Origin of the sequence: Arenimonas sp. (assembly GCF_022842045.1) — a bacterium.
In the GTDB taxonomy this organism is placed as follows: Bacteria; Pseudomonadota; Gammaproteobacteria; order Xanthomonadales; family Xanthomonadaceae; genus Arenimonas.
Genome location: NZ_JALHQI010000011.1, coordinates 1 through 56,649, shown reverse-complemented (window position 1 = coordinate 56,649; position 56,649 = coordinate 1). Strand labels below are relative to the sequence as shown.

Here is a 56,649-nt window from a genome sequence, read left to right as displayed (position 1 = left end):
AGGTGTTCCAGAAGGGCTATGCCCTCAACGACCGCCTGCTGCGCCCGGCCCTCGTGGTCGTGGCCGCTGAATGAATGCGTGACGGCCTCTTGAAGGCCTTCACCGCAGCCCCACTTTAGAATCATCCGCGGCCCACGCCGCAGCCAACACCAGAAAAATTACGGAGCATCCCCATGGGCAAGATCATCGGCATCGACCTCGGCACCACCAACAGCTGCGTGTCGGTCATGGAAGGCGGCGTGGCCAAGGTCATCGAGAACTCCGAAGGCGACCGCACCACGCCTTCCATCGTCGCCTTCACCAAGGACGGCGAAGTCATCGTCGGCGCCTCGGCCAAGCGCCAGGCCGTCACCAACCCCAAGAACACCTTCTACGCGGTCAAGCGCCTGATCGGCCGCAAGTTCACCGACGCCGAAGTCAAGAAGGACCTCGACCTGGTGCCCTACGGCATCGTCGCGCACGAAAACGGCGACGCCTGGGTGCAGACCGCGGACGCGAAGAAGATGGCGCCGCAGGAAATCTCGGCCAAGGTGCTCGAGAAGATGAAGAAGACCGCCGAGGCCTACCTGGGCGAGACGGTCACCGAAGCCGTGATCACGGTGCCGGCCTACTTCAACGACAGCCAGCGCCAGGCCACCAAGGACGCCGGCCGCATCGCCGGCCTGGACGTCAAGCGCATCATCAACGAGCCCACCGCGGCCGCGCTGGCCTATGGCATGGACAAGAAGGGCGGCGACCGCAAGATCGCGGTCTACGACCTGGGCGGCGGCACCTTCGACGTGTCCATCATCGAGATCGCCGAGATCGACGGCGAGAAGCAGTTCGAGGTGCTGGCCACCAACGGCGACACCTTCCTCGGCGGCGAAGACTTCGACGCCCGCGTCATCGACTACCTGGTCGAGGAGTTCAACAAGGAGCAGGGCATCGACCTGCGCCGCGACCCGCTGGCCCTGCAGCGCCTGAAGGACGCCGCCGAGCGCGCCAAGATCGAGCTGTCCTCGAACCAGCAGACCGAAGTGAACCTGCCCTACGTCACCGCCGACGCCTCGGGTCCGAAGCACCTGAACATCAAGCTGACCCGGGCCAAGCTCGAAGCGCTGGTGGACGACCTGGTCAAGAAGACCATCGAGCCCTGCCGCGTCGCGCTCAACGACGCCGGCCTGCGCGCCAGCGACATCAGCGACGTCATCCTCGTCGGCGGCCAGACCCGCATGCCGAAGGTGAAGGCCGCGGTGGCCGAGTTCTTCGGCAAGGACCCGCGCCAGGACGTGAACCCGGACGAGGCCGTCGCGATCGGCGCCGCGATCCAGGGCGGCGTGCTGGCCGGCACCGTCAAGGACGTGCTGCTGCTCGACGTCACCCCGCTGAGCCTGGGCATCGAGACCCTGGGCGGCGTGATGACCAAGATCATCGAGAAGAACACCACCATCCCGACCAAGGCCTCGCAGACCTTCTCCACCGCCGAGGACAACCAGTCCGCGGTCACGGTGCACGTGCTGCAGGGCGAGCGCGAGCAGGCCCGCTTCAACAAGTCGCTGGCCAAGTTCGACCTCAGCGGCATCGAGCCGGCGCCGCGCGGCATGCCGCAGGTCGAGGTGTCCTTCGACATCGACGCCAACGGCATCCTGCACGTGTCGGCCAAGGACAAGAAGACCGGCAAGGAGCAGAAGGTCGAGATCAAGGCCGGTTCGGGCCTGAGCGAGGAAGAGATCGCGCAGATGGTCCGCGACGCCGAGCAGCACCGCGAGGAAGACAAGAAGTTCCACGAGCTGGTGACCGCCCGCAACGCCGCCGACGGCCTGATCCACACCACCCGCACCGCCGTCACCGAGCACGGCTCGAAGGTCGCCGGCGAGGTGCTGGCCGGCATCGAGACCGCGCTGTCCGAGCTCGAGACCGCTATGAAGGGCGACGACAAGGCCCAGATCGAGGCCAAGACCACGGCGCTGCAGCAGGCCGCGCAGTCGCTGTACGCGGCGGCCGCGGCCGGCAACCAGGGCCCGCAGGACGCGGGTGAGCCGGGCCCGTCGGCCAAGGCCGACGACGTGGTGGACGCCGAGTTCACCGAGGTCAAGGACGACGAGCGCAAGTGACGTGTCCGTCCCGCATGCCGCCGGGCATGCGGGCTGGCTGCCCGCGTCGGGCCGGTGATTCCGGCGGGCGCGGGCGCTTTGCTGTCAGGGGTTGAGCAGGATTTCCAATGAGCAAGCGTGACTACTACGAAGTGCTGGGCGTGGCCCGCAACGCGACCGAGGACGAGCTGAAGAAGGCTTACCGGCGCGCCGCCCAAAAGCACCACCCGGACCGCAACCCCGGCGACGCCGCGGCGGAAGCCGCGTTCAAGGAGGCCAAGGAGGCCTACGAAGTGCTGTCCGACGGCGGCAAGCGCCGCATGTACGACCAGCACGGCCACCGCGCCTTCGAGCACGGCATGGGCGGCGGCAACGGCGGCGCCGGTTTCGGCGACGTCAACGACATCTTCGGCGACATCTTCGGCGACATCTTCGGCGGTGGCCGCCAGCGCGGCCCGCGCCGCGGCGCCGACCTGCGCTACGTGATCGAGCTCGACCTCGAGGAAGCGGTGTTCGGCGTCGAGAAGCGCATCGACGTGCCCACCCTGGTCGCCTGCACGCCCTGCAGCGGCAGCGGCGCCGAGGACGGCAAGGCCGAGAAGTGCCGGACCTGCCAGGGCCACGGCCAGGTGCGCATGCAGCGCGGCATCTTCGCCGTGCAGCAGGCCTGCCCGAGCTGCGGCGGCCGCGGCCAGACCATCGCCAGGCCCTGCAAGAGCTGCCATGGCAACGGCCGCGTGCAGGAAGACAAGGTGCTGCAGGTCAAGATCCCCGCGGGCGTCGACAACGGCGACCGCATCCGTCTCTCCGGCGAGGGCGAGGCCGGCCCGCCGGGCGGCCCGCCGGGCGACCTGTACGTGGAAGTAAGCGTGCGCGAGCACCCGATCTTCCAGCGCGACGGCAACGACCTCTACTGCGAGGTGCCGGTGCGCTTCTCGCAGGCGGCGCTGGGCGCCGACATCGTGGTGCCCACGCTCGACGGCGAGGCGCTGATCAAGGTGCCGCTGGAAACCCAGACCGGCAAGCAGTTCCGCCTGCGCGGCAAGGGCGTCAAGTCGGTGCGCAGCCACAGCCACGGCGACCTGCTGTGCCGCGTGGTGGTGGAAACCCCGGTAAACCTGACGGCGCGCCAGCGCGAGCTGCTCAAGGAATTCGAGGCCACCTTCGAGGGCGAGCATGGGGCGCGGCATTCGCCGCGGTCCAGTGGGTTCCTGGATGGGGTCAAGGCGTTCTGGGATCGCATGACTTCGTGAGGGAGGAAAAAGGAAATAGTGAATAGGAGTTAGGATGTAGTAAGAGCCTGCTTCCCACTACCTCCTAACTCCTACTCACTATTTCCTCGCTTGTCCCTTCACCACGAAAAACGCCCGGCCAAAAAGCCGGGCGTTCCGTTTTCCAGTCGCGAACGCTCCTCAACGCGGGCGGTACATGCGGTCCGGCGTCGCGGCGCCGGCGTAGGCATCCAGCTTCGTGCCCACCGACTGCTCCAGCATCTCGATGCGGCTGGCCGCGGTCGGGTGCGTCGACAGCATCAGCGCCATCGCGCGGTCCTGCGGGCCGCTGGCGTCGAGCGTCTGCAGCACGCCAGCCATGGCGAACGGGTTGTAGCCGGCGCGGGCGGCGATGACCATGCCGTGCAGGTCGGCCTGGTACTCGTCCTGCTTGTCCAGGCCCCGGGCCAGTACCTGGGTGCCGGCCGCGAAGGCCTTGCCGCCGAAGCGGCGCACCAGCTCGTTGTCGCTGCGGCCGGTCACTTCGCCGGCCATCTCGTTGGCGAAGTCCGTGCCCATGGCCTTCTGGATCGCCTTGACCTGGTGCTTCTCGACCACGTGCGAAATCTCGTGCGCCAGCACCGCGGCCAGCTCCGATTCGTCGCGCAGGCGGTCGTAGAGGCCGGCGGTGATCACGATGGTGCCGCCCGGCAGGGCGAAGGCGTTCACGTCGGAGCTGTCGATGACGCCAAAACGCCAGGGCAGGTCGGGGCGCTCGGTGTGCATGGCCAGCCAGGTACCGACCCGGTTGACGTAGCGCTGCAGCGCTTCGTCGCGGACCAAGGGCGCGGCGCCGAACACGTTCGCGGCGATGCCGCGGCCGAGCTCGATCTCTTCCTCGGTGGTGATGTCCTTCTGGGTTTCGGCGGCGCGCTTGCCGATGCGCAGGAGGTTCTCGGCGTCACCCAGGCGGCCGAAGCCGGCGGCGGGGGCGGACAGCGCCAGCGCGAGCGCGGCGGCGATCAGGAGACGGGCGTTCATCGGTTCCTCCGGCGGCTGCCGCGGCGGTCTTGTTCGAGATAGGCGACCTCGTGGGTGGCCAGCGGGACCTCGGCGGCGAAGCCGCTGGCGTCGCCGCTCGAGGCGGCGTACTGATCGAGCAGCGCCACCTCGGCGTGGTTGGCCGAGGCCGACATCAGCTCTTCGGCAGACAGGCCCTTGACCGCCGTGGCGACCGAGGTGCCTCGCGAGCCGGTCTTGAACACGGCGGCCAGTTGGTCGCCGCTGCCGGCATTGCCCTGGCCCGCGCCGGTGCGCAGGTTGAGGATGCGGGCCCAGCCCTCGACGCCGTCGGTGGTCTTGAGCCCGGCCCATGCGCCCTGGCGGGCAGTGATCTCGACCGGCTGCTGGGCGGCCAGCTTGGCCACGACCTCGGCCGAGGCCTGCGGCTCGCTGCGCAGTTCGGTGGCTCGCAGCACGGTGCCCGACTCGGCCATCACGGCACCTGCGGCGAGCGCGGCGGCCAGGGCCAGCGCGAGCGCGCGCGGCCGGGGGGATTGGGGTGGGCGGAGTGGTCTCATGGCAATCCTCTCGATCAATGTTTCGTGGGGTTCGGCATCGGCTCGTAAAGCTCGACCGGCTGTTCCCGGCCCTTGACGTGGAACTGGCCGCGGTGGATGAAAACCACGTCCTGGCCATCGCCGCCGCAAGCCGCGCGGGTGGCGTCGGACACCAGCACGCGGGCCACGCCCTTGGTGGCGCTTTCGATCCGGCTGGCCAGGTTCACGGTGTCGCCAATGGCGGTGTACTCCATCCGCGAGTCGCTGCCAAGGAAGCCGACCACGGCCGGCCCGGTGTGCAGGCCGATGCCGATGTCGAAATCGCCCAGCCCCTCGCCGCCGGCGGCCAGTTCGCGCTTGAAGTCATCCAGCGCCTGCGTCATCTCGATCGCCGCGGCCACCGCACGCGAGGCGTGGCCCGGGGTGTCGGTGGGCGCGTTCCAGAACGCCATCACCGCGTCGCCGATGAATTTGTCGAGCGTGCCGCCATGCCGGAAGATCACGTCCACCTGGCGCGAGAAATAGCGATTGAGCAGGTGCACCACCTGCTCCGGCGTGCGCGTTTCCGACAGGGTGGTGAAGCCGCGGATGTCGGAGAAAAGGAGCGTGATCTCGCGCGCCAGCGGTTTCTGGTCGCGCACCAGCTCGCCCGTTTCGACCAGGCCGGCGACGACGCGCGGGTCCAGGAAGCGGCCGAAGATGCCGATGGTCGCCTCGCGCTCGCGCCGTTCCAGCCACTGCGCCTGCAGGGTGAACAGGGCGAAGGCCAGCCAGCCGAGCATCAGGGCGGCCCCGACCGGCGCATAGCGCTCGGCGCCGAGCAGGGCATGGCTGGCGGCCGTCGCGGCCAGCGTGGCGGCGGCCAGCCCCAGGCCGATCCCGAGCGGGCTGAGCCGGCGCCGGAAACCCAGCGTGATTGCCAGCCACAGCAGGCCTGCCAGCGGCCAGCGGCTGGGCAGGTCGCGCAGCCAGTCGCCGGCGCGAAGGTTGGCGAGCGCGGTGGTGGGCACGAGCACGCCTTCGGTCTGCGCGGTCAGCGGTGTCGGCCGCATGTCGTTGAGCCCGGTGGCCGTGGCGCCGATGATCACGATCCGGTCGGTGAGCGTGGGCCCGATCTCCGGCTCGGGCGCGCCCAGGTCGTTGAACAGATCGGCATAGGAAATCGTCCGGGGTGGCCGGCCATGCCAGTTCAGGCGGATGCGCTCGACGGGCGGAAGGGTGGCACCGGTGAAGCGGGCGATGCTCGCGCCCATGTAGGGAATGCGCCAGCCGCCCGCTTCATCGTAGAGCCGGTAGTGCCGGCCGAGGCCGTCCCGGTCTGCCTCGAAATTGACCAGGCCACCCTGCCAGTTGCGCTCGTCGAGCACGTTGGGCAGCACCAGCACCGGCGCCGGCTCGGTGGAAGCCGGATCGACCTGGACCGCGCCAAGCGAAGTCGGCAGCAAGTGCATCGGGTGCGGGTTGCCGTCGGGCATGCGCTGGGTCGGGAAGAAAAGGTTGTCCTGGGTGAGCGCGATCTCGCGCAGCACGCGGTCGTTGTCGGGCTGGAAGGTGTCGTGTTCGTTGAAGAGAACGTCGAATGCCACCGCTTTCGGACGCCAGCGCGCCAGGCCTTCGATCAGCTCGCCGTGCACCGAGCGGGGCCAGGGCCACGGGCCCGCGAGCTCGTTCATCTCCTCCAGGCTGTGCTGGTCGATGGCGACGAGCACGATGTCGTCCGGCGGCGCGCGCCCGGCCGCGTGCCAGCGCAGCATGGCGTCGCCCAGCGCGTTGTCGGCGCGTTCGAGGGTGCCCGCGAGCCAGAGCGCCGCGCCCAGCAGCGCCAGGGCCAGCAGCGGCAAGCGGAGCGGGGCGGGCTTGGCCTGGGGCATGCGGGTCTCGGTGGCTCGGGTGCCGGGCAGCGTAGCAGTTCGATTCCCGGGCCCGCAGCGCCCGGCCTCGGCGATTGCCTGCGTCCCGCCGCATCGGCTAGCGTGGCGGCATGAGCACGCCCCTACGACTCCTCATCCACGGCGCCTCCGGCCGCATGGGCCGCGCCCTGCTGCGCCTGGCCGCCGAAGACGCCCGCCTGCTGGTGGTATCGGCCGTGACCGGCAGCGGCCGGCCGCCCGAGGAAGCCCGCGCCACGCCGGTGCTGGCCGCGGAGGCGCTGGCCAAGGCGCCGCCCTTCGACGTGGCCGTCGATTTCAGCCAGCCGGCGGGTTTCGACGCGGTGCTGGCCCTGTGCCAGGAACGTGGCGCGGCCCTGGTCAGCGGCACCACCGGGCTGTCGGCCGGGCAGTTCGCGGCCCTGGATGCGGCCGGCCGGCGCATCCCGGTGCTGTGGGCCGCCAATTTCAGCGCCGGCGTGGCCGTGCTGGCCGAGCTGGTGCGGCAGGCCGCCGCGGCGCTGCCCGGCTGGGACGCCGACGTGGTCGAGGCCCACCACGTGCACAAGAAAGACGCGCCCTCGGGCACGGCCCTGCAGTTGGGTGCTTCGGTGGCGGCCGGACGTGGCCGCGAGCCGGCCTACGCCAGCCTTCGGGCGGGCGACATCGTTGGCGAGCACACGGTCCAGCTGACGGGCCCTGGCGAGCGGCTCGAGTTCATCCATCGCGCCACCAACCGCGACATCTTCGCCCGCGGGGCGCTGGAAGCCGCGCTGCGCCTGGCCCGGCTGGGCCCGGGGCGCCACGAATTCGGGCGCCTGATGCTGCCCGGCGCGGGGCGCTGAACCTGGGCCGGGCGCGCGGCGTTTCCCTTTTGCCGCCCGTGTCGCTAAAATTCCGGCTCGCCTGAACCCTCGCCCGTACGGACACGGTCAACCCCTGTCCGCGGGTGCTCGCACATCCAGCGAACGGGTTCCCCCATCAGCAAGGCGATCAGCCCGTGACCCAACCCGCAATCCTCGCTCTCGAAGACGGCACCGTGTTCGAGGGCGTTTCCGTAGGCGCGCCCGGCGCCAGCGTCGGCGAAGTGGTGTTCAACACCGCCATGACCGGCTACCAGGAGGTCGTCACCGACCCCTCCTACGCCCGCCAGCTGGTCACGCTGACCTACCCGCATATCGGCAACACCGGCTTCAACGCCCAGGACGACGAGGCCGAGAAGGTCTGGGCCTCCGGCCTGATCGTCCGCGACGTGCCGCGCCGCCCGAGCAACTGGCGCAGCCAGGCGCCGCTGCCCGAGTGGCTGGCGGCGCGCGGCGTGGTCGCCATTTCCGGCATCGACACCCGCAAGCTGACCCGACTGCTGCGCGACCGCGGCGCCCAGAACGGCTGCCTGATGGCGGGCGAGGGCATCGACCGCGAGAAGGCGATCGAGCTGGCCCGCAAGTTCCCCGGCCTCAAGGGCATGGACCTGGCCAAGGAAGTCTGCACGCGCGAGCGCTACAGCTGGACCGAGGGCTCGCTGGACCTCGACTCCGACACCTTCGCCCGGCCAGAGGCTCGCTTCCACGTCGTCGCGTATGACTTCGGCGTCAAGCGCAACATCCTGCGCATGCTGGCCGACCGCGGCTGCCGCGTCACCGTGGTGCCGGCGCAGACGCCGGCCGCGCAGGTGCTGGCCGAGAAGCCCGACGGCGTGTTCCTTTCCAACGGCCCCGGCGACCCGGAGCCCTGCGACTACGCCATCGCCGCCATCCGCGAGATCCTCGGCGCGCGCGTGCCGGTGTTCGGCATCTGCCTGGGCCACCAGCTGCTGGGCCTGGCCTCGGGCGCGAAGACCCTGAAGATGAAGTTCGGCCATCACGGCGCCAACCATCCGGTGATCGACCTCGATACCCAGCGCGTGATGATCACCAGCCAGAACCACGGCTTCGCGGTGGACGAGGCGACGCTGCCGTCCCACCTGCGCGTCACCCACCGCTCGCTGTTCGACGGCTCCAACCAGGGCATCGAGCGCACCGACGTGCCGGCCTTCAGCTTCCAGGGCCACCCGGAGGCCAGCCCGGGTCCGCGCGACGTCGCCGGCCTGTTCGACCGTTTCGTCGCCCTGATGCAGGCGCCGCGCTGACCCGCCGCCGCCCCAAGTCCACCGACCGAGGATCCGACATGACCCGCAACGCCCGTCGCTGCCTGCTCGCCCTGATGTTGTCCGCCGCCGGTGTGTTCGCGGCGCTCCCGGTGTCCGCCGATTCGGCCGGCGCCCGGGTCGCCCGGTTGACCGACCTGGTGGTCCGGACCGTGCCGTTGGGCGAGGTCTTCACGATCCTGGCCGGGGACAGTCCCGAATGGCCGATGCAGGAAAAGCCGGACGCGGTCAGCGCGGGCCAGCTGGCCTGCCTGCGAGACGAACTCAGCAACGATGGCTACCGCCGCATGAAGCGCACCGAGGTCATCGCCTACGTGGCCGAGAACCCGGGCCAGGCGGATGCGGATATCGCCGTCCTCGAGGCGGGCGGCGCGAAGATGATGAATCGGTTGATGCTGGCCGGCGTGGAGCAGGAGAGGACCGGCGTCCCGGTCGACGAGGCGAAGATCATGGGCGAGGCGACCGCGGACGAACTGGCCGCCTTCATGCAGATGATGACCGGCCCGGAGCAAACCGCGCTCCGCAAGCTGCTGGGCATCGGCAACGCCTACGACGCCGAGCGGTCCGCCGAGGAGAACGAGTCCGCCGGCGAGGATGCCGGTGCCGACCTGGCCACGAAGGTCATGTTGAAGGCCATGTCCAACTGCGACGTGCCCACCGACGTGCTGTTCCAGTAAGCCCGCCCCGCGCCTTCCCCGATCCACGCCTTACCAGAGTGACGAAATGCCCAAGCGCACAGACATCAAGAGCATCCTGATCATCGGCGCCGGCCCGATCGTCATCGGCCAGGCCTGCGAGTTCGACTACTCCGGGGCCCAGGCCTGCAAGGCCCTGCGCGACGAGGGCTACCGCGTGGTGCTGGTGAACTCGAACCCGGCCACGATCATGACCGACCCGGAAATGGCCGACGCCGTCTACATCGAGCCGATCAACCCGGCCACCGTCGAGCGCATCATCGCCAAGGAAAAGCCCGACGCGCTGCTGCCGACCATGGGCGGCCAGACTGCGCTCAACTGCGCGCTCGACCTGGCCGACGCCGGCGTGCTCGAGAAGTACAACGTCGAGTTGATCGGCGCCTCGCGCGAGGCCATCCGCATGGCCGAGGACCGCGAACTGTTCCGCGTCGCCATGCGCGAGATCGGGCTGGACTGCCCCAAGGCCGAGGTCGCGCGCTCGCTCGACGAGGCCATCCGAATCCAGGCCACCGTCGGCTACCCGACCATCATCCGCCCCAGCTTCACCCTGGGCGGCAGCGGCGGCGGCATCGCCTACAACCGCGAGGAGCTGGTCGAGATCGTCACCCGCGGCCTCGAGCTCTCGCCGACCAGCGAAGTGCTGGTCGAGGAATCGGTGCTGGGCTGGAAGGAATTCGAGATGGAGGTGGTGCGCGACACCGCCGACAACTGCATCATCGTCTGCTCGATCGAAAACCTCGACCCGATGGGCGTGCACACCGGCGACAGCATCACCGTCGCCCCGGCGCAGACGCTCACCGACAAGGAGTACCAGCGCCTGCGCGACGCCTCGATCGCGGTGCTGCGCAAGATCGGCGTCGACACCGGCGGCTCGAACGTGCAGTTCGGCATCAACGCGCAGAACGGCCGCGTGGTGGTGATCGAGATGAACCCGCGCGTGTCGCGTTCCTCGGCGCTCGCCTCGAAGGCCACCGGCTTCCCGATCGCCAAGATCGCCGCCAAGCTCGCGGTGGGCTACACGCTCGACGAACTGCGCAACGACATCACCGGTGGCGCCACCCCGGCCTCGTTCGAGCCGGCGATCGACTACGTGGTCACCAAGATCCCGCGCTTCGCGTTCGAGAAGTTCCCGGCCGCCGATGCCCGCCTGACCACCCAGATGAAGTCGGTGGGCGAGGTGATGGCGATCGGCCGAACCTTCCAGGAGTCCATGCAGAAGGCCCTGCGCGGCCTCGAAACCGGCAAGGTCGGCTTCGACCCGACCGGCTGCGCCGGCGACGGCGAGGACGGCCTGCTGCGCATCAGGCGCGAGCTGAAGGAGCCGGGCCCGGAGCGCCTGTTCCAGGTCGCCGAGGCCTTCCGCGCGGGCCTGAGCGTCGAGGATGTGTACGGCCTGAGCTTCATCGATCCGTGGTTCCTCGACCAGATCGAGGAAATCATCGCCACCGAGAAGGACGTCGCCGCCGCCGGCCTGGCCGGGCTCGACGCCGCCCGCCTGCGCGTGCTCAAGCGCATGGGCTTCTCCGATGCCCGCCTGGCCCAGCTGGCCGGCACCGACGAGAGCGCCGTGCGCGCACTGCGCCGCGCCTTCGGCGTGCGCCCGGTGTACAAGCGCGTGGACAGCTGCGCGGCCGAGTTCTCCACCGCCACTGCCTACCTGTACTCGACCTACGAGGACGAGTGCGAGGCGCTGCCGACCAGCCGCGACAAGATCATGGTGCTCGGCGGCGGCCCGAACCGCATCGGCCAGGGCATCGAGTTCGACTACTGCTGCGTGCACGCCTCGCTGGCGCTGCGCGAGGATGGCTATGAAACCATCATGGTCAACTGCAACCCCGAGACCGTCTCCACCGACTACGACACCTCGGACCGCCTGTACTTCGAGCCGGTGACGCTGGAGGACGTGCTCGAGATCGTCGAGATCGAGAAGCCCAAGGGCGTGATCGTGCAGTACGGCGGCCAGACCCCGCTCAAGCTCTCGCGCGCGCTGGAAGCCGCCGGCGTGCCGATCATCGGCACCTCGCCCGACAGCATCGACCTGGCCGAGGACCGCGAGCGCTTCCAGAAGCTGGTCGAGCAGGTCGGCCTGGTGCAGCCGCCCAACCGCACGGCCCGCAACGCCGAGCAGGCGATCACCCTGGCCAACGAGATCGGCTACCCCCTGGTGGTGCGCCCGAGCTACGTGCTGGGCGGCCGCGCGATGGAGGTGGTGTACTCCGACGCCGACCTGTCGCGCTACATCCGCGAGGCGGTGCAGGTCTCGAACGATTCGCCGGTGCTGCTCGACCGCTTCCTCGACAACGCGGTCGAGGTGGACGTGGACATCATCGCCGACCGCGAGGGCAACGTCCTGATCGGCGGCATCATGGAGCACATCGAGGAGGCCGGCGTGCACTCGGGCGATTCGTCCTGCTCGCTGCCGCCGTACACGCTGTCGAAGGCGACCCAGGACAAGCTGCGCGTGCAGGTGGCCCAGCTGGCCCGCGCGCTGAACGTGGTTGGCCTGATGAACACCCAGTTCGCGATCCAGACCGACGGCGACGGCGCCGAGACCATCTACCTGCTGGAAGTGAACCCGCGCGCCTCGCGCACCGTGCCCTTCGTCTCGAAGGCCATCGGCATCCCGCTGGCCAAGATCGCCGCGCGCTGCATGGCCGGCAAGTCGCTTGCCGAGCAGGGCGCCACGAAGGAAATCGTGCCGGACTACTTCTCGGTGAAGGAAGCGATCTTCCCGTTCGCCAAGTTCCAGGGCGTCGACCCGATCCTCGGTCCCGAGATGCGCTCGACCGGCGAAGTCATGGGCGTTGGCCGTACCTTCGCCGAGGCCTTCGGCCGGGCCGAGGAAGCCGCCAACATCAAGGCGCCGACGCCGGGCAAGGCCTTCGTGTCGGTGCGCGACCCGGACAAGAAGCGCCTGCTGCCCGTCGCCAACGACCTGGTCGAGCGCGGCTACACGCTGGTGGCCACCGAAGGCACCGCGAAGTTCCTGCAGGAGCAGGGCATCGCCTGCGAGCGCATCAACAAGGTGATCGAGGGCCGGCCGCACATCGTCGACCTGATCAAGAACGGCGAGATCTGCTATATCGTCAACACCACCGAGGGCAAGCAGGCGATCGCCGACTCGTTCTCGATCCGGCGCGAAGCGCTTCAGCACCGCGTCACGTATTCCACCACGATCCCGGGCGCGCGCGCCCTGATCCGCGCCACCGACACCCGCGGCAACCCGCGCGTGTGGTCGCTGCAGGAACTGCACAAGGAAGTCCACGGATGATTGCACCCCTGACCACGAAGGGCGCCCAGCGCCTGCGGGGCGAGCTCGAGGAGCTCAAGTCGGTCAAGCGCCCGGCGGTGATCGCCGCGATCGCGGAGGCGCGTGCCCACGGCGACCTCAAGGAAAACGCCGAGTACCACGCCGCGCGCGAGCAGCAGGGCTTCATCGAGGGCCGCATCCAGGAGCTGGAGTTCGTGCTTTCGCACTGCCAGCTGATCGACGTGTCCAGCCTCAACGCCGGCACCCGCGTCGTGTTCGGCGCCACCGTCGAGCTGGCCGATTGCGACAGCGGCGACGAAGTCACCTACCAGATCGTGGGTGACCTGGAAGCCGACATCAAGCAGGGCCTGATCTCGATTTCCTCGCCGCTGGCGCGTGCGCTGATCGGCAAGCACGAAGGCGATACCGTCACCATCCAGGCGCCGGCAGGCGCCCGCGACTTCGACATCGTCGCCGTCCGCTACGAGGGCTGAGGCCATGGCCGCGCGCGCGATGCCCGAGGCGGTGCCGGCGCTGGCCGTGCTGCTGCCCGAGCGCCGCCGCTTCGCCGGCCAGCCGCTGGGCGACGCCTTCGGCAAGGCCCTGGCCCGCGCCGACGAACTGCCCGCCGCCGAGTCCGGCGAGCGCGCCCAGCTGCTGCGCCACTTCGACCTGTTGCCGCGCGGCTGGCCCATGGCGGCCATCACCCGCCAGCGCGATGCCGGCGACGCCGTGCTGCACCAGTGGCTGCGCGCCGACCCGGCCCACGTGCGGCCCGACATGACCGGCGCGCGCGTGCTGGCCATCGGCGAGCTCGGGCTGTCGCAGGCCGAGGCCGACGCGCTGGTGGCGCCGCTGCGGCCGCTGTTCGGCGACACCGGGTTCCAGGTTTCGGCGCCGACGCCCTCGCGCTGGTACGTGGCGCTGCCGATCGAGGCACGCGTACCCGCGTTCTCGCCGCCTGAGGCGGTGCTGGGCGACGATCTGTTCTCGCACCTGCCGGACGGTCCCGAGGGCCGCCGCTGGCGTGCGCTGCTCAACGAAGCACAGGTGCTGCTGCACAGCCACCCGGTGAATGCCGCGCGCCTGGCCGCGGGCAAGCCGCCGGTGAACAGCCTGTGCTTCTGGGGCGCCGGCAAGCTGCCCGACCACGTGCGCACGCCCTTCACCGCGGTGTCGAGCGAGGACGCGGAGCTGCTTTCGCTGGCGGCACTGGCCAACATCGGCGCCACCGGCGAAGGCCCGCAGCTGCTGGACCTGCGTCGGGCCCGGGACGTGTCGGCGGTTGCGGCGCGGCTGCAGCCGGCGTTGGACGGCCTCGGCGGCGACGAGCTTCGCCTGGATTTCGCCGACGGGGCGCGGTTCTCGCTGCGTGCCGGCCAGCGCTGGCGGTTCTGGCGCCGTCCGATGGCGCGGCTGGCGTGACGCCGGCGCCGATCCGGATCCTGCGCCGGGCGATTCCCGAACACGGCCCCTGGCCCGACGCCGTCGCACCGGCGCTGCAGCGCGTCTACGCCGCACGCGGCGTGCGCACGCCGGAGGAAGGCGAACTCAAGCTCGCGCGCCTGCTGCCGCCCGATGCGCTGGGCCAGGTGGATCGTGCGGCGGCGCTGCTGGCGGAGGTCATCGCCGACGACGGCCACATCGTGGTGGTCGGCGATTTCGACTGCGACGGCGCCACCGGCACCGCGGTCGCGGTGCGCGGCCTGCGCCTGCTGGGCGCCGCGCGGGTGAGCTACCAGGTGCCGCACCGCGTGACCCACGGCTACGGCCTGTCGCCGGCGCTGGTGGACGACCTGGCGGCGGTCGCGCCCGACCTGGTGCTGACGGTGGACAGCGGCATCGCTTGCCACGCCGGCATCGCCGCCGCCAAGGCGCGCGGCTGGCGAGTGCTGGTCACCGACCACCACCTGCCGGGCGAAGCGCTGCCGCCGGCCGACGTGATCGTGAACCCGAACCTGGCCGGCGATGCCTTCCCCAGCAAGGCGCTGGCCGGCGTCGGCGTGGTCTTCTACCTGCTGCTGGCGCTGCGCCGGCATTTGCGCGCGGGCGGCGCATTCGAAGGGCCGGGCCCGGACCTGTCCTGCCTGCTCGACCTGGTCGCGGTGGGCACCGTCGCCGACCTGGTGCCGCTGGACTACAACAACCGCCTGCTGGTGTCGGCCGGCCTCAAGCGCCTGCGCAACGGCCATTGCCAGCCCGGGCTGCGCGCGCTGGCGGAGCTGGCCGGGCGCGACCTGGCCCAGCTCACCGCCGGTGACATCGGCTTCGGCATTGCGCCGCGGCTGAACGCCGCCGGCCGGCTCGAGGACATGGCGCTGGGCATCGAGTGCCTGCTCTGCGACGACGCCTCGCGGGCGCATGCGCTGGCCTCGGTGCTCGACCGCATCAACGGCGAGCGCAAGGAACTGCAGCAGCAGATGGTGGACGAGGCCGAGGCGCTGGTCGCCACCGTGCCGCTGGATGCCGGCGCGCTGCCGGCGGCGCTGTGCCTGTTCGACCCCGCCTGGCATCCGGGCGTGGTCGGGCTGGTGGCTTCGCGGCTCAAGGACCGCATGCATCGCCCGGTGTTCGCGTTCGCGCCGGCCGAGCCGGGCAGCGAGGAACTCAAGGGCTCCGCGCGCTCCATCCCCGGCCTGCACATCCGCGACGCGCTGGCCGCGGTGGATGCTCGCCACCCGGGGCTGGTCGGTCGCTTCGGCGGGCACGCGATGGCGGCCGGCCTGAGCCTGCCGGCCGCGCATTTCGAACGCTTCCGCGAGGCGCTGCAGCGCGAAGTGGCGGCAATGCTGACGCCGGAACAACTGCAGTCGGAGCTGCATAGCGACGGCGAACTGGGCCTCGACGAGCTCGGCCGGCCGCTGGCCGAGCAGCTGCGCCTTGCCGGGCCCTGGGGGCAGGGTTTCCCGGAGCCGGTGTTCGACGGCGTGTTCAAGGTGCTGCAAGCCCGGCCCGTCGCGGCCCGCCACCTCAAGCTCAGCCTGCTGCCGGCGCAGGGCGGGGCACCGCTGCCGGCGATCCAGTTCGGCGGCTGGACCGGCGCACCGATGCCCGCGCGCATCCACGCCGCCTACCAGCTCGACCTGGACGACTGGGGCGGCCGCCGCGGCATCCAGCTGCTCGTGCGCCACTGGCTCCCCGCCTGAGCGGGCAACCCCTGTAGCAGGCGGCTGCGGTATCATTGGCGACCGATCCAAGCCACTACGGAACACCATGGAACTCAATCCCATCCGCCAGCGAATCGCCGACCTCAAGGGCCGGCTGGATTCGCTCAGGGGGTATCTTTGACTTCGACCAGAAGGTCGAACGTCTCGAGGAAGTAAACCGGGAGCTGGAAAGCCCCGACGTCTGGAACGACGCCGAACGCGCGCAGGCCCTGGGCCGCGAGCGCGCGTCGCTGGAAAAGGTCGTGAACGGCATCCGGAACCTCACCGACAACCTGGTCGGCGGCGCCGAGCTCATCGACCTGGCCGAGATGGAAGATGACGCCGATACCGTCGCTTCGGTGGTCGAGGACGTCGAGAAGACCGCCAAGGAAGTCGAGCAGCTCGAGTTCCGCCGCATGTTCTCCGGCAAGATGGATTCCTGCAGCGCTTTCGTGGACATCCAGGCCGGCGCCGGCGGTACCGAGGCCCAGGACTGGGCCGAGATCCTGCTGCGCATGTACCTGCGCTGGTGCGAGGCCCGCGGCTGGAAGACCGAGCTGATGGAAGTCAGCGGTGGCGACGTCGCCGGCATCAAGTCGGCCACCTTCAAGGTCGAGGGCGAGTACGCCTACGGCTGGCTCAAGCTCGAGACCGGCGTGCACCGGCTGGTGCGCAAGTCGCCGTTCGACTCCGACAACCGCCGCCACACCAGCTTCACCTCGGTGTTCGTGTCGCCGGTCGTGGACGACAGCATCGACATCACCATCAACCCGGCCGACCTCAAGACCGACGTCTACCGTTCGTCCGGCGCCGGCGGCCAGCACGTGAACAAGACCGAGTCGGCGGTGCGCATCACGCACGTGCCCACCGGCATCGTGGTGGCCTGCCAGAACGGCCGCAGCCAGCACCAGAACCGCGACATGGCGATGCAGATGCTCGCCGCCAAGCTCTACGAGCTCGAGATCCAGAAGCGCAACGCCGAGCGCGATGCGGTCGAGGCCACCAAGTCCGATATCGGCTGGGGCAGCCAGATCCGCAACTACGTCCTCGACCAGAGCCGCATCAAGGACCTGCGCACCGGCATCGAGCGCAGCGACACCCAGAAGGTGCTCGACGGCGACCTCGACGAGTTCATCGAGGCCAGCCTGAAGGCCGGCCTGGCCGTTGGCGCGAAACGCTCCGACGCTTGAAAGCAGGAACCAGTGGAGATGAACTAGGAGCTAGTGAGAGGCAACAAGCTCGCCAGTTCAAGCTCTTCACTAGTTCCTAGTTCCTAGTTCCTAGTTCCTCCCAACTAGCTCCTTGTCCCCACCTCCGGTCCAAGCCACGCCATGACCCAACCAGCCGCCCCCGCCGCCGCCGACGAAAACACCCTGATCGCCGAGCGCCGTGCGAAACTCACGGCGCTGCGCGGGCAGGGCATCGCCTTCCCGAACGACTTCCAGCGCGCCGACTACGCCGGCGACCTGCAGGCCGAGTTCGCCGACAAGGACGGATGGACCGCGGAAAAGCTCGAGATGCTGGACCGCACCGTCGCCATCGCGGGCCGCCTGATGGCCAAGCGCGTGATGGGCAAGGCCAGCTTCGCGCAGATCCAGGACATGAGCGGCCGCATCCAGCTCTACCTGCAGGGCAGCGACCTGGGCGAGGGCTACGACGCCTTCAAGGGTTGGGACGTCGGCGACATCATCGCCGTCACCGGTGGCCTGACCCGCACCCGCACCGGCGAGCTGTCCGTGAAGGTCGCTTCGCTGCGCCTGCTGACCAAGTCGCTGCGGCCGCTGCCGGACAAGTTCCACGGCCTGGCCGACGTCGAGCAGCGCTACCGCATGCGCTACGTCGACCTGGTGATGAACCCGGAGGCGCGCGAGGTATTCGTGCAGCGCTCGCGCATCGTCTCGGCGATGCGTGCCTGGCTCGACGCCCGCCGCTTCCTGGAAGTGGAGACGCCGATGATGCATTACATCCCCGGTGGCGCCACGGCCAAGCCCTTCACCACCCACCACAACGCGCTGGGCCTGGACCTGTACCTGCGCGTCGCGCCCGAGCTCTACCTCAAGCGCCTGGTGGTCGGCGGCATGGAGCGCGTGTACGAGATCAACCGCAACTTCCGCAACGAGGGCGTGTCCACCCGGCACAACCCCGAGTTCACGATGCTGGAGCTGTACGAGGCCTACGCCACCTACCACGAGGTGATGGACCTGACCGAAGGCCTGATCCGCGACGTGGCGGTGAAGGCGCGCGGAACCGCCGCGCTGCAATGGGAGGGGATGGCCATCGACCTGGGTCCGGCCTTCCGCCGTTGGTCCATGACCGACGCCGTGCTCGAGCACAACCCGGAGATCATGCGCGGGGACCTGCGCGACTTGGACGCGATGCGCGCGCATTGCCAGCGCCTGGGCATCAAGTTCAAGGCCAGCTACGGCTGGGGCAAACTGCTGCTGGAGATCTTCGAGAAGACCGTCGAGCACACCCTGGTGCAGCCGACCTTCATCACCGACCACCCGGTGGAAGTCAGCCCGCTGGCCCGCGCCAGCGACAAGGACCCGGGCCTGACCGACCGCTTCGAGCTGTTCGTCGGCGGTCGCGAGATCGCCAATGGCTTCTCCGAGCTCAACGACCCCGAGGACCAGAAGGCCCGGTTCCTGGCCCAGGTCGAGGCCAAGGACGGCGGTGACGACGAGGCCATGCACTTCGACGCCGACTACATCCGTGCGCTGGAGTACGGCATGGCCCCGACCGGCGGGCTGGGCATCGGCATCGACCGGCTGGTCATGCTGATCACCGATTCCGCCTCCATCCGGGACGTCCTTCTTTTCCCGTACATGCGCCCCGAGGCCTGAGAAGGTCCTAGCGCACTGGACAAAGAAGCCCCGCTAACACCTTGCCGGGGCTGAAATACCGGGAGTAAGCTGGGGTCGAGCCGCGGGTCCCCGCGGCAATCACGGTGTGCGCACCCGGGAGCTCCAAGTGAACGTACTGATCGTCGATGACCAGCCTTCCCAGCGGACGATGTTCCGCCACTTGCTGGAGGACATCAGTCCCGAGGTAAAAGTCACCGACTTCGGGGATCCGGTCGAAGCCCTGCTGTGGTCCCAGCGCAGCTCGCCCGACCTGCTGCTGCTCGACTACCGCATGCCCAAGCTCGACGGGCTGGAGTTCGCCCGCCGCTTCCGCCGCCCGCTTTCGCACCGCGACGTGCCGATCATCCTGATCACCGTGGTCGGCGACGAGCCGATCCGCAACGCCGCGCTCGAGGCCGGCGTCATTGATTTCCTGGTCAAGCCGGTGCGCCCGCGCGAACTGCGTTCGCGCTGCCGCAACCTGCTGGCCCTGCGCCAGCAGCAGCAAAACCTCAAGTCGCGCGCGCACGAACTCGAGCGCCAGCTGCTCGCCCGCATGCACGAGCTCGACGAGCGCGAGCGCGAAGTGTTGCATCGCCTGGCCAAGGCCACGGCCTTCCGCGACGGCAGCTCGGGCAACCACTTCGAGCGCATGGCGCGCATCTCGGCGCTGATCGCCGAGGCCATGGGCCTGCCCGAGGACGAGGTCAAGATGATCGAACTGGCGGCGCCGCTGCACGACATCGGCAAGCTGGGCGTGTCCGACGCCATCCTGCTCAAGCCCGGCAAGCTCGAGGCCGCCGAGTATGAGCAGGCCAAGCAGCATCCGCGCCTGGGCTACGAGATCCTCAGCGATTCCAGCAGCCGGTTCGTGCAGGTGGGCGCCTCGATCGCCCGGCACCACCACGAGCGCTGGGACGGCGCCGGCTATCCCGACGGCCTGCAGGGTGAAGCCATCCCGTTGCCGGCGCGCATCGTCGCGGTGGTCGACGTGTTCGACGCCCTGACCACGCCGCGCCCCTACAAGGAGCCCTGGACCCTGGCGGCCGCCTTCGATTACGTGAGGTCGCAGTCCGGCCTGCAGTTCGACCCGGCGGTGGTGGACGCGGTGCTGGCGCGCCGTGAGCGCATCGAGGAAATCCACCGCTACTTCGCGCCGGCCCAGGCCGTCGCCTGAGCCAGCCAACGGCCCACCAGGCCTGCCGCCCCTCGACGCGATGATCCGCGCCTTCGCCAACCGCCCCGACAGCGAGCACGCGCAGGCGCTGGTGCGGCTGGTCATCGCGGCGATGCTGCTGCTCTACCTCGCGGGCGTGGCCAGCAGTGCCGGCGCCGGGGACGAGGTGCGCCTGAGCGTGCTGATCCTGCTGGCCGAGACCTTGCTCGGCCTGGGACTGGTGATCGCGATCGTGATCTCGCCGGGCGTGTCGCACACGCGGCGCGTGATCGGCATGCTGGCCGACTACGGCACGCTCGCGGCGATGATGATCGTAAAGGGCGAAGTGCTGGCGCCGCTGTACGTGATCATCATGTGGGTCACGGTGGGCAATGGCCTGCGCTACGGCACCCACTACCTGTTCGCGGCGATGGGGCTGGCGACGCTCACGTTCCTGAGCATCATCCAGTTCACGCCCTACTGGCAGCAGAACCCCTACCTGGCCTGGGGCCTGCTGGTGGGACTGGTGGCGATCCCCGGCTACCTGATCAGCCTGCTGCGCGACCTGCGCCGGGCCGGCGAGGAGGCGCGGCGCGCCAACGCCGCCAAGAGCCGCTTCCTGGCCAACATGAGCCACGAGTTCCGGTCGCCGCTCAACGGCATCATCGGCATGGCCGAGCTGCTCTCCAGCACGCGGCTGGCGCCGGAGCAGCGCGAATGCGCCGACGTCATCCACACCTCGGCGCAGTCGCTGCTGCTGCTGGTGGAAGACGTGCTCGACATCTCGGCCATCGAGGCCGGCAAGCTCAAGCGCCAGGACAGCGAGTTCGCGCCGCGCGAGCTGGCGCGGCGCATACGCACCATGCTGCAGCCGATGGCGGCGGGCAAGAACCTGCAATTCAACATCGACCTGCCCGACGAGCTGCCGGCACGGCTGCACGGTGATGTCGGCCACCTGAGCCAGATCCTGCTCAACCTGGTGCACAACGCGATCAAGTTCACCGAGGCCGGCAGCGTGCAGCTCGAGGTGCAGGTGCGCGAGCGCAAGGGTGACACGATTGGCCTGCGTTTCTCCGTGCGCGACACCGGCATCGGCATCCCGGACGAGGCCAAGACGCGCATCTTCACGGCCTTCGAGCAGGTGGATGGCGGGCCCACCCGTCGCTTCGGCGGCACCGGCCTGGGCACCACGATCGCCAAGACGCTGACCGAACTGCTGGGCGGCAACATCGCCGTCGAGGACAACCCGGGCGGCGGCACCCACTTCTGGCTGGACCTCGAGTTCCGGGTCGCCGAAGCGCCCGAGGTGGCGGCGCCGGCCGGCGGCGGCAAGATCATCGCTTTCGACGATCCCTTCGTCCGCCACCGCGCGCGGGTGCGGCCGCTGCGCATCCTGGTCGCCGACGACCAGCCGGCCAACCGGCTGGTGCTGCAGCGCCTGCTCGAGCGCGCCGGCCATTCCACCCTGTTCGCCGAGAACGGCGAGCAGGCGCTGGAGCGGCTGGAGGAAGAGACCATCGACGCCGCCATCGTCGACCTGCACATGCCGGTGATGGACGGCCTGGAGGTCATCAAGCAGGCACGGGTGATGCAGGCGGGTGGCCCGCGCACGCCGATCCTGGTGCTCAGCGCCGACGCCACGGTGGATGCGGTGCGCGACGCCGAGGCCGCGGGTGCCTACACCTTCCTCACCAAGCCGGTGGTGGCCTCGCGCCTGCTCGAGACCCTGGCCGAGATCGCCGGCGGCGGCCAGGAAGAGCCGGCGACCGTGGTCCGCAAGGACCGCCTGGTGCCGACCCTGCGCACCGACGTGCTAGAGGAGCTCGCCGGCATGGGCCTGGGCAAGGATTTCCTGGACGACTTCGTGGACCAGTGCCTGCGCGACGCCAGCCGCTGCCTGGCCGAGGCCGAACGCGGCGCCGCGACGTCCAAGTGGGAGGCGGTGCGCGAGGCCGCGCATGCGCTCAAGGGCGTGTCGGAGAACATCGGGGCCCAGGCGCTGGTCGAGCGCAGCACCGAGATCATGCGCGCCAGCGATGCGGTGCTCGCCAAGGAATGGCGTCGCTACCTGGGGATGCTGGGTTCGATGCTGGAAGCCACGGCGGAGCAGGTTCGCCGCGAGCTGGTGCGCATCGCCGCCCAGCCGCAAGGGGAGGCTTCCCGGCCGCCGGACCACGAGTCCGGCTGAGTCCGGGAAAGCGGTGGCCGCCGCCCTTGCACGGCGGCCACCCCAGTCAGACCGGTCAGATCACCTGGCGCAGGCCCGGGGCTTCGCCGACGCGGCGCTTCTGCGCGCGCACCAGCCGCTCCATGTTCTGCAGGCCGCGCTCGCTCAGGCGCATGGCGGCGTCCACCCAGGTGGCGGTCACGCTCATCAGTTCATCCAGGCTGACCGGGTTGCAGGTGGCGCGCACGGTGTTGAGCGAGCGCAGCGCGTTGCCCATCCGGCGCCGGCGGCGCACCAGTTCGCGTGCGGCCTGCAGGCCTTCGCCGCGGGGCACCAGCATGTCCACCACCCCCATTCGGTAGAGCTCCTCGCTCGAATAGATGTTGCCGTCCAGCATCATCCGCTCGGCCTGTGCGGGCGTGACCCGGCGCGACAGGAAGGTGTAGGCGCCCATGCCGGGGAAGAGGTCGAACAGCACCTCGGGGAAGCCCATGCCGGTGCCTTCCTCGGCGATGATCGTGTGGCAGCACAGGGCCGCCTCGAAGCCGCCGCCGAGCGCATCGCCCTGCACGACCGCGATGCTGTGCACGCGGTCGTCGGCCAGGCGCGCGAAGTGGAAGGCCACCGAAACGCAAAGCTGGGCGTAGGCCAGCAGGCGGGCGCGGTCACCGGTGCGGATCAGGCGGCTGAACAGTTCGAGGTCGCCGCCGAGGTTGAAGACGTCGGCCTTCGAGGCCAGCACCAGGTGCCGGATCTCGCCGTTGCTCGCCGGCTCGTTGGCCATGCGTGCGGCGATCTGGCGCTGGCATTCGCGCAGCTCGACCAGCAGCGGTTCGGAGAAGCAGGGGCGGTAGCCAGGGCGGGGCGTCTGGTGCATGTAGCACCACTCGATGCCGGCCTCCGACTCGGACTTGTGCTCGATCAGGCTGAAGCTGGGGTCGCGGTTGATGCTTTCGACGATGGACATGGACATGGCGGATCTCCGGGCAAGGGTAGGGGGCGTCGCCCTACACGCTAACGTCGGAAAACGCAAGGGCGGCCGGGCCATGCTACACCCGAAATTCAGACCGTGTTGTGCGGGCCTAAGAGCTTTCTCATCTCCGGCCGGCGACCGCGTGCGGGCCCGGGGGGTCGCCGCGGGGCGGCCCGCCGGGGCATCGGGAGGACGGCCGGATTCAGGCGGCCGGCTTGGGGGCGTCGCGCAGTTCCCGGCGCAGGATCTTGCCCACGTTCGACTTGGGCAGTTCGGTCCGGAACTCGACCACGCGCGGCTGCTTGTAGCCGGTGAGGTTCTCCTTGCAGAAAGCCCGGACCTGGTCGGCGGTGAGCGCCGGGTCCTTCTTGACGATGACCACCTTGACCGCCTCGCCGGACTTGTCGTCCGGCACGCCCACCGCGGCCACTTCCAGCACGCCGGGCATCAGCGCGATCACGTCCTCGACCTCGTTCGGGTACACGTTGAAGCCCGAGACCAGGATCATGTCCTTCTTGCGGTCGACGATGTAGAAGAAGCCGCCGGCATCCATCTTCGCCATGTCGCCGGTGTGCAGCCAGCCCTCGGCGTCGATGACCTTGGCCGTTTCCTCGGGCCGCTGCCAGTAGCCGGCCATGACCTGGGGCCCGCGGATGCAGAGCTCGCCGACTTCCCCGACCGGCAGCTGCTTGCCGGCATCGTCCTTGACGCAGGCGTCGGTGGACGGGATCGGCAGGCCGATCGCGCCGTTGAAGTCCTGCAGGTCCATCGGGTTCATGCAGGCCGCGGGCGAAGTCTCGGTGAGGCCGTAGGCCTCGACCAGGGTGATGCCGGTGACCTTCTTCCAGCGCTCGGCCACCGCGCGCTGCACGGCCATGCCGCCGCCCAGCGAAAGGTGCATGTGCGAGAAATCGACCTTGTCGAAGCCAGGCGTGTTGAGCAGGCCGTTGAAGAGCGTGTTGACGCCGGTGATGGCGGTGAACGGGATCTTGCTCAGCTCCGCCACGAAGCCCTTCATGTCGCGCGGGTTGGTGATGAGGTGGTTGAGGCCGCCGAACTTCATGAAGACCAGGCAGTTCGCCGTCAACGCAAAGATGTGGTAGAGCGGCAGCGCGGTGATGATGACCTCGTGGCCGGGCTTGGCGTTCGAACCCAGCCACATCGACGACTGCTGCATGTTCGCCACCAGGTTGCGGTGGGTCAGCATCGCGCCCTTGGCGACGCCGGTGGTGCCGCCGGTGTACTGCAGGAAGGCGATGTCATGGCCGCGGATGTCGATGTCCGGCAGCTGGTGCTTCGCACCCATCGCCACGGCCTGGCCGAAGCGGATGGCGCCGGGCAGGTCGTAGTCGGGCACCTGCTTCTTGACGTGGCGCAGCACGAAGTTGATGAGGTTTCCCTTCGGGAAGCCCAGCATGTCGCCCACGCCGGTCACCAGCACCTGCTTGATCGGGGTCTCGGCGACGACGTCGGCCACCACGTGCGCGAAGTTCTCCAGTACCACGATGGCGCTGGCGCCGGAATCCACGAGCTGGTGCTTGAGTTCGCGCGGGGTGTACATCGGGTTGGTGTTCACGACCGTGAGGCCGGCGCGCAGCACGCCGAAGATCGCGATCGGGTACTGCAGCACGTTCGGCATCATCAGGGCGACGCGGTCGCCCTTCTTGAGCTTGAGCTCGTGCAGGAGGTAGTTTGCGAACTGGGTGCTAAGCCGGTCGACCTCGGCGTAGGTGATGACCTTGCCGAAGTTGGCGAACGCGGGATTGGCGCGGTAGTCGCGGCAGGCTTCGTTGAGCACCGACACGATCGAAGGGTATTTCTCCAGGTCGACTTCCGCCGGGATGCCCTTCGGATAATTCGCCAGCCAAGGACGCTCGGAACCCATGAAAAACCCCCCGTTGAATGATGGCTGCCATCCGCGCCGGGCCGCAGGGCAGGGCCCGGTGCCGGATTGGAGTATTCACTCGATTGGAGCATACCCCCCAAGGACAGGCAAGGCAGCGGGCGTATGGTTTCGCGCAGTCATCACATGCCTGTCGGCGGTGCTGATCGTGCTGGTGGCGGGGTGCTCCCGGACCCCGCCCGAGGAGGCGCTTCGGGCCACCATTGCTTCGATGGAGGCGGCCGCCGAGGGCCGCGACGCGGAGGCGCTGGTGGAGGCCTTCGCCGAGGATTTCGCCGGGCCGGGCAACATGGACCGGGACCAGTTCCGGCGCTATGTCGCCCTCGTCTGGCTGCGCAACCGCGAGGTCGGGGTGACGCTCGGGCCCTTGGACGTCGAGCTGGTGGGCGAGCGCGCCCGCGTGGAGTTCACCGCGGCTACCGCCGGTGGCGACGGCTTCCTGCCCGACAGCGCACAGGTGTATCGCGTCCGGACCGGCTGGCGGCTGGACGGCGGCGAGTGGCGGCTGATCTCCGCCGAGTGGGAAGAGGCCCTGTAGCCCTGGAAAAAATGTAGGAGGGCCTTCAGTCCCGAAGCTTTCCGACGAAAGGCTTCGGGACTGAAGTCCCTCCTGCAGGAGGCGCGGTCAGGCGGCCTTGCGGCTGGCCAGCTGGCGCAGTACGTAGTGCAGGATGCCGCCGTGGCGGAAGTACTCGACTTCCTTGGGCGTCAGCAGCAGCACCTGCACCTGGAAGCGCAGCTCGGTGCCATCCGGGCGCTTGGCCACCACGGTGGCCAGCTTGGCGGCGCCGTCCTCGAGGCCGGTGACCGACACCACCTCGTCGCCCTTCAGGCCCAGCGTCTGTGCGTTCTGGCCCTCCAGGAACTGGCAGGGCAGCACGCCCATGCCGACCAGGTTGGAGCGGTGGATGCGCTCGAAGCTCTCGGCCACGACCGCCTTGACGCCCAGCAGGTTGGTGCCCTTGGCCGCCCAGTCGCGCGACGAGCCGGTGCCGTATTCCTTGCCGGCGAACACCACCAGCGGCACGCCCTCGGCCTTGTACCTCATGGCCGCGTCGTAGATCGCCAGCTTCTCGCCCGACGGGTAGTGGATGGTGTTGCCGCCCTCCTCGCCGCCCAGCATCAGGTTCTTGATGCGGATGTTGGCGAAGGTGCCGCGCACCATCACGTCGTCGTTGCCGCGGCGCGAACCGTAGCTGTTGAAGTCGGCCGGCTGCACGCCGCGCGCCTGCAGGAACTTGCCCGCGGGCGAGCTGGCCTTGATGTTGCCGGCCGGGCTGATGTGGTCGGTGGTGATCGAGTCGCCGAACACGCCCATCACGCGCGCGCCGTTGATGTCGGCGATGCTGCCCACCGACATCTGCATGCCGTCGAAGTAGGGCGGGTTCTTGATGTAGGTGGACGCATCGTCCCAGGCGAACTTGGCGCCGTCCGGCGAGGCGATCTGGTTCCAGCGGGTGTCGCCGGCGAACACGTTGGCGTAGTTGGCCTTGAACATCTCCGGGCCGACGGTGCGCGCGATGAAGTCGCCGATTTCCTTGTTGGTCGGCCAGATGTCCTTCAGGTACACCGGCTGGCCGTCCTTGCCCGTGCCCAGCGGCTCGGTGCTGAGGTCGATGTCGGTGGTGCCGGCGATGGCGTAGGCGACCACCAGCGGCGGCGAGGCCAGGTAGTTCATCTTCACTTCGGCGTGCACGCGGCCCTCGAAGTTGCGGTTGCCCGAGAGCACCGAGGTGACCACCAGGTCGTTTTCGGCGATGCCCTTGGAGACTTCCTCGGGCAACGGGCCAGAGTTGCCGATGCAGGTGGTGCAGCCGTAGCCGACCACGTGGAAGCCCAGCTGCTCGAGGTCGTCGAGCACGCCGGCCTTCTTGAGGTAATCGGTGACCACCAGCGAGCCCGGGCCCAGCGAGGTCTTCACCCACGGCGCGGTGGTGAGGCCCTTGGCGACCGCGTTGCGCGCCAGCAGGCCGGCGCCCAGCATCACCGCCGGGTTCGAGGTGTTGGTGCAGGAGGTGATGGCGGCGATCACCACCGAGCCGTCGGTCAGGTGCGCGTCCTGGTCCTTGATGCGGATCTTTGACTTCGGCTTGGACGCGAGCTTGTCGGCTTGCTCCTGATGGCCGCCTTCGGAATCCATGCGCGCCACGTCGCCGTTCTTCGACTTGCGGTTGGCGGTGAGCGCGCCGAGGTTGGCGTTGAAGTTGGCCTTCATGTCGGTCAGCAGCACGCGGTCCTGCGGGCGCTTCGGGCCGGCCAGGGAGGGCAGCACTTCGGACATGTCCAGCTGCAGCACGGCGCTGTACTCGGCCTCCGGCTGGCCCGGGGTGCGCCACAGGCCCTGGGCCTGGGCATAGGCCTTCACCAGCGCGACCTGCTCGTCGCTGCGGCCGGAGAGGCGCAGGTAGTTCAGCGATTCCTCGTCCACCGGGAAGATGCCGCAGGTGGCGCCGTATTCCGGGGCCATGTTGGCGATGGTGGCGCGGTCGGCCAGCGGCAGGTGGTCCAGGCCGTCGCCGAAGAACTCGACGAACTTGCCGACCACGCCGTGCTTGCGCAGCATCTGGGTCACCGTGAGCACCAGGTCGGTGGCGGTGGCGCCCTCGGGCAGCTTGCCGGTGAGGCGGAAGCCAACGACCTGCGGGATCAGCATCGAGCTCGGCTGGCCCAGCATCGCGGCCTCGGCCTCGATGCCGCCGACGCCCCAGCCCAGCACGCCGATGCCGTTGATCATGGTGGTGTGCGAGTCGGTGCCGAACACGGTGTCCGGGAAGGCGTACTTCACGCCGTCGATCTCGCGCTCCATCACCACGCGCGCCAGGTGCTCGAGGTTGACCTGGTGGACGATGCCGGTGTTGGGCGGCACCACCTTGAAGTTGTCGAAGGCCTTCTGGCCCCAGCGCAGGAAGCTGTAGCGCTCCTGGTTGCGCTCGAACTCGATCTTGCCGTTGAGGTCGAGCGCCTCGGGCTTGCCGAACACGTCCACCTGCACCGAGTGGTCGATGACCAGCTCGGACGGGATCAGCGGGTTGATCTGGTCGGCGTTGCCGCCGAGCTTGACCACGGCGTCGCGCATCGCGGCCAGGTCGACCACGCAGGGCACGCCGGTGAAGTCCTGCAGCACCACGCGCGCCGGCATGAAGGCGATTTCGGTGTCCGGCTCCGCCTTCGCGTCCCAGTTGGCCACGGCCTCGATGTGCTCCTTGCCGACGGTCATGCCGCCGTCCTCGCAGCGCAGCAGGTTCTCGAGCAGGATCTTCATCGAGTACGGCAGGCGCTTGAGGTCGAAGCGCTGGCCCAGCTTGGCCAGGCTGAAGAAGGTGTAGGACGTGCCGTTGACGGCCAATTGGTCGCGGGTGGCGAAGGAGTCGCTCATGGACAGGCTCCGGGGCTTGGAAGAGGGGCTGGGAGTGGCGCGCAAGGCAGCCGCGTCAGCCCCGTATTATGCCCCAAACCATACCCCGCCGTCCGCTCCGGGGACGGCGCGGCGCTCGCTCAGCGCGTGCCGCCGAGCCAGTCGCTGGCCGCCTGCACCATCGCGCGGCGGCCGAACAGGAAGTCCCAGTAGCTGCCGCCGAGCTGGCGCCACAGCACCGCGGCGCGCAGCGCGGCGAGCAGGGTGGCGCGCACTTCGCCAACCAGGTCGGGCTGGCCCAGGTAGACCGGATTGCCCTGTACCAGCACGCGCGGGCCCACCGGGCTGACTTCCTTGGCGTAGAGCTCGCCCAGCCGGGCCAGCACGGTCGCGTGGGTCGGACCGAAATGCTCGCGCTGGCGGCCAATCTGCTCCAGGCCGTCGTGCACGGCCTGGGGCGCGGAACCGTGGCGCATGAAGCTGCGCTCGAGGTGCAGCACCGTCATGGCCATGCGGGTCAGGGCCGGGTCGCGGCCGGTGCCACCCTCCAGCTGGCCGATGAGGCGGCGCAGGCCGGGCGCCAGGTTGGCCGCGCCGTCGTACACCGCCTCCGGCGACTCGGCGTCGAACCGGAACAGGCTTTCGATGCAGGCCGACAGCGGCGCTGATTCGGCCTGGCCGGTCTGGGCCATCTGCTGTACGAGCTGCACGGCCTGGAGCAGGCCGGCAAGGGCTAGGGCGCGATCCTTCATGCGTCGGGGGTCTTCATTTCGATCGTGGGGGCATCGGTGCGGGCGATCACCGCACCGCCCAGGCATTCTTCGCCACGGTACAGGACCAGGGATTGTCCCGGCGTGACCGCGCGCTGCGGGACGGCGAAGGCTACGGAAAGCGACAAGTCCGCGTCCACCCGCACCTCGCAGGTCTGGTCGGGCTGGCGGTAGCGCGTCTTGGCCGTGCATTGGAACGGCCCGGCCGGCGGCGCGCCGGCGATCCAGTGCGCGGGCTCGGTCCAAAGCCGGGTGGACAGCAGCCAGGGGCTGTCCGTGCCCTGGTCCACGAACAGCACATTGCGCGCCACGTCCTTGCCAACCACGAACCACGGTGCCGCCGGCCGGCCGCGCACGCCGCCGACCTGCAGGCCCTCGCGCTGGCCCAGCGTGTAGTACCAGACGCCCGAATGCCGCCCGACCACCGCGCCGTCCACGCTGCGGATCTCACCCGGCTGCGCCGGCAGGTACTGGCCAAGGAACTCGCGGAAGTCGCGCTCGCCGATGAAGCAGATGCCAGTGGAATCCTTCTTCTTCGCCGTGGGCAGGCCGGCCTCGGCCGCCAGGCGCCGGACCTCGGACTTCGGCAGGTCGCCGACCGGGAACAGGGTCGCCGCCAGCTGGTCCTGGCCCAGCTGGTGCAGGAAGTAACTCTGGTCCTTGTCCTGGTCGACGCCGCGCAGCAGCTGCCAGCGGCCGTCGCGGTGGGCGACGCGGGCATAGTGGCCGGTGGCGATCTTCTCCGCGCCCAGGGCCCGGGCTTCGTCGAGGAAGGTCTTGAACTTGATCTCGCGGTTGCACAACACGTCCGGGTTGGGCGTGCGCCCGGCGCGGTACTCGGCCAGGAAGTGCTCGAACACGCCCGCCCAGTACTCCCGGGCGAAGTTGCGCGCGTGGAAGGGAATGCCGAGCCGGCCGGCGATGCCGAGCGCGTCGCGCCGGTCGTCTTCCGCGCGGCAGCCGGAATCGCCCTCTTCATCCCAGTTCTGCATGAACAGCCCGCCGATCGACTCGCCCTGCCGCTGCAGCAGCAGCGCGGCGACCGAGGAATCGACGCCGCCGGACAGGCCGACGATGACGCGCGCGGGGCTCATGCGGTGTGGTTCAGGACCTGCAGCGGGAACCGGCGGCCGGCCAGGAAGTCCTCGACCACCTGCCACACCAGCGGGCTGCGGTGGCGCGCCGACTCGGCCGCCAGTTCGGCCGGGGTCAGCCACAGCGCCTGCAGGATGCCGTCGTCCAGCGGCCGCTCCGGGTAGTGACGCAGCGGCTCGGCGGCGAAGGCCATGCGCAGGAAATGGCGGCCGTCGGCCGGTGCCTTCCACTGGTAGGCGCCGATGAAGGCCGTCAGGGTGACGTCCCACCCGGTTTCCTCGAGCGTTTCGCGGCGGGCGGCTTCAAGCAGGCTTTCGTCGGGCTCGAGGTGGCCGGCGGGCTGGTTGATCACGCGCTCGCCGCGCACCTGCTCCTCCACCACCAACAGCCGGCCTTCGCGCACCACCACGGTGGCGACGGTGACGTCGGGCTGCCAGAAGCGACCGCTGCGATAGCTCAAGGCGCGCCCTCGCCGGTCGCGACGGGTGGGCGGGCGGGCAGGGCGACGACGTGGCGGGCGGCGCGCAGGCGCATCGGACTTCCTTGGGCAAGGGGGCCGGCGAACCGGCGAGGCCATTGTCGGCGCAAAGGCCGTGTGGCGTCCACGCCGTGATGACGGTCTTGCCGCCGCGCCCACCCGCCCCGATTTATACTGCTGGCATGCCCCAAGACCCCCATCCCGAACACGGACACGAACGCGGCCTCGCCATCGAGGCCTCGCGCCCGGAAGTCCTGCGCCCGCCGCTCTACCAGGTGCTGCTGCTGAACGACGATTTCACGCCCATGGACTTCGTGGTCGAGGTCCTGCAGACCTTCTTCGCCATGAACCGGGAGAAGGCCACCCAGGTCATGCTCCAGGTGCACACCCGCGGCAAGGGCGTTTGCGGTGTCTACACGCGCGAGGTGGCTGAATCGAAGGTGACGCAAGTCAACGACTTTTCCCGGGAACACCAGCACCCCCTGTTGTGCACCATGGAAAAGACCTAGGCTGGCCCCATAACGGAGCAAACGTTCCGGAGACGCCCCATGTTCAGCAAGGACCTCGAGTACACCATCGGCCAGTGCTACAAGCAGGCCCGCGAAGCCCGCCATGAGTTCATGACGGTCGAGCACCTGCTGCTGGCCCTGCTGGACAACCCCTCGGCGGCCGGCGTGCTCAAGGCCTGCGGCGCCGACCAGCCGAAGCTGGCCACGGGGCTGCGCCAGATCATCGCCGACACCGTGCCGGTGCTGCCGGCCGACGACCCGCGCGACACCCAGCCCACGCTGGGCTTCCAGCGCGTGCTGCAGCGCGCCGTCTACCACGTGCAGTCCTCGGGCAAGAAGGAAGTCACCGGCGCGAACGTGCTGGTGGCGATCTTCGGCGAGAAAGACTCGCACGCCGTGTATTTCCTCAACCAGCAGGAAATCACCCGCCTCGACGTGGTCAATTACCTCTCGCACGGCATCGCCAAGATCGGCGACGGCCCCGAGGAGAAGCCGGCGCCGGAAGCCAAGCCCGAGGGCGAGGAGGGCGGCGAGGCCAAGGGCAACCCGCTGCAGGAGTTCGCCGCCAACCTCAACGAGCTGGCGAAGGAAGGCAAGATCGATCCGCTGATCGGCCGCGAGGACGAGGTCGAGCGCACCATCCAGGTGCTCTGCCGCCGCCGCAAGAACAACCCGCTCTACGTCGGCGAAGCCGGCGTGGGCAAGACCGCGCTGGCCGAGGGACTGGCCTGGCGCATCGTGGAGGGCCGCGTGCCGGCCGTGCTCAAGGACGCTGTCATCTACTCGCTCGACCTGGGCGCGCTGGTGGCCGGCACCAAGTACCGCGGCGACTTCGAGAAGCGGCTGAAGGCCGTCATCCAGCAGATTAAAAAGGAGCCGGGCGCGATCCTGTTCGTGGACGAGATCCACACCATCATCGGCGCCGGCTCGGCCTCGGGCGGCACCATGGATGCGTCCAACCTGATCAAGCCGGTGCTGCAGAACGGCGAGCTGCGCTGCATCGGCTCGACCACGTTCCAGGAATACCGCGGCGTGTTCGAGAAGGACCGCGCGCTGGCCCGCCGCTTCCAGAAGATCGACGTGGTCGAGCCGACCATCGCCGAGGCGGTGGCCATTCTCAACGGCCTCAAGACCCGCTTCGAGGCCCACCACGACGTCGAGTACGCCTCCGACGCCATCCAGGCCGCGGTCGACCTCTCGGTGAAGCACATCAACGACCGCCTGCTGCCCGACAAGGCCATCGACGTGATCGACGAGGCCGGCGCCCGCCAGCGCCTGCTCGACGCCGACAAGCGCAAGCAGGTGGTGGACGTCGAGGAAATCGAGCTGATCGTCTCGAAGATGGCCCGCATCCCGGCCAAGCAGGTCAGCGCCTCCGACAAGGACGTGCTGCAGAACCTCGAGCGCAACCTGAAGATGGTGATCTTCGGCCAGGATCCGTCGATCGAGACCCTGGTCTCGGCGATCAAGCTCGCGCGCTCGGGCCTGGCCAATCCCGACAAGCCGATCGGCAACTTCCTGTTCGCCGGCCCCACCGGCGTGGGCAAGACCGAGGTCACCAAGCAGCTGGCGATGCAGCTGGGCATCGAGCTGGTGCGCTTCGACATGTCCGAGTACATGGAGTCGCATTCGGTCAGCCGCCTGATCGGCGCGCCCCCGGGCTACGTCGGCTTCGACCAGGGCGGCCTGCTGACCGAGAAGATCGTGAAGACGCCGCACTGCGTGCTGCTGCTCGACGAGATCGAGAAGGCACACCCGGACGTGTTCAACATCCTGCTGCAGGTCATGGACCGCGGCGTGCTCACCGACACCAACGGGCGCGAGGCCAACTTCCGCAACGTGGTGCTGGTGATGACCACCAATGCCGGTGCCTCGCAGGCGGCCCGCCGCACGATGGGCTTCGTCGAGCAGAACCACACCAGCGACGCGATGGAGGTGATCCGCAAGGCCTTCACGCCGGAGTTCCGCAACCGCCTGGATGCCATCATCCAGTTCGGTGCGCTGGGCATGGACCACATCCTGCGCGTGGTGGACAAGTTCCTGATCGAACTCGAGGCGCAGCTGCACGAGAAGCACGTGAGCCTGTCGGCCACGCCCGAGGCGCGGCAGTGGCTGGCCGAGCACGGCTTCGACCCGCAGATGGGCGCGCGCCCGATGGCCCGCCTGCTGCAGGACAAGATCAAGCGCCCGCTCGCCGACGAACTGCTGTTCGGCCAGCTGGCCAACGGCGGCAAGGTCACCGTGGACGTCAAGGACGGCGACCTGGTGGTCATCACCCAGCCCGAGCCCGAGAAGCTGCTGCCCGCCACCGTCTGAGTCCTGTGCCATCGGCTGGAACGCGGTGCCCGCCCGTCGAGGCGGGCATCGTCGTTTTGGGCGACGGCTGCCGTGATCCTCTCGCCAGGGTCAGAGCTCGTCGCGCACGTGGCCCGCATCGATGCGGTCCGCCCGGAACCGACGGAAGTACACCACGTTGTCCGCGGCGGCGGCTCCCGCCACCTGGGCATCCATCTCCTCCTTGGTGAACTGGCTGGCGTAACAGCGTGCCGCCGCGAAGGATTTTTCCTCGTCCTCGTCGCTGAACCGTGCGACCGCGCCGAGGTAGGCGGGATCGACATGGGCCAGGCTGTCGTCGTCGAGCACTTGTTCGCGCCGCCACGCGAAATGGTAGAGCGGGTACTGCTCGACCAGCCCATCCCTGAGCAAAAGCTCCGTCAGTGCAGCCGAGGCCACGATATGTTCCGGGTGGCCGTACTCGCCGTCGGGCCCGAAGGTCAGGAGCACGTCCGGGCGCGTGGTGGCGAGTTCCTTCGCCAGCAGTTCCAGCAGCTGCTTCCGGCCCTCCAGGTAGCGCCTGACGCCATTCCTGGTATCGAGGCGGTCGATGGAAAGGAAGACCGGCGGGGGAATGCCCAGTGCTTTCGCCGCGCAGCGGGACTCGTCACGGCGGACCGCGCCGAGGGCGTCGCCTTCGGGGATCGACGTCGCGAGCGGGGAGTACTTGCCATCCGTGGCGATGACCAGCCGGACGTGGTGCCCTTCGCGCGCCAGGCGCGCCAGGACGCCGCCGATGATGTTCTCGTCGTCGGGGTGGGCCACGACCATCAGGTAGGTTTTGGCAGGCGCCTTGGCGGACGGGGGTTCGACTGCCATGGCCCGTGTCGCAAGCACGAGCAGGCAGGCAGCCAGGAGCAGCCGCGTCTTCAGGGGCATGGCGGCTGCACGGCCCGGGCGGGCCTCAGGCCCGTGGCCAACAGCAGGGCCAGCATCGCCACGAGGCTGCCTGCGAAGGTACAGGGCTGGCTCATCGAGGCCACGCCTTCGGTGAGCCCGTCGATCCATCCCTGCCTGGCCAGCAGGAAACGGATCATTTCGTTCAAAGGGAAGAAAAGGGCGGCCAGCAGCAGGGGCCAGCCGTTACGGACGTCCCTGGCGACGAAAAGCAGGCCTACCGCCAGGCAGGCGACCTGGCCCGTGATGCCGGCCTGTGCGAACCGATGGAAGGTCTCCGGGCCCTCGATCCGGTACGCGGGAACGAAGGCTATGAGCGTGAAGAACAGCGCGATGCCAAGGAACAACATCGCCGTGCCCAGCAACAGTGCGCCGTGCAGTTTGCGGCGTTTGCGCAGCGCGAACGCCAGCACGAGCAGCAGCCCCAGCTCGAGGGTCACCCCCACGTTCTGCACGATCATGAAATCGCCGCGTCCCGACGCCAGGCCTTTCTGCGCGGAGTGAACGCTCAGCAGCGCGGTGCTGGCGAACAGCAGGGGTCCCATCAACAGCACGGCGAGGCCCAGCGTTCGATGGCTGCGGAAGTCCTTCTTCGCCACCAGCACCCACTGGAAGGCCAGCAGCGCTAACCAGGAGAAATTAACCAGGACGTGGAAATGGTGGTGCGCGTCCGGTCGGGCATCGGCGCCGAAGTACAGGCTCCAGAACCCGGCCACGCTCATGAGGACGACCGCGGCCAGGAACCCGAACTCGAGCCGGTAGGAAGGGACGGTCTTCATGTTCGCGTGCTGCCCGGCGGCCCGTGTCGCAAACAGCAACGGCGGCGGAGGTGCGGAGCGGACAGCGGCCAGGGCGCCCGGCAAAACAAAACGGCGGCCATGGGCCGCCGTCGGGTGGGGATGTCGCTTCGGGCCCGGGGGCCCGCCTGCCGGCTTACTTCATGCGGTAGGTGATGCGGCCCTTGGTGAGGTCGTAGGGGGTCATCTCGACCTTGACCTTGTCGCCGGTGAGGATGCGGATGTAGTTCTTGCGCATGCGGCCGGAGATGTGGGCGGTGATGACGTGGCCGTTCTCGAGCTTGACCCGGAACATGGTGTTCGGAAGGGTCTCGAGCACCGTGCCTTCGAATTCGATGGAATCGTCTTTGGACATTCTTGGTTTCGCTGGACGGGGAAGCCGGCCTTGGAAGCCGCGCATTCTGCCATGCCCTTGCCGGGCTTGCAAAAATTTGGTTAATCGCGGGCCGCGTCGGCCAGGGCCGAGGCCGGGAAAACCCCGTTCCCCGGGGCCCAGAGGCCCGCGGGGCGCGGTTCGGCCGCCAGCCGGGCCACCTCGGCCAGGAAGGCAGGGCGGGGCAGGCGCCGCCCGCCCAGCGAGGCCAGGTGCGGGTTCTCCACCTGGGCATCGAGCAGCGGGCAGCCGGCCCGGGCCAGGATCCTGCACAGCCCGGCCAGCGCGACCTTGGAGCCGCCCGACACGGCACTGAACATGCTTTCCCCGAAGAACATGCGGCCGATGCCGACGCCGTAGATGCCGCCCACCAGCCGCCGCCCGTCGTAGACCTCGACCGAATGCGCGTGGCCCAGGCGGTGCAGTTCGCCGTAGGCATCCATCATTTCCTGCGTGATCCAGGTGCCGTCCTGCCCGGGCCGCGGCGCCAGCGCGCAGGCCAGCACGACACGGTCGAAGGCGGTGTCCGCGCGGACCTCCCAGGCGCTGCCGCGCAGCGTTCGCCGAAAGCGCGAGGCCAGGCGGAAGGCCGCGGTGTCGAACACCATGCGCGGGTCCGGGCACCACCACAGGATCGGCTCGCCCTCGGAGAACCACGGGAAGACGCCGTGCCGGTAGGCGTTGAGCAGCCGCGCCGGCGACAGGTCGCCGCCCATGGCCAGCAGCCCGTTCGGCACCCGGTGCGCGCCGTCCGCGGGCGGGAAGGGGGCGTCGGGGTCAGCCGGCAGCAGCGGCAGTCGGATCGGCATCGCGGTAAGGGCTGTGGGCCAGGACGGACTGCCGATAGCTTGCCGTGCCCGCGCGCTCCTGTGCGCACCATTCGCCGATCGCCCGGGAGAACTCCGGGTCGGCCAGCCAGTGGTGGCTGTGCGTGGCCACGGGTAGGAAGCCGCGCGCGACCTTGTGCTCGCCCTGGGCGCCGGGTTCGAACACCTGCAGGCCTTCGCGCAGGCAGTAGTCGATGCCCTGGTAGTAGCAGGTCTCGAAATGCAGGCCGGGCGCCGGCACCGGCTCGCTGCTGCCCCAGTAGCGGCCGTACAGCGTGTCGCCGCCGCGCAGGCAGAGCGCGCCGGCCACGGCCTCGCCCCCGCGCTCGGCCAGGAACAGCACCAGCTGCCGCGGCATCACCTTGGCCAGTTGGCGGAAGAACTCCAGCGTCAGTGCCGGATGGTTGCCGTAGTCGCCGAAGGTGCGGCAGTAGAAGAAGTGCATCGCCGCCAGGTCGTCGTCGCTGGCTTCGTCGCCATGCACCGTGCGGAAGGTGTAGCCAGCCCGCCGCACCTTGTCGCGCTCCTGGCGCAGGTTCTTGCGCTTCTTGGGCTGCAGCGCGGCCAGGAAAGCGTCGAAGTCCGGCCAGCCCCGGTTGCGCCAGTGGAACTGCACGTCCTCGCGCGCCAGCCAGTCGCCATCGAAGGCCACCGACTCCCCCGCCGGATGGAAGTTGACGTGGATCGATGACAGCCCGTCCCGCCGCGCCCGCGCCGCCATCGCGTCCAGCAGGGCCCGGCGGTCGCCGTCGTCGCGGGCCAGCAGGCGCGGGCCGGTGACGGGCGAGTAGGGCACGCCGACCAGCCACTTCGGGAAATACTCGCGGCCGAACCGCGCATAGGCGTTGGCCCAGGCGTGGTCGAACACGAACTCGCCGTGCGAGTTGGTCTTCAGGTAGCCCGGCGCCGCCGCCACCAGGTCGCCGTCGCGCCAGAGCGTGGCGTGCCGCGGCGTCCAGCCCCAGCGCGGGCGCAGGCAGCCCTCGCGCTCCATTCCGGAGAGGAAGGCGTGTTCGACGAAGGGATTGCGGCGATCATGCAGCGCATCCCACGCGGCGGCGGGGATCTCGTCGAGCGTGGCGTGCAGGCGCAATTCGGGCATGCCGCCAGCTTACGCGAGGCCTGCGTGACGCCACTGTAGGAGGGACTTCAGTCCCGAAGCATTTTTGGCAAAGAGCTTCGGGACTGAAGTCCCCCCTACAAGGAGCGGGAGGGCGGGGCTCAGCCTTCCTTGTCGAGGAACTTCTCGGCGTCGAGGGCGGCCATGCAGCCGAAGCCCGCGGAGGTGATGGCCTGGCGGTAGACCTGGTCGGCCACGTCGCCGGCGGCGAACACGCCCGGCACCGAGGTGGCCGTGGCGTTGCCCTCCAGGCCCGACTTGATGGTCAGGTAGCCGTTGCGCATCTCCAGCTGGCCCTCGAACAGCGAGGTGTTGGGCGTGTGGCCGATGGCCACGAAGAAGCCCTGGACCGCGATCTCGCGGGTGGACTCGTCCTTGGTCGAGCGGATGCGCATGCCCGTGACGCCGGAGTCGTCGCCCAGCACCTCGTCCACCGAATGGTCCCAGATGATCTCGACCTTGCCGGCCTGGGCCTTGGCGAACAGCTTGTCCTGCAGGATCTTCTCGGAGCGCAGCTTGTCGCGGCGGTGCACCAGGTACACCTTGCGGGCGATGTTGGACAGGTACAGCGCCTCCTCGACCGCGGTGTTGCCGCCGCCGATCACCGCCACGTCCTGGTCGCGGAAGAAAAAGCCGTCGCAGGTGGCGCAGGCCGACACGCCCTTGCCCATGAACCGCTGCTCGGAGGGCAGGCCCAGGTACTTGGCGCTGGCGCCGGTGGCGATGATCAGGCCGTCGGCGGTGTACTCACCGCTATCGCCCACCAGGCGGAAGGGCCGGCGGCCCAGCTCCACGGTGTGGATGTGGTCGAAGATGATCTCGGTCTCGAAGCGCTCGGCGTGGGCCTGCATGCGCGCCATCAGGTCCGGGCCCATCAGGCCGTGGGCGTCGCCCGGCCAGTTGTCGACCTCGGTGGTGGTCATCAGCTGGCCGCCCTGCTGCAGGCCCGTGACCAGGACCGGCTTGAGGTTGGCGCGGGCGGCGTAGACGGCGGCGGAGTAGCCGGCCGGGCCGGAGCCAAGGATGAGGAGGCGGCAGTGCTTGGGGGCGGTCATGTATGATTCTTCGTCCGTTGAAGGGGCTGCGCGGCGACGGCGCCGGCAGGCGTCCGGGGCGATTCGCGCAAGTGGGCTAGCTTGGCGGCCGGGGCAGGGCAAATCAAGGCAAGACCCCGGGCCTGTGTGTTGCGGCGGGGGGCCGTGAAGGCACGGGCCAGTCCGCGTGAATTACTGTATAAACAGCCGTCTATAAAGATTTCCTGAGGTCTTTTCTCTCAGTGGCGCGATCCCCAGACCGTAGCACCACCGCCGGCCTCGACCGCCGCCAGAAACTCTGGCGCGAGCTCGCGCTGGTCGCCATTTCCCCGCTGCTGCTGTATCTGCTGGCCAGCCTGCTCAGCTACCACACGGACGATCCGGGCTGGTCGCGCACCGGCAGCGTCACCGGGCCGCTGCACAATTTCGGCGGCCTGGTCGGCGCCTACCTGGCCGACCTGGCCTTCTGGTTCTTCGGCTACGTGGCCTACACCATCCCGCTGGTGCTGGGCGGCATCGCCTGGATCGCGCTGTTCGGGCTCGATTCCGACGGCGATGGCCGGGTGGATTTCGGACCGGCGCTGCGGCTGATCGGCATCGTGGGTTTCCTGGTCAGCGCCTGCGGCCTGGCCCATACCCTGGGCGGCTCCGCGCCCAGCCTGCCGGCGGAATCGGGGGGCCTGCTTGGCCAGGTCGTCGGCTCGTCCATGCGCGGCGTGTTCGGCGGCATGGGCGGCAACCTGTTCCTGCTGGCGCTGGTGCTGATGTCGGTCACGCTGGCCACCGGCCTGAGCTGGTTCGCGCTGATGGACTGGATTGGCGGCAGGGTGCTGGCGTTGTTCGGTCGCCTGGGCGAGGGCACCCGCCAGGCCGCCGAGTGGCAGCGCGCCCGGGCGATGCGCGAAGAGCGCGAAGTGGTGCGCAAGGTCGAGACGGTCAAGCGCGCCAAGCGCGAGCCGGTTTACATCGAGCCGCCGCCGAAACCCGTGATCGAGAAATCCGAGCGGGCCCAGCGCGAGCAGCAGATCCCGCTGTTCAACGCCGGCGGCGGCGAGGGCCTGCCGCCGCTGTCGCTGCTGGACGATCCGAAGGAGCAGCCCAAGGGTTATTCCGAGGAAACCCTCGAGACCCTGTCGCGCCAGATCGAGTTCAAGCTCAAGGATTTCCGCGTGGAAGTGCAGGTGGTCGGCGCCTATCCCGGCCCGGTCATCACCCGCTTCGAGATGGAGCCGGCGCCAGGCGTCAAGGGCAGCCAGATCAGCTCGCTCGACAAGGACATCGCCCGCGGCCTGAGCGTGAAGTCGGTGCGCGTGGTGGACGTGATCCCGGGCAAGTCGGTGGTGGGCCTGGAAATCCCGAATTCGCACCGCGAGACGATCTACCTCAGCGAGATCCTGCGCTCGAAGGAATACGACAAGGTGGCCTCGCCGCTGGCGATGGCCTTGGGCAAGGACATCGCCGGGCGGCCGATCGTGGTCGACCTGGCGCGCATGCCGCACCTGCTGGTGGCCGGCACCACTGGCTCGGGCAAGTCGGTGGGCGTGAACGCCATGGTGCTGAGCCTGCTGTACAAGAGCACCGCCAAGGAAGTGCGGATGCTGATGATCGACCCGAAGATGCTCGAGCTCTCGGTGTACCAGAACATCCCGCACCTGCTGGCGCCCGTGGTCACCGACATGAAGGAGGCCGCCAATGGCCTTCGCTGGTGCGTGGCCGAGATGGAGCGGCGCTACAAGCTGATGAGCGCCGTGGGCGTCCGCAACCTCGCGGGCTTCAACCGCAAGGTGAAGGACGCGCGCGACGCCGGCCAGCCGCTGATGGACCCGTTGTTCCGCCCGAACCCGGACCTGGGCGAGGCGCCGCGGGTGCTGGAGGAGCTGCCCTTCATCGTCGTGTTCATCGACGAGTTCGCCGACATGATGATGATCGTCGGCAAGAAGGTGGAGGAGCTGATCGCCCGCCTGGCGCAGAAGGCCCGCGCCGCCGGCATCCATTTGATCCTGGCCACGCAGCGGCCGTCGGTGGACGTGATCACCGGCCTGATCAAGGCCAACATCCCGACCCGCATCGCCTTCCAGGTCTCGAGCAAGATCGACTCGCGCACCATCCTTGACCAGTCCGGCGCGGAGACGCTGCTGGGCAACGGCGACATGCTCTACCTGCCGCCGGGCACCGCCATGCCCGAGCGCGTGCACGGCGCCTTCGTCAGCGACGACGAGGTGCATCGGGTCGTCGCGCACCTGCGCGCGAACGGCGGCGGCCCCGACTACATCGAGGGCGTGCTGGAGGAAGTGCAGACCATGGGCGACGGCGTCGTGGTCGGCCCCGGCGGCCTGCCCGAGGCCAGCAGCTCGGGCGACGAGTCCGACCCGCTGTACGACGAGGCGGTGAAGGTGGTCACCGAGACCCGCCGCGCCTCCATCTCCGGCGTGCAGCGCCGCCTGAAGATCGGCTACAACCGCGCCGCCCGCCTGATCGAAGCCATGGAGGCCGCCGGCATCGTCTCGGGCCCCGAGCACAACGGCGACCGCACCGTCATCGCCCCGCCGCCGCCCCGCTGAACCGCGGGGTCAGGTTCGGAACCTGACCCCGTTTCGTGCCGTTCAGCCGGCGTCGGCCAGACTCCTGCCCAACCAAACCTCCGGTGGAACCCACCATGCGCAAGCTCCTCGTCCTGTTCCTGGCCCTCGCCGCGGGCGTCGCCCACGCCGGCGCGCGCGAGCAGCTCGACGTCTTCAGCAACGGCGTGCAGGGCCTGTCGGCCAGCTTCGAGCAGCGCGTCTATGACGCCGACGGCGCGCTGAAGGAGACCTCGTCCGGCACGGTGCAACTGCAGGCGCCGCGCCAGTTCCGCTGGGAGTACGTCAAGCCGTATCCGCAGCTGATCGTGGCCGACGGCGACCACATCTGGATCTACGACCCGGACATGGAGCAGGTCACCGTCCGCCAGCAAAGCCTCGAGGAGCAGAACAGCCCGCTGGCCATGCTGATCGACATCGGCCAGATGGAGCGCCAGTTCAAGGTCACCGAAGGCGGGCAGGGACAAGGCCTGGCCTGGCTCGAACTGACCCCGCGCAAGCCAGACGAGGCACCGTTCGACCGCGCCCGCCTGGGTTTCAGCCCGGCCGGCCTGGCGCGGATGGAGATGTTCGACGGGCTGGGCCAGCGCACGGTCATGGGCTTCTCGGCCTGGAAGCGCAACCCGGCCTTCGCCGCCGGCACCTTCACCTTCGTCAAGCCCGAGGGCGTGGACCAGATCGGCGAAGTGGCCGAATCCGCCCAGGTCATCCCCCTGCGGGATTGAACAACGGGGTCAGGTTCCGAACCTGACCCCGCTAGAATGGCGGCATGCGCAAGGGCAAGCCCGCCACTGAACCGCTGTTCCAGCCGGCCGAGGGTCTCAAGCCGCTGGCCGAGCGCATGCGCCCGGCCTCGCTGGACGACATGGTGGGCCAGCGCCGGCTGCTGGCGCCGGGCTCGGCGCTGCGGCGCGCGGTGGAATCGGGCCGCGTGCATTCGATGATCCTCTGGGGGCCGCCGGGCTGCGGCAAGACCACGCTGGCGCTGCTGCTGGCGCGCTACGCCGAGGCCGAGTTCGTCGCGATCTCGGCCGTGCTGTCCGGCCTGCCGCAGGTGCGCGAGGTGCTGGCGGCGGCCGAACAGCGCTTCAACGAAGGACGCAGGACCGTCTTGTTCGTGGACGAGGTGCACCGCTTCAACAAGACCCAGCAGGACGCCTTCCTGCCGCACATTGAGCGCGGAAGCATCCTGTTCGTCGGCGCCACCACCGAGAACCCGAGCTTCGAGCTCAACTCCGCGCTGCTCTCGCGCTGCCGCGTCCACGTGCTCGAAGCGGTGTCGCCCGAGGACATCACCCAGGCCCTGCGCCGCGCGCTGGCCGACGAGGCGCGCGGCCTGGGCGGGCAGGGCATCGCCGTGGACGACGAGCGCCTGCGCGAAATCGCCGGCGCCGCCGATGGCGACGTGCGCCGCGCCCTGACCCTGCTCGAGATCGCCGCCGAACTGGCCGCCGACGAAGGCGGCCACGTCACCGAGGCCGCCCTGGTGCAGGTGCTGGCCGACCGCACCCGCCGCTTCGACAAGCAGGGCGAGCAGTTCTACGACCAGATCTCGGCCCTGCACAAGTCGGTGCGCAGCTCCAACCCGGACGGCGCGCTGTACTGGTTCGCGCGCATGCTCGACGGCGGCTGCGACCCGGCCTACCTCGCGCGCCGGATCACGCGCATGGCGGTGGAAGACGTCGGCCTGGCCGACCCGCGTGCCCTGCAGATGGCGATCGAAGCCTGGGATGCCTACGAGCGCCTGGGCAGCCCGGAAGGCGACCTGGCGCTGGCGCAGGTGGTGATCTACCTCGCCAGCTGCGCCAAGTCCAATGCCGGCTACGTCGCGTTCAAGGCCGCGCAGGCCGACGTACGCGAGGGCGGCACGCAGGAGGTGCCCATCCACCTGCGCAACGCGCCGACCAAACTGATGAAGCAGCTCGGCTACGGCAGCGGCTACCAGTACGACCACGACGCGCCCCATGGCATCGCGCTCGACCAGACCGCTTTCCCCGAGGCGATGGGCGAACGCGTCTACTACGAGCCCGTCGACCGCGGCCTGGAGATCAAGCTCAAGGACAAGCTCGACCGGCTGCGCGCGGCCAGGGCCGAGGCCAGGAAGGCGCATGACTGAGCGCGATGCGATGCCGGTGCCGGCCTTCGCCGATGCGGACCGCATCGACCGCGATGGCTTCGCACTGCTGCACGGCGCTATCCCGGCGGAACGGATCCCGGGCCTGCAGGCCACCTTCGACGCCGGCGTGCTGGCGAACCACGATTGGCCGGTGCCGCGCGGCGCCGACTGGCGCCATGCCTTGCTGGATACCGAGCCCGGGGTGCAGGCGGTGTGCCGCTTGCCCGCGGTGCTGTCCGCGGTGGGCGCGCTGATCGGCGAGCGCTTCTTCCTGGCCCAGGTCGAGGGGCGGGAGCCGCTGCCCAGTGGCGGCCACCAGGGCCTGCACCGCGATTTTTCGGCACAGCGGCCCGGCGACACCGCGCTCGCCATCGTGTTCCTGGACGACTACGGCCCGGCCAACGGGGCAACCCGCATCGTGCCGGGCAGCCACCGGCTGCCGTCCTTTGATTTCGACGATACGTCGGCTGCGATCCAGCTCTCCGGCCGCGCCGGCGACATCCTGGTGTTCACCGCCGACCTGGTGCACGCCGGCAGCCTCAATGCCAGCGGCGGCCGGCGCCGCAGCCTGTTGATGAGCTTCTTCGCCGCGCCGCTCTACCCGTCCCACCTGACGACCGCGCACCTGCGCAACATCCGCATGCCGGCCGCGTGGTTCGACCCGCCCGCCGGCGCCGCTCAGCGCGGCGCCACGTCCACCCGCAGCACCGGGTAAAGGCCGAAGCGTTCGTCCCAGGACGGATGCCGGCGATAGAAGAATTCCAGGCGCGCCGACGGGCTGGCGGCGAAGGCGGCGTCTTCCGCCAGCCGCCGCTCGAACTCGGCCCGCAGCGCCGCATCCTTCGCCAGCATGTCGCGCGCCACGTCCTCGGCCACGTAGGCTTCCATGTATTCCTTGCGCTCGAAGTGGCTGTTGAACGCGCCCCAGGCCAGCAGCGAGTCGGGCGCCTGCGGCTCCAGCATCGCCATCAGCAGCCGCGACTTCGGCTGCCGGATCGGCACGAACAGCGCGCCCGCGCCGACCGCGCGTCGTTCCGGCGCCCATTCACCGGTGACCGCCAGCGTCTGCCTCCCCTCGACCGAACCGGCGGAGAACTTCTGGGTTTGCGCGCGGAAGGCCCGCACGTCCAGCTCCGCGGCTGCCGCCAGCGCCCGGAACTGCACGCCGTGCGTGCGCAGCTTCGCGCCCACCATCGCCGCGTGTTCCGCCGGCACCAGGTAGCCGGCGCCGGGCAGCGGCACCGCAAGCACCGGCTGGACGTCGTCGCGCATGGGCACCGTCCACAGCTGCGGCGTGGATTCGTCGTAGCGCGTCATCAGCGCGCCGGAAACGTCGGAGGGTTCGCGGGTATAGGCATAGCCGCGGAATTCGATCATGCGTACCCGGTCGGACGCCGCGAAGGTCAGCGGCACGGGCGTGGCGTCTGGCTGGCTCGCGGCCACGTCGGCCTCGCGGACCGCGCGCTGCCAGGCCTGGCCGTTCGCCGCGATGTGTTCAAGCACCGAGACCACCGTGTTGCGGGTGCTGCGCACGCGCTCGGGGTAGGGGCGCCAGGAGTGGGTCTCCACCAGCATCGCCAGCCGGTTGCGCAGCCAGAAATAGCCGGTGGAGAAGCGTGGCGGCGCCACCGAGTCGCTGAAGCCCGACATCGGGTCGTCGTCGACCACGAACGAGGGATAGAAGGCCAGCGGCAGCGAGCCCTGGGCGGCCAGGTCGGCGATCACGCCGTCGCGCCATTGCCGGCCGATCGCGCGCAGCGCGGCCGGGCCGGCATGCACCGGCTCGACCTGGATCGCGATGTCGTGTTCGAACTGCGCGCCGTTGGTGGCATGCAGGTCGACGATGGCCAGCGGGTCCCAGGCCTCCACCAGCGCCAGCATCGCCTGCATCTCGGGCGAGTCGGCCTTGAGGTAGTCGCGGTTGAGGTTGTGGTTCTGCGCCGTGGTGCGCCAGCCCATTTCCACCGGGCCGCGCTGGTTCGGCCGGTTCCAGGCGCCGAAGCGCTCGTGGCCGTCCACGTTGAACACCGGCACGAATACCAGCACCTGTTTGTCCAGCGCGCCCGCGGCCGCCTCGCCTTCGAGGACTTCGCGCAGTGCCAGGAAGCCGGCGTCCTTGCCGTCGATCTCGCCGGCGTGGATGCCGCCCTGCACCAGCACCACGGGCAGCCCGCGCTGGCGGGCCGCCACCGGATCGAGCGCGCCCGCGGTGGACGCCACCAGCGCTTTCATGGGCCGGCCCTGCGGCGTGGTGCCGAAGTCCATGCAGCGCACCGCGCGCGGATACCTTGCGGCGAAGGCATCGCACAGCTCGATGACCTCCTGGTAGCGGCCCGTATGCGTGAATCCGGATTGCTCCGACACGGTGGCCAGCGGCGGCGTGGCGAAGGCGGGCAGGGCGGCGGCAAGCAGGAGCGGCAACAGGCAGCGCATGGGCATCTCGCGACGGAATCGAAAACCAAAGCCTACAAGTTTCGGCTAGGCTTCGGCCATGAACTGGACCCTGCTCTGGCTGGTGATGGCGGGTGGCGCGCTGGGCGCCGGCGCGCGCCACCTCATCGGCGGCTGGCTGCTGCGCCAGGCCGGCGACGGCCTGCCCTGGGGCACGCTGGCGGTGAACCTTCTGGGCAGCTTCGCGGCCGGCTTCCTGCTGGTGTGGCTCGACGATCGCGGGCCCGGCGCGATGGCCTTGCGCGCGTTCCTGGTCGTCGGCGTGCTCGGCGGGCTGACCACGTATTCCGCGCTGATGCTCGAGTGCCTGCTCTACGCCCGCAGCGCGCGCCCCGGGTTGCTCGTGGCCTACCTGGCGCTGACCTTGGTGGCCGGCCTGGCGCTGGTATGGACCGGCGCGCGGCTGGCCGGCGGGATCAGGCCGGACTGGACGCCCGGCGCCTGAGGTAGCCCTTGGGATTCCAGGTGATGAAAAGCAGCTCCTGGCTGCGATCGACCTCGAAGTCCGGGTTCTCCGCCACGAACGCCTCGATGGCTTCGTAGGGGCCCGGGTCCGGTCCCACCCGCAGGCCGTGGTGGCAGATGCTGTCCTCGACGATGAAGTGGTCGCCGGGGCGCGTCAGCGCGGAGTAGGTGCGCAGCACGGCCAGCGTGTTCTCGTAGGTGTGGGAGCTGTCCTCGACCACCAGCACGCGTTCGCCCGGGGCGATCATCGCGCGCACCTGCGGGAAAGCCTCGCAGGCGTCGGCCAGGAGCAGCGTCACCCGCGGATGCGCGGCCGGCCCGGGGCGCAGCGTGTGGTGCTGGATGTCGATGCTGATGACCCGGCCATGTCCCAGCAGGTCGCACAGGTGGGCGAAATAAAGCGCGCTGCCGCCGTACTTGGTGCCGATCTCGACGATCACGTCCGGACGCATCGCGTGGATCAGCTGCTGGTAGGCCCAGGCGTCGTTCGGGCTCTTGTGGGTCGGGATGCCGAAGTAGGTCGTGCGCTCCATCACGCCCTCCTGGATCTGCGCCAGGACGTCGGACAAGGGCATGTCCAGGTGATCTTCCATGTACTTGCGCATGCGGGGTGCCCGTGGCGACGAAAGTGGGGCGTGAATGCTCGCAAGGCCCGGCCCGCCAAGGGGCTGGCTTCCAGAAAAAAGGCCGGGCATCGAAGATGCCCGGCCTCGGCCCGCGTTCGGCGTATCAGCGGCCGGGCACCCGGCAGCAGGTGCGCGAGGCGCGGATGTCCTGGGCACTGGCCGAGTTGTTGCGCGCCGAGCACGTACCGGCACGGAAGAACACGAAGGGCACCAGCCAGTCAGAGGCCTCGCAATTGGTGGCGGTAGGGGTATAGCCGGCCGCACAGGCCGGCGCAGTGGCGTTGGCGGTGCCGCCCGCCGGCACGTTCACTACGCTGTTGGCGGTGTCCACGCACTGCAGGGCGGTGGCCACCGGCGGCGCGAAGTAGCCCACGATGTCGGCCACGTAATGCGACTGCGCGAAGGTGTAGATCGTCATGTCGAACGAGGCCAGCGGGTTCGGGATCTGCACGATCAACGCATTGTTGACGACGGCGCCGGCGGTGTAGTTGACGCTCGATGCCAGCGGCTGGGTCGTGCCGAACGGATAGGCCGTGGCGAAACCGGCGCCGGCGGGCGTCACCGCGGTGAGGTTGATGGCCACCGCGGTCGCGCTCAGCCCCAGCGTGCCGCAGTTGGTGGCGCTGCCGCCCTGCGAGGTGAAGTTCGGGAAATTGATGGCGACGAAGTTCCGCGTGCCGTTCGCGGCGATCGGACCGCCGGCGACCCGCGTGTCGAGGATGCGGCAGGGCGCGACCGGGGTATAGACCAGGTCATTGCCGAGCGCACCCAGGGTCAGCGTGCCGTCCTCCTGGCCCGCGGCGAGCTTGTCGATGACCTCCGCGTCGGAGAGCAGGCGGCCGCCGCCGCCCAGCTCGGCCATCGCACCCTCGAAGGTGTCGCGCTGCACGGCCTCGCGGAAATTGGTGGCATCGGCCCGGATCAGGCTGGGCACCATGCGCTCGGCCCAGGTGGCCATCGGCACGCCGTGCACGCGCTCGACGTAGTGGCCCCACTTCAGCACCAGCTGGCGCGTGAGCTCGCCGCGCTCGGCGGGGCTCAGTTCGCTGGCATCCACACGGGCAGGCTGTAGCGATGCGGCGCCCGGCCGCGCGGCCAGGGCAGGGGCGCCGAGGCCCAGCAGGATTGCGCTGGCGACGGCGAGGGGAAGGACGACGCGGCTGTTCATTTGTGCACTCCGGGGGTGGGTCAGGGCGCGCCGGTTGGCACGCACCCGAAAGAACGTCGGCCCCCCCTCGGAGTGGCCATGCCGCGCCAGCTGCCACCGCCGCCTGGAACACCCGCGGGGCCTTGCATCCGCCCGACGGCAGGTCGCCCACAAGTCGTTGCGCGACTGGAAGGCGTGGGTGGATAATTCGCCAGCCCGTTTCAATTTTGGAATGACCCATGCTTGACCCGACCCTCCTGCGCGGCCAGCTTGCCGAGACCGCCGCCCGCCTGCAGGCCACCCGCGGCTTCGCGCTGGACGTGCCCGCGCTGGAGCGGCTCGAGGCCGAGCGCAAGCAGATCCAGACCCGCACCCAGGAGCTGCAGAACCTGCGCAACACCCGCTCCAAGGCCATCGGCCAGGCGAAAGGGAAGGGCGAGGACACCACCGCGCTGATGGCCGAAGTGGCCGGCATCGCCGACGAGCTCAAGGCGGGCGAGGCGCGCCTGGAGGTGATCCGTGCCGAGATCGACGCGATCGCGATGGCGGTGCCCAACCTGCCCGACGCCAGCGTGCCGGCGGGCAAGGACGAGCACGACAACGTGGAGGTGCGCCGCCACGGCGAGCCGCGCCGGTTCGACTTCCCGGTGAAGGACCACGTCGAGCTCGGCGCCCGCGACGGCTGGCTCGACGGCGACACCGCCGCCAAGCTCAGCGGCGCCCGCTTCACGGTGCTGCGCGGCGAGCTGGCGCGCCTGCACCGTGCCCTGGCCCAGTTCATGCTTGACCTGCACACCCGCGAGCACGGCTACCTGGAAGTGAACGTGCCGCTGATCGTCAACGCCGACAGCCTGCGCGGCACCGGCCAGCTGCCGAAGTTCGAGGAGGACCTGTTCGCCACCGACTTCGGCGACAGCCGGCGCTACCTCATCCCGACCAGCGAAGTGCCGCTGACCAACATTGTCCGCGACGAGATCGTGGACGACGCCCGCCTGCCGCTGCGCATGGCCGCTCACTCGCTGTGCTTCCGCGCCGAAGCCGGCAGCCACGGCCGCGACACCCGCGGCATGATCCGCCAGCACCAGTTCGAGAAGGTGGAGCTGGTCTCCATCGCGCGGCCGCACGAATCCGCGGAAGAACACGAGCGCATGACGCGCTGCGCCGAGGTCGTGCTGGAGAAGCTCGAGCTGCCCTACCGCAAGGTGCTGCTGTGCACCGGCGACATGGGCTTCGGCGCCACCAAGACCTACGACCTGGAAGTGTGGCTGCCCAGCCAGGGCACCTACCGCGAGATCAGCAGCTGCTCGAACTGCGGCGACTTCCAGGCCCGGCGCATGCAGGCGCGCTGGCGCAACCCGGCCACCGGCAAGCCCGAGCCCGTGCATACGCTCAACGGCTCGGGCGTGGCCGTTGGCCGCTGCCTGATCGCCGTGATGGAGAACCACCAGCAGGCCGACGGCAGCATCGCCGTGCCGGCCGCGCTGCGTCCCTACCTTGGCGGCCTTGAAAGGATCGGTGCATGAACCACCCGGATCTGAACGACCTGCAGTTCTACGCGATGGTGGTCGAGCACGGCGGCTTCGCTGCGGCCGAGCGCGCGCTGGGCATCCCCAAGAGCCGCTTGAGCCGCCGCATCGCCCAGCTCGAGAACGAGCTCGGCGTGCGCCTGCTGCAGCGGAGCACCCGCAAGTTCGCCGTCACCGACGTCGGCCAGAGCGTGTACCGCCACGCCCAGACCATGCTGGCCGAGGCCCAGGCCGCGCGCGAGGCGGTGGACCGCGTCAGCGCCGCGCCGCGCGGCAGCATCAAGGTCAGCTGCCCGGTGGCCATCGCCCAGGAAGTGCTGGGCCCGATCCTGCCCGACTTCATGAAGAAGCACCCGCAGGTGCGCCTGCAGCTGCACGTGAGCAACCGCCGGGTGGACGTGATCCAGGAAGGCTTCGACGTGGCCATCCGCGTGCGCAGCCAGCTCACCGACGACGGCGAGATGGTGGCCCGCAGCTTCGGCCAGCTGCGCGAGCTGCTGGTGGCCAGTCCGAAGTACCTCGACCGCATCGGCCGCCCCGAAGTGCCCGCCGACCTGGCCGGCCACACCACGCTGAGCATGAGCGAGGACGACAGCCGCCAGCGCTGGACCCTGCACGGGCCGGAAGGTCAGGTGCAAAAAGTCGAGCTGACGCCGACGCTGATGGCACACGACTTCCCACTGCTGATGGCCGCGGCCCGCGATGGCCTGGGCGTGGTGCTGCTGCCCGAGCTGACCTGCGCCGAGTCCATCCGCCGCGGCGAGCTGGAGGTGGTGCTGCCGCAGTGGAGCCTGCCCCAGGGCATCTGCCACGCCATCTACCCCAGCCGCCGCGGCCTGCTGCCCGCCGTGCGCGTCTTCATCGACTTCCTCGCCGAGCGCCTTCCCGGCATCATCGAGGACAGCCGCCTCAAGTGCGGCACCAAGGGCGGCGTGCCCTGTCCGCCGGATGTAAAGATGTAAACGAACACCGGAGAGATGGCCGAGTGGTTTAAGGCAGCGGTCTTGAAACGGTTAGGGTAATTTCCGACGACCTGATGGCGCTGCAAGGGGAACCTAATAATTTCAATGACCTGGGTGTTACGCTAGGTCAGAAGTGAGTAGGAAATTTGCGTCGGGGGAACCAAAGGGGAACTTTTTCGAGCGTGGCACCAATTGTCGGGGGAACCATTGGTGGGCATGGAGGGATGGCGGAGCGGTCGATCGCGCTGGTCTTGAAAACCAGAGGCTACGAAAGTGGCTCGTGGGTTCGAATCCCACTCCCTCCGCCATACGTTGATCTTCAGTCGGAATTGAGTTGTCGCAGCTCGCCTTTCTCAAGTGAGGTCCAACTGAAAATTTCGTGCTGTGTGCAGTGGCGGGATGGTAATGGGATTGAATTGACACTCTTCGTCTTTGAGGCGGCATTGCCTGATTGCGTCAAGGGGGGAGCCCTTATGGTCGCGGGGGATGTGCTTATGATTGACTGCGAGAAGGGGGCAGCAGAATGAAAGTGATCAGTCTAATCAACATGAAGGGTGGGGTCGGCAAAACTACGCTCGCTGTCAACGTCGCAGATTGTCTCACCCGGCAACATGGCGCCACGGTTCTTATGTTGGATGTCGATCCGCAGTTCAACGGGACTCAATGCCTTATGTCACCTGATGACTACGTTGCTCACAGGGAGGCCGGGCGCGACACCATGTTGGACTTGTTCGACAGAAAAAGAGTCAAGGCATCGACCGTGCAAGGCTCCACGGAGGTTCAGCCAAAGACGCTGAATGAAATAGAAGTGGTCGAAGTTCGTGAAAAACTTTTCCTTTTGCCTGGCAGCCTTGACCTGTATCGGTTGGAGATGGCTCCCGGGGAGGGGCGGGAGAACAGACTCAAAGCGTATCTGGCAGCGATCCGAGGTGACACTGACTACGATTACGTAATCATCGACACGCCTCCGACGCCTTCCGTTTGGATGACCAGCGCGTTGATTGCTAGTGACTACTATTTGATACCCGTTCGTCCCGATCCCCTTTCTCTAACTGGTCTCGACTTGCTGAAGAGCATCGTAGATGACCGGAAGGAAAACTATGGACTATCGGTAAAGTGTGCTGGAGTTGTCCTTACGATGACCCGTCAAGGCACCAATGTTCTAAACGACGCCAAGGCTTACTTGTCCGGCGACAGATATTGGAAGGACAAGATTTTCACCTCGGAAATTCCAGGTCGAGTCAAGTTTGCCCAACAGCAATTGAATAATGTTTTTATGCTCGATTCCGAAGCTCCTGACATGAGGAGCGCGATAATTAATGCTACGAACGAGTTGGTAGTAAGGACTACATAATGGCGACTAAGAAGTCCACGCAAACTGAAGTCGATGTGGCTCTGAAGTCACTAGATCTCCTGCAAGAGATTGTGTGGGCGATCAGGTCTCGGGAGCCGAATGAACTTCTCAGTGGTGTTTCCTATCTTCGGCTTCTTGCTCACAACGAAAAGAGCGAGCGAAGGAAAGCCGAGAAGAAGTCCAAGATGCGCGATCAGCAGCGTGATTTGAAAGCGCTGGTCGGCTCAATGTCTCTCGTTCTTGCCGATTTGGAACTCTTCCCTGCAAATGAAGACATTGCCAAGTTCGGGGTCGAAGCTTTGCAAATTTCCATTGCAAGGTGGGAGAAGCGCTCCCGTTATGAAATGATCGGCATGCTGATCATGGAGTCAATAAACGCCAGCCCGGCTCGGCTCCGGGAGGTCGGGGATTTACTGAATAAGATCAGCGATGAGTCGGACTCCATGGCCCAGATAAAAAAGCGGTCCCGGCAAACAGGGTTCTCTTGGAACGAAGCGATTCGCTCTCTCTCAACATCTGTTGAATGAACGCAATTGCTCGACAAGATTTTTCTGAGTTCCTGGATTTCATCAGGACGCTCTCAATTGATGGAGTTGTGCAGGACGCCACGCGTGTTGCGGAGATACGCAAAGCGCATGCCCAGTTTTTGGCGCTGCTAACCACAGTTGGAGAGCTCGTCTCCGATGCTGGGTCTGTGCGGAATGAGTTTGTTGCCGATTATGACGAGGTAGGCAAGAGTTATTTGGGTGAGGTTGTATCCGATTGTTCAGAGTTTGTCATGAGCGTCCTGCTTGGTCTGTGTCGATCTGCGGGAGGGACTCTTCGGTCATCCATTGAGTCTTACTTGAAGGCATTTTCGGCCAAGGAGCAGCCGCTTATCCTCAAGCGAACATCGGTTCCTGATGTGTTCGATGACGCAGCTGGAGTTGCGTTTTTCTCTTCGCCGATTGGAAAAAGTGTTATTTCCGATCTGAAAGTAATCTACGGCGAACTCAATGCCTATGTTCACACTGTGTCGGATGCCCGCATGTTCGGCGCTATCGCCATCGGGAGTTTTCCCCGCTGGTCGGAGAAGAATGCGGAACTTGTCGACATATTCATCCGTGTGGTTCGTCTTTTTCTGTATGGGATTGTAGGAAATCGAAGAGATTTCTACGACGTTTTTGATCACCGAAACAAGGTCGTTATAAGCCGTGCGATGACTCGCGTGCAGCGCCGATCAGCACTGGGTGTTGACGACTAGCCAACGAATGAAACAGCCGAGTGCGGGCGCCCGCCTGAGCTCGACCTCAGCGTGAGCCGATAGCCCCGAGGCATGGGTCAGCCAACTGAGCGAGTCACTCGAAAGCTGTCGTGTTGATGGGTGTGATATGGGTTTCTGGAGGTGGGTTCCAGTTTTCCGCCGATCTGGCAACGCCGAGCAGCGAAGTATGGCGATAGCTCTTTAAGGCAGCGGATACTCGGCTCGTTGGATAATCTCCGAGATAATGCAGCGGATGTCCTATGAATCAGCCGGGGGAACTGGTGGGTGTTTTTGAGAAGAACTTCGCCAAGTAGGCATCTACGAATACTGTAGGCTCTTGATTTATAAGGGTTGGCATTTGTAAGTTCGTGCCAACATATAGTCATCGCTCTTGAAAACCGCCGAAGGGTCAAACCTTCCGTGGGTTCGAATCCCACTCTCTCCGCCATTTTTTTCACTACTCATTGACGCCAGTACCCCACACCATCCATTCGGGTGCAAACGGTCGTGCCGCTTCGGTGGGCGCCCAAGGGCCACATTCGGTGGACACAACTATTCCAGGGGGAATTTAGGCATGAGCTTCATTCGCAGATCGCTGATCGCTTGTCTCGTGATCGGTTTCGGCCTGGCGCCTGTCGCCGCGATCGCCCAGCAGACCGGCGAGCAGTTTTACCGTTCGTTGGTGGAGTCCAGCGGGTATGGCTCCCGGATGATGTACGAGACCACCGGACGCGGGGTGCTGGATACCGCAACTGGTCAGGAGTGGGGCGGTCTGCAGGTGGAAGTCGTTTTTGGCGAAGCGCCCGGCACGGGATACGGCGGATACATCTACGTGGTTCGCAATCTGAGCGGCGAGGACTACTGCATCCGGACCGCCTACGCGTTCGAGCCTGGCCAACGGTACGACCGGATCCAGGCGCCGGCCCCGGGCAACTACCTGTTGCCTGCGGGCGAACTGCAGCTGGCCACCGTTGTCCAGGGACTAGGGGCCGGCCGACGGTCGTTGGCCGCCGGAATCGCCTACTGGCGTCCGGATCGCAGCCGCGAGCGCGCTTGCAGCGATGTCGCGCCGGCTGGCGTCGAGGAATGGTCGAGCTCGTTCGCCTGGGGGGACGGGCTCACGTTCACGGGAAGCCGTCGCTGATATCGCTCAAGGCAGGAACAGCGCGAGGGCCAGTGTCGAGTTCGCGGCCAGGCAAGCCCAAAGAGAGCGGGTGCGGACGTAGAGCGTGGCGATGCCGAAGCCGACGAGGGCCGAGGGCAGGGTGGTCTGCCAGTCCAGCGTGTAGTGGATCGGCGTGATCGCCAGCCCCGACAGCGCGACGGCGGGCCAGGTACCGATGGCGCGCTCGGCCAGCGTGACCAGCCACAGGCGCAGCGCCAGTTCCTGCATCAGGGGCTCGAGCAGCACGATGGAAATGGCGATCGGCCAGCCGATCGCCGCCACGGTGTAGCCGCTGTCGATGCCGGAGTCCGGTACTACGAGTCCCAGCAGTTTCAGCGCGATCCACGCGGGCACCGCCACGCCGAGGCCCAGCGCCAGCTGGCGCCACAGCGGCAGCGGGCTGGCGTTCGGCCCGGGCAGCGACAGCTGGCGCGCGAAGGCCCAGTAGCCGGCCAGCACGAAACCGGCGGGTAGCAGCAGCGACTGCATCGCCATCGCCGCGGCGGTTTCACCCAGGCTGAGATCACGGGGCACGTCGAGTTCGTTGAATACGAACATGCGGCTTCGGCAGACGGTGGCGCCGGCTTCGGTGGCCAGCATTTCCAGCAGCGCGCGGGCGGGGTGGTTCTGGTCGCCGTGCAGGGCGCCGATCGAGTATTCGCGGGCATCGGGGCCGCAGGGTTTCGGTGGCCGCACGGCAGGCGAGGGCAGGCGCACGCGGCCGGCCGGCACGCGCCCGTGGCGTGCATCCACCACGTTGGCCAGCGCATCGAGCTGCTCGGGCGTCCCTTCCACCCACACCAGCGCGCGGTCGGCGCCGGCGGTATGCAGGTCGGCCAGCATGAAGCCGCGCATCGCCACGGCGTGTACCAGCGGCAGGCACAGCGCGAGCAGCAGCAGCGCGAAGCGGCGGTGCAGTGGCATCCCGGTCCTCCCGTGGCCTTCCCCGAGGCGCGGCCAGCATAGCGGCGGCGGGCTTCTTACCTGGTTAGTGATTCGGGGCGAAATGACGGCCGGATTACAAAACTGCGCGCCGCTTCGATAGTTTCGAAACCTTGGGGAGAATTCCTACCGGCGATCGTGGCGGATGGCGATGCCGCCGCGCTTCAGGCGCCGCGTAGCTTGGACCCGACGCCCTGGGGAGAGCGCAATGATCCGAGTATTCCTGTTGGACGACCACGCCCTGGTCCGCACCGGCTACCGCCTGATCCTGGAACGCGAGGCCGACTTCCAGGTCGTTGGCGAAGCGGGCAGCGGCGAGGAAGGCCTGCCCGCCATCCGCAAGCTCAAGCCGCACGTCGTCATCTGCGACCTGCACCTGCCGGGCATCAGCGGCCTGGACATCACCGAGCGCATCGTCCGCGGCGAGTACGGCTCGCGTGTCCTGATCGTCTCGGTGCAGGAGGACGGGCCGATGCCGCGCCGGCTGATCGAGGCCGGCGCCAGCGGCTACCTCGGCAAGGCCTGCGATGCCCACGAACTGCTGCGTGCCATCCGAGAAGTCGCGCGCGGCCGCCGCTACCTGGCCAGCCAGGTGGCGCAGCGGATGGCGCTGTCGCGGCTGGGCGGCGACGACTCGCCCTTCGACCTGCTGTCGCCGCGCGAGCTGGAGGTGGCGCGGATGCTGTGCCAGGGCATGCGGATGGAAGAGATCGGCCGGCGCCTGAGCCTGAGCGGCAAGACGGTGGCCACGCACAAGTACCGGCTGTACGAGAAGCTGGGCATCAAGGACACCGTGGCGCTGGCGCGCATGGCCGGCCAGCACGGCATCTCGGATCCGGTCTACGCGATCTGACCGCGCAAAGAAGAAGGGCGCCTTGCGGCGCCCTTCTTCTTAGTTCGGCGTGGACGGTTTTTCCGCATCCTGGCCTTCCAGCGACCAGTTCGGCGCCGGCGGCACTTCGGGCGTGGCCACCTCCGGCTGGGCGTCGGCGGCCGGCTCCGGCAGGTTGGCCGCGACTATGGGCTTGGCCTCGGCCACAGGCGGCGCATCGAACACCGCCGGCTGCGTGCGCAGGAACGGGTTCACCGGCGCCGCAGGGGCGACGACCTCGGGCTCGGCCGGAATCAGGCTGGCCTGCACCGGCGCGGCGGCCGGCGTCGACAGCGCAAACGGCGCGGGCTCCGGGGCAACGCGCGGCTCGGCGGCGATCGCCGGGGCCACCGGCGTCGGCACGATCACGGGGGCAACCACCGGCTCAGGCTCGACGGCCGGCGTGGGCTCGACGACGGGCGCGGGCGCCGCGGCAGCTTCCGCCGCCGGGGCCGCCGGGGCCGGCACGATCTCAACGAACGGGCGCGGCTCGGCCGCCAACGCCACCGGGGCGTCGGCGCGCACTTCAGCCGCTTCCGGCATCGGAGCAGGCTCGGCGGCCGGCGTGGGCTCGACCGCCGGGACAGGCGCGGGCGCCACGACCGGCGCTGCCGCCATCGCCGC

At 68.6% G+C, this 56,649-nt stretch carries 48 protein-coding genes, 1 tRNA gene and 1 pseudogene (1 of these 50 only partly in view); 30 read left to right on the top strand and 20 right to left on the bottom strand.

The annotated features are described in order from the left end of the window. From grpE to dnaJ, 3 genes are all read left to right on the top strand, one after another. A protein-coding gene (gene grpE / locus Q0C12_RS04440; protein ID WP_290886719.1) for a nucleotide exchange factor GrpE crosses the window boundary here: on the top strand, positions 1–74 show its 3' end. 430 nt of this gene lie to the left of the window's left edge; only the last 74 of its 504 coding nucleotides appear in the window; the start codon falls outside the window, past its left edge; its stop codon occupies positions 72–74. A 99-nt stretch (positions 75–173) separates the two neighbouring features. Further along, positions 174–2,093, top strand: a complete 1,920-nt coding sequence (gene dnaK / locus Q0C12_RS04435) for a molecular chaperone DnaK (protein WP_290886717.1) — start codon at positions 174–176, stop codon at positions 2,091–2,093. A gap of 107 nt (positions 2,094–2,200) precedes the next feature. After that, a complete protein-coding gene (gene dnaJ / locus Q0C12_RS04430; RefSeq protein ID WP_290886716.1) occupies positions 2,201–3,325 on the top strand; it encodes a molecular chaperone DnaJ in 1,125 nt (374 codons plus the stop codon). Positions 3,326–3,484: 159 nt separating this feature from the next. Here the strand turns inward: dnaJ and Q0C12_RS04425 are convergent, their stop codons facing one another. From Q0C12_RS04425 to Q0C12_RS04415, 3 genes are read right to left on the bottom strand one after another with little or no spacing between them, the layout of a single operon-like run. Next, positions 3,485–4,324, bottom strand: coding sequence for a M48 family metalloprotease (locus Q0C12_RS04425; RefSeq protein WP_290886714.1), 840 nt, complete (start codon positions 4,322–4,324; stop codon positions 3,485–3,487). Next, on the bottom strand, positions 4,321–4,863 hold the full coding sequence (locus tag Q0C12_RS04420) for an SH3 domain-containing protein (protein ID WP_290886712.1): 543 nt from the start codon (positions 4,861–4,863) through the stop codon (positions 4,321–4,323). Before Q0C12_RS04420 ends, Q0C12_RS04425 begins: the two co-directional genes overlap by 4 nt. Before the next feature lie 14 nt (positions 4,864–4,877). Then, entirely contained in the window at positions 4,878–6,713 is a 1,836-nt protein-coding gene (locus Q0C12_RS04415) for an adenylate/guanylate cyclase domain-containing protein (protein ID WP_290886710.1), read from the bottom strand. A gap of 110 nt (positions 6,714–6,823) precedes the next feature. Here Q0C12_RS04415 and dapB point away from each other — a divergent pair, with 110 nt between their 5' ends. The 11 genes from dapB (at position 6,824) to Q0C12_RS04360 (ending at position 22,134) form a co-directional block, all read left to right on the top strand. After that, positions 6,824–7,555, top strand: coding sequence for a 4-hydroxy-tetrahydrodipicolinate reductase (gene dapB, locus Q0C12_RS04410; protein WP_290886708.1), 732 nt, complete (start codon positions 6,824–6,826; stop codon positions 7,553–7,555). Positions 7,556–7,710: 155 nt separating this feature from the next. Then, complete coding sequence (carA, locus tag Q0C12_RS04405) at positions 7,711–8,838, top strand: glutamine-hydrolyzing carbamoyl-phosphate synthase small subunit (protein WP_290886706.1); 1,128 nt, start codon at positions 7,711–7,713, stop codon at positions 8,836–8,838. A 38-nt stretch (positions 8,839–8,876) separates the two neighbouring features. After that, the gene (locus tag Q0C12_RS04400; RefSeq protein ID WP_290886704.1) at positions 8,877–9,533 is read left to right on the top strand and encodes a hypothetical protein; all 657 of its coding nucleotides are present in this window, start codon (positions 8,877–8,879) and stop codon (positions 9,531–9,533) included. Positions 9,534–9,579: 46 nt separating this feature from the next. Next, on the top strand, positions 9,580–12,822 hold the full coding sequence (gene carB, locus Q0C12_RS04395) for a carbamoyl-phosphate synthase large subunit (RefSeq protein ID WP_290886702.1): 3,243 nt from the start codon (positions 9,580–9,582) through the stop codon (positions 12,820–12,822). After that, positions 12,819–13,295 carry a transcription elongation factor GreA gene (greA, locus tag Q0C12_RS04390; RefSeq protein WP_290886699.1) on the top strand — a complete coding sequence of 159 codons (477 nt, stop codon included), beginning with the start codon at positions 12,819–12,821 and terminating at the stop codon, positions 13,293–13,295. The genes carB and greA overlap by 4 nt, the downstream gene beginning before the upstream one ends. 4 nt (positions 13,296–13,299) lie before the next feature. Further along, complete coding sequence (locus Q0C12_RS04385; protein WP_290886696.1) at positions 13,300–14,226, top strand: phosphoglycerate mutase; 927 nt, start codon at positions 13,300–13,302, stop codon at positions 14,224–14,226. Continuing rightward, positions 14,223–15,947: a single-stranded-DNA-specific exonuclease RecJ gene (gene recJ / locus Q0C12_RS04380; protein ID WP_290886693.1), complete on the top strand. Its 1,725-nt coding sequence runs from the start codon at positions 14,223–14,225 to the stop codon at positions 15,945–15,947. The genes Q0C12_RS04385 and recJ overlap by 4 nt, the downstream gene beginning before the upstream one ends. A 67-nt stretch (positions 15,948–16,014) precedes the next feature. Continuing rightward, positions 16,015–17,137 (top strand): peptide chain release factor 2 gene (gene prfB, locus Q0C12_RS04375; protein WP_290886690.1). Its coding sequence is split into 2 segments (ribosomal slippage): positions 16,015–16,086 and positions 16,088–17,137, totalling 1,122 coding nucleotides; the frame shifts between segments, so codons are not numbered across the junction. 141 nt (positions 17,138–17,278) lie between these two features. Continuing rightward, positions 17,279–18,790 (top strand): lysine--tRNA ligase, encoded by a 1,512-nt coding sequence (gene lysS / locus Q0C12_RS04370; RefSeq protein WP_290886687.1) that lies wholly within the window; start codon positions 17,279–17,281, stop codon positions 18,788–18,790. Positions 18,791–18,917: 127 nt separating this feature from the next. Next, complete coding sequence (locus Q0C12_RS04365; RefSeq protein ID WP_290886684.1) at positions 18,918–19,967, top strand: two-component system response regulator; 1,050 nt, start codon at positions 18,918–18,920, stop codon at positions 19,965–19,967. Between the two features lie 40 nt (positions 19,968–20,007). Next, entirely contained in the window at positions 20,008–22,134 is a 2,127-nt protein-coding gene (locus Q0C12_RS04360) for an ATP-binding protein (RefSeq protein WP_290886681.1), read from the top strand. A gap of 55 nt (positions 22,135–22,189) precedes the next feature. Here the strand turns inward: Q0C12_RS04360 and Q0C12_RS04355 are convergent, their stop codons facing one another. After that, positions 22,190–23,086: a crotonase/enoyl-CoA hydratase family protein gene (locus Q0C12_RS04355; RefSeq protein ID WP_290886679.1), complete on the bottom strand. Its 897-nt coding sequence runs from the start codon at positions 23,084–23,086 to the stop codon at positions 22,190–22,192. Positions 23,087–23,288: 202 nt separating this feature from the next. Next, positions 23,289–24,971, bottom strand: a complete 1,683-nt coding sequence (locus Q0C12_RS04350; RefSeq protein ID WP_290886677.1) for a long-chain fatty acid--CoA ligase — start codon at positions 24,969–24,971, stop codon at positions 23,289–23,291. Positions 24,972–25,200: 229 nt separating this feature from the next. On the opposite strand from Q0C12_RS04350, the gene Q0C12_RS04345 reads away from it, so the two are divergent. Further along, positions 25,201–25,527, top strand: coding sequence for a nuclear transport factor 2 family protein (locus tag Q0C12_RS04345; protein WP_290886674.1), 327 nt, complete (start codon positions 25,201–25,203; stop codon positions 25,525–25,527). 87 nt (positions 25,528–25,614) lie between these two features. Here Q0C12_RS04345 and acnA read toward each other — a convergent pair whose 3' ends face one another. The 4 genes from acnA to Q0C12_RS04325 form a co-directional block, all read right to left on the bottom strand. Further along, positions 25,615–28,365, bottom strand: coding sequence for an aconitate hydratase AcnA (acnA, locus tag Q0C12_RS04340; RefSeq protein ID WP_290886671.1), 2,751 nt, complete (start codon positions 28,363–28,365; stop codon positions 25,615–25,617). A 119-nt stretch (positions 28,366–28,484) separates the two neighbouring features. After that, complete coding sequence (hflD, locus tag Q0C12_RS04335) at positions 28,485–29,096, bottom strand: high frequency lysogenization protein HflD (protein ID WP_290886668.1); 612 nt, start codon at positions 29,094–29,096, stop codon at positions 28,485–28,487. Beyond that, the gene (gene mnmA / locus Q0C12_RS04330) at positions 29,093–30,208 is read right to left on the bottom strand and encodes a tRNA 2-thiouridine(34) synthase MnmA (RefSeq protein ID WP_290886665.1); all 1,116 of its coding nucleotides are present in this window, start codon (positions 30,206–30,208) and stop codon (positions 29,093–29,095) included. Before mnmA ends, hflD begins: the two co-directional genes overlap by 4 nt. Further along, a complete protein-coding gene (locus Q0C12_RS04325; protein WP_290886663.1) occupies positions 30,205–30,669 on the bottom strand; it encodes an NUDIX hydrolase in 465 nt (154 codons plus the stop codon). The genes mnmA and Q0C12_RS04325 overlap by 4 nt, the downstream gene beginning before the upstream one ends. Positions 30,670–30,869: 200 nt before the next feature. On the opposite strand from Q0C12_RS04325, the gene clpS reads away from it, so the two are divergent. Both clpS and clpA read left to right on the top strand, forming a co-directional pair. Further along, positions 30,870–31,196, top strand: coding sequence for an ATP-dependent Clp protease adapter ClpS (gene clpS, locus Q0C12_RS04320; protein ID WP_290886660.1), 327 nt, complete (start codon positions 30,870–30,872; stop codon positions 31,194–31,196). Positions 31,197–31,235: 39 nt separating this feature from the next. Continuing rightward, a complete protein-coding gene (clpA, locus tag Q0C12_RS04315; protein ID WP_290886657.1) occupies positions 31,236–33,512 on the top strand; it encodes an ATP-dependent Clp protease ATP-binding subunit ClpA in 2,277 nt (758 codons plus the stop codon). 90 nt (positions 33,513–33,602) lie between these two features. Here the strand turns inward: clpA and Q0C12_RS04310 are convergent, their stop codons facing one another. The 6 genes from Q0C12_RS04310 to trxB all read right to left on the bottom strand — a co-directional run bounded on the left by Q0C12_RS04310 (position 33,603) and on the right by trxB (position 38,599). After that, positions 33,603–34,409 (bottom strand): PIG-L family deacetylase, encoded by an 807-nt coding sequence (locus tag Q0C12_RS04310; RefSeq protein ID WP_290886654.1) that lies wholly within the window; start codon positions 34,407–34,409, stop codon positions 33,603–33,605. After that, a complete protein-coding gene (locus Q0C12_RS04305) occupies positions 34,400–35,206 on the bottom strand; it encodes a hypothetical protein (RefSeq protein ID WP_290886651.1) in 807 nt (268 codons plus the stop codon). The genes Q0C12_RS04310 and Q0C12_RS04305 overlap by 10 nt, the downstream gene beginning before the upstream one ends. Positions 35,207–35,360: 154 nt before the next feature. Continuing rightward, positions 35,361–35,579 (bottom strand): translation initiation factor IF-1, encoded by a 219-nt coding sequence (gene infA, locus Q0C12_RS04300; protein ID WP_034211033.1) that lies wholly within the window; start codon positions 35,577–35,579, stop codon positions 35,361–35,363. 80 nt (positions 35,580–35,659) lie between these two features. Then, on the bottom strand, positions 35,660–36,406 hold the full coding sequence (gene aat, locus Q0C12_RS04295) for a leucyl/phenylalanyl-tRNA--protein transferase (protein ID WP_290886648.1): 747 nt from the start codon (positions 36,404–36,406) through the stop codon (positions 35,660–35,662). Next, on the bottom strand, positions 36,375–37,526 hold the full coding sequence (locus tag Q0C12_RS04290; protein WP_290886645.1) for a GNAT family N-acetyltransferase: 1,152 nt from the start codon (positions 37,524–37,526) through the stop codon (positions 36,375–36,377). The genes aat and Q0C12_RS04290 overlap by 32 nt, the downstream gene beginning before the upstream one ends. Positions 37,527–37,645: 119 nt before the next feature. After that, positions 37,646–38,599 (bottom strand): thioredoxin-disulfide reductase, encoded by a 954-nt coding sequence (trxB, locus tag Q0C12_RS04285; protein WP_290886642.1) that lies wholly within the window; start codon positions 38,597–38,599, stop codon positions 37,646–37,648. A 203-nt stretch (positions 38,600–38,802) separates the two neighbouring features. Here trxB and Q0C12_RS04280 point away from each other — a divergent pair, with 203 nt between their 5' ends. From Q0C12_RS04280 to Q0C12_RS04265, 4 genes are all read left to right on the top strand, one after another. Further along, positions 38,803–41,139, top strand: a complete 2,337-nt coding sequence (locus tag Q0C12_RS04280) for a DNA translocase FtsK (protein WP_290886725.1) — start codon at positions 38,803–38,805, stop codon at positions 41,137–41,139. 95 nt (positions 41,140–41,234) lie between these two features. After that, complete coding sequence (lolA, locus tag Q0C12_RS04275) at positions 41,235–41,882, top strand: outer membrane lipoprotein chaperone LolA (protein WP_290886639.1); 648 nt, start codon at positions 41,235–41,237, stop codon at positions 41,880–41,882. Positions 41,883–41,926: 44 nt separating this feature from the next. After that, a complete protein-coding gene (locus Q0C12_RS04270; RefSeq protein WP_290886636.1) occupies positions 41,927–43,273 on the top strand; it encodes a replication-associated recombination protein A in 1,347 nt (448 codons plus the stop codon). Further along, positions 43,266–43,988: a phytanoyl-CoA dioxygenase family protein gene (locus Q0C12_RS04265; RefSeq protein ID WP_290886633.1), complete on the top strand. Its 723-nt coding sequence runs from the start codon at positions 43,266–43,268 to the stop codon at positions 43,986–43,988. The genes Q0C12_RS04270 and Q0C12_RS04265 overlap by 8 nt, the downstream gene beginning before the upstream one ends. On the opposite strand, the gene Q0C12_RS04260 is transcribed toward Q0C12_RS04265, so the two are convergent. Beyond that, a complete protein-coding gene (locus Q0C12_RS04260) occupies positions 43,952–45,712 on the bottom strand; it encodes a M14 family metallopeptidase (RefSeq protein ID WP_290886630.1) in 1,761 nt (586 codons plus the stop codon). The two genes, Q0C12_RS04265 and Q0C12_RS04260, sit on opposite strands and share 37 nt — an antisense overlap. A 52-nt stretch (positions 45,713–45,764) precedes the next feature. On the opposite strand from Q0C12_RS04260, the gene crcB reads away from it, so the two are divergent. After that, positions 45,765–46,169, top strand: a complete 405-nt coding sequence (gene crcB / locus Q0C12_RS04255) for a fluoride efflux transporter CrcB (RefSeq protein WP_290886627.1) — start codon at positions 45,765–45,767, stop codon at positions 46,167–46,169. Here the strand turns inward: crcB and Q0C12_RS04250 are convergent. Further along, positions 46,141–46,794, bottom strand: coding sequence for a CmcI family methyltransferase (locus Q0C12_RS04250; RefSeq protein ID WP_290886623.1), 654 nt, complete (start codon positions 46,792–46,794; stop codon positions 46,141–46,143). The genes crcB and Q0C12_RS04250 overlap by 29 nt on opposite strands. A 124-nt stretch (positions 46,795–46,918) precedes the next feature. Beyond that, the gene (locus tag Q0C12_RS04245; protein ID WP_290886620.1) at positions 46,919–47,983 is read right to left on the bottom strand and encodes a hypothetical protein; all 1,065 of its coding nucleotides are present in this window, start codon (positions 47,981–47,983) and stop codon (positions 46,919–46,921) included. Between the two features lie 218 nt (positions 47,984–48,201). Here Q0C12_RS04245 and serS point away from each other — a divergent pair, with 218 nt between their 5' ends. The 7 genes from serS to Q0C12_RS04210 all read left to right on the top strand — a co-directional run bounded on the left by serS (position 48,202) and on the right by Q0C12_RS04210 (position 54,191). Further along, the gene (gene serS / locus Q0C12_RS04240; RefSeq protein ID WP_290886617.1) at positions 48,202–49,485 is read left to right on the top strand and encodes a serine--tRNA ligase; all 1,284 of its coding nucleotides are present in this window, start codon (positions 48,202–48,204) and stop codon (positions 49,483–49,485) included. Then, complete coding sequence (locus Q0C12_RS04235; RefSeq protein ID WP_343212433.1) at positions 49,482–50,450, top strand: LysR substrate-binding domain-containing protein; 969 nt, start codon at positions 49,482–49,484, stop codon at positions 50,448–50,450. The genes serS and Q0C12_RS04235 overlap by 4 nt, the downstream gene beginning before the upstream one ends. Positions 50,451–50,668: 218 nt before the next feature. Next, a tRNA-Ser gene (locus Q0C12_RS04230) sits at positions 50,669–50,758 on the top strand. A gap of 215 nt (positions 50,759–50,973) precedes the next feature. Then, a complete protein-coding gene (locus tag Q0C12_RS04225) occupies positions 50,974–51,804 on the top strand; it encodes an AAA family ATPase (RefSeq protein ID WP_290886614.1) in 831 nt (276 codons plus the stop codon). Further along, complete coding sequence (locus tag Q0C12_RS04220; RefSeq protein WP_290886611.1) at positions 51,804–52,331, top strand: hypothetical protein; 528 nt, start codon at positions 51,804–51,806, stop codon at positions 52,329–52,331. Before Q0C12_RS04225 ends, Q0C12_RS04220 begins: the two co-directional genes overlap by 1 nt. Then, the gene (locus tag Q0C12_RS04215; RefSeq protein ID WP_290886608.1) at positions 52,328–53,047 is read left to right on the top strand and encodes a hypothetical protein; all 720 of its coding nucleotides are present in this window, start codon (positions 52,328–52,330) and stop codon (positions 53,045–53,047) included. Before Q0C12_RS04220 ends, Q0C12_RS04215 begins: the two co-directional genes overlap by 4 nt. A 574-nt stretch (positions 53,048–53,621) precedes the next feature. After that, positions 53,622–54,191: a hypothetical protein gene (locus tag Q0C12_RS04210; RefSeq protein WP_290886607.1), complete on the top strand. Its 570-nt coding sequence runs from the start codon at positions 53,622–53,624 to the stop codon at positions 54,189–54,191. A 6-nt stretch (positions 54,192–54,197) separates the two neighbouring features. Here the strand turns inward: Q0C12_RS04210 and Q0C12_RS04205 are convergent, their stop codons facing one another. Beyond that, positions 54,198–55,136 carry a type II CAAX endopeptidase family protein gene (locus Q0C12_RS04205; protein WP_290886604.1) on the bottom strand — a complete coding sequence of 313 codons (939 nt, stop codon included), beginning with the start codon at positions 55,134–55,136 and terminating at the stop codon, positions 54,198–54,200. Positions 55,137–55,362: 226 nt separating this feature from the next. On the opposite strand from Q0C12_RS04205, the gene Q0C12_RS04200 reads away from it, so the two are divergent. Then, positions 55,363–56,007, top strand: coding sequence for a response regulator (locus Q0C12_RS04200; protein ID WP_034211057.1), 645 nt, complete (start codon positions 55,363–55,365; stop codon positions 56,005–56,007). A 39-nt stretch (positions 56,008–56,046) separates the two neighbouring features. On the opposite strand, the pseudogene Q0C12_RS04195 reads toward Q0C12_RS04200, so the two are convergent. Then, positions 56,047–56,649 (bottom strand): annotated as a pseudogene (locus Q0C12_RS04195) (hypothetical protein); the annotation flags it as partial.

What these genes read in the sequence shown, in the direction of transcription:
- Q0C12_RS04205 (WP_290886604.1), bottom strand. Translation starts at nt 55,136, where the DNA reads ATGCCACTGCACCGCCGCTTCGCGCTGCTGCTGCTCGCGCTGTGCCTG.
- clpA (WP_290886657.1), top strand. Translation starts at nt 31,236, where the DNA reads ATGTTCAGCAAGGACCTCGAGTACACCATCGGCCAGTGCTACAAGCAG.
- trxB (WP_290886642.1), bottom strand. Translation starts at nt 38,599, where the DNA reads ATGACCGCCCCCAAGCACTGCCGCCTCCTCATCCTTGGCTCCGGCCCG.
- Q0C12_RS04400 (WP_290886704.1), top strand. Translation starts at nt 8,877, where the DNA reads ATGACCCGCAACGCCCGTCGCTGCCTGCTCGCCCTGATGTTGTCCGCC.
- Q0C12_RS04200 (WP_034211057.1), top strand. Translation starts at nt 55,363, where the DNA reads ATGATCCGAGTATTCCTGTTGGACGACCACGCCCTGGTCCGCACCGGC.
- dnaK (WP_290886717.1), top strand. Translation starts at nt 174, where the DNA reads ATGGGCAAGATCATCGGCATCGACCTCGGCACCACCAACAGCTGCGTG.
- Q0C12_RS04360 (WP_290886681.1), top strand. Translation starts at nt 20,008, where the DNA reads ATGATCCGCGCCTTCGCCAACCGCCCCGACAGCGAGCACGCGCAGGCG.
- aat (WP_290886648.1), bottom strand. Translation starts at nt 36,406, where the DNA reads ATGCCGATCCGACTGCCGCTGCTGCCGGCTGACCCCGACGCCCCCTTC.
- Q0C12_RS04235 (WP_343212433.1), top strand. Translation starts at nt 49,482, where the DNA reads ATGAACCACCCGGATCTGAACGACCTGCAGTTCTACGCGATGGTGGTC.
- dapB (WP_290886708.1), top strand. Translation starts at nt 6,824, where the DNA reads ATGAGCACGCCCCTACGACTCCTCATCCACGGCGCCTCCGGCCGCATG.
- serS (WP_290886617.1), top strand. Translation starts at nt 48,202, where the DNA reads ATGCTTGACCCGACCCTCCTGCGCGGCCAGCTTGCCGAGACCGCCGCC.
- infA (WP_034211033.1), bottom strand. Translation starts at nt 35,579, where the DNA reads ATGTCCAAAGACGATTCCATCGAATTCGAAGGCACGGTGCTCGAGACC.
- Q0C12_RS04305 (WP_290886651.1), bottom strand. Translation starts at nt 35,206, where the DNA reads ATGAAGACCGTCCCTTCCTACCGGCTCGAGTTCGGGTTCCTGGCCGCG.
- Q0C12_RS04250 (WP_290886623.1), bottom strand. Translation starts at nt 46,794, where the DNA reads ATGCGCAAGTACATGGAAGATCACCTGGACATGCCCTTGTCCGACGTC.
- Q0C12_RS04215 (WP_290886608.1), top strand. Translation starts at nt 52,328, where the DNA reads ATGAACGCAATTGCTCGACAAGATTTTTCTGAGTTCCTGGATTTCATC.
- Q0C12_RS04385 (WP_290886696.1), top strand. Translation starts at nt 13,300, where the DNA reads ATGGCCGCGCGCGCGATGCCCGAGGCGGTGCCGGCGCTGGCCGTGCTG.
- Q0C12_RS04225 (WP_290886614.1), top strand. Translation starts at nt 50,974, where the DNA reads ATGAAAGTGATCAGTCTAATCAACATGAAGGGTGGGGTCGGCAAAACT.
- hflD (WP_290886668.1), bottom strand. Translation starts at nt 29,096, where the DNA reads ATGAAGGATCGCGCCCTAGCCCTTGCCGGCCTGCTCCAGGCCGTGCAG.
- dnaJ (WP_290886716.1), top strand. Translation starts at nt 2,201, where the DNA reads ATGAGCAAGCGTGACTACTACGAAGTGCTGGGCGTGGCCCGCAACGCG.
- Q0C12_RS04310 (WP_290886654.1), bottom strand. Translation starts at nt 34,409, where the DNA reads ATGCCCCTGAAGACGCGGCTGCTCCTGGCTGCCTGCCTGCTCGTGCTT.
- Q0C12_RS04270 (WP_290886636.1), top strand. Translation starts at nt 41,927, where the DNA reads ATGCGCAAGGGCAAGCCCGCCACTGAACCGCTGTTCCAGCCGGCCGAG.
- carB (WP_290886702.1), top strand. Translation starts at nt 9,580, where the DNA reads ATGCCCAAGCGCACAGACATCAAGAGCATCCTGATCATCGGCGCCGGC.
- acnA (WP_290886671.1), bottom strand. Translation starts at nt 28,365, where the DNA reads ATGAGCGACTCCTTCGCCACCCGCGACCAATTGGCCGTCAACGGCACG.
- Q0C12_RS04220 (WP_290886611.1), top strand. Translation starts at nt 51,804, where the DNA reads ATGGCGACTAAGAAGTCCACGCAAACTGAAGTCGATGTGGCTCTGAAG.
- lysS (WP_290886687.1), top strand. Translation starts at nt 17,279, where the DNA reads ATGACCCAACCAGCCGCCCCCGCCGCCGCCGACGAAAACACCCTGATC.
- Q0C12_RS04265 (WP_290886633.1), top strand. Translation starts at nt 43,266, where the DNA reads ATGACTGAGCGCGATGCGATGCCGGTGCCGGCCTTCGCCGATGCGGAC.
- lolA (WP_290886639.1), top strand. Translation starts at nt 41,235, where the DNA reads ATGCGCAAGCTCCTCGTCCTGTTCCTGGCCCTCGCCGCGGGCGTCGCC.
- Q0C12_RS04210 (WP_290886607.1), top strand. Translation starts at nt 53,622, where the DNA reads ATGAGCTTCATTCGCAGATCGCTGATCGCTTGTCTCGTGATCGGTTTC.
- crcB (WP_290886627.1), top strand. Translation starts at nt 45,765, where the DNA reads ATGAACTGGACCCTGCTCTGGCTGGTGATGGCGGGTGGCGCGCTGGGC.
- Q0C12_RS04345 (WP_290886674.1), top strand. Translation starts at nt 25,201, where the DNA reads ATGGAGGCGGCCGCCGAGGGCCGCGACGCGGAGGCGCTGGTGGAGGCC.
- Q0C12_RS04415 (WP_290886710.1), bottom strand. Translation starts at nt 6,713, where the DNA reads ATGCCCCAGGCCAAGCCCGCCCCGCTCCGCTTGCCGCTGCTGGCCCTG.
- Q0C12_RS04260 (WP_290886630.1), bottom strand. Translation starts at nt 45,712, where the DNA reads ATGCCCATGCGCTGCCTGTTGCCGCTCCTGCTTGCCGCCGCCCTGCCC.
- greA (WP_290886699.1), top strand. Translation starts at nt 12,819, where the DNA reads ATGATTGCACCCCTGACCACGAAGGGCGCCCAGCGCCTGCGGGGCGAG.
- Q0C12_RS04245 (WP_290886620.1), bottom strand. Translation starts at nt 47,983, where the DNA reads ATGAACAGCCGCGTCGTCCTTCCCCTCGCCGTCGCCAGCGCAATCCTG.
- Q0C12_RS04290 (WP_290886645.1), bottom strand. Translation starts at nt 37,526, where the DNA reads ATGCCCGAATTGCGCCTGCACGCCACGCTCGACGAGATCCCCGCCGCC.
- mnmA (WP_290886665.1), bottom strand. Translation starts at nt 30,208, where the DNA reads ATGAGCCCCGCGCGCGTCATCGTCGGCCTGTCCGGCGGCGTCGATTCC.
- Q0C12_RS04420 (WP_290886712.1), bottom strand. Translation starts at nt 4,863, where the DNA reads ATGAGACCACTCCGCCCACCCCAATCCCCCCGGCCGCGCGCGCTCGCG.
- Q0C12_RS04425 (WP_290886714.1), bottom strand. Translation starts at nt 4,324, where the DNA reads ATGAACGCCCGTCTCCTGATCGCCGCCGCGCTCGCGCTGGCGCTGTCC.
- clpS (WP_290886660.1), top strand. Translation starts at nt 30,870, where the DNA reads ATGCCCCAAGACCCCCATCCCGAACACGGACACGAACGCGGCCTCGCC.
- Q0C12_RS04350 (WP_290886677.1), bottom strand. Translation starts at nt 24,971, where the DNA reads ATGGGTTCCGAGCGTCCTTGGCTGGCGAATTATCCGAAGGGCATCCCG.
- Q0C12_RS04355 (WP_290886679.1), bottom strand. Translation starts at nt 23,086, where the DNA reads ATGTCCATGTCCATCGTCGAAAGCATCAACCGCGACCCCAGCTTCAGC.